This window comes from Exiguobacterium sp. s127 (assembly GCF_018618695.1).
GTDB classification, from domain to species: Bacteria; Bacillota; Bacilli; order Exiguobacteriales; family Exiguobacteriaceae; genus Exiguobacterium_A; species Exiguobacterium_A oxidotolerans.
Window position 1 is genome coordinate 54,853 of record NZ_JACSMO010000009.1, and the last position, 57,671, is coordinate 112,523.

A 57,671-nucleotide genomic window follows, 5' to 3' on the forward strand; every position below is an offset into this window, starting at 1 on the left:
CGTTTGATATCTTTGAACTGAAAAAAGAAGTGACTGTGCAGATTTCGAGCGATGTAAGCGGTTAATCCTTCACGTCGTCGTCACAAACCTGAAAACAGAGCGAAATGCTGTACGTTCAAGCGAATCAGTATGTTATAATCAGTCTGAAATTACACGATTCCGTGTAAGCAGCGATCAAAACAGAGGAGGATGTCATTATGCCATTAGTATCTATGACAGACATGTTAAACAAAGCGCTCGAAGGTAAGTATGCAGTAGGTCAATTCAACATCAACAACCTCGAGTGGACACAAGCGATTCTCGGTGCGGCTCAAGAAGAGCAGTCACCAGTTATCCTTGGTGTATCTGAAGGTGCAGCACGTCACATGGGCGGATTCTACACGGTTGTTAAAATGGTAGAAGGTCTCGTTCACGACATGAAAGTAACAGTTCCTGTTGCGATTCACCTCGACCACGGTTCAAGCATTGAAAAATGTAAAGAAGCGATCGACGCTGGATTTACATCTGTAATGATCGATGATTCACACAGCCCAATCGACACAAACATCGAAACAACTAAAGCAGTTGTTGAGTATGCACATGCTAAAGGTGTTTCTGTTGAAGCAGAAGTTGGAACTGTCGGTGGACAAGAAGACGACGTCATCGGTGACGTTATGTACGCGAAACTTGACGAGTGCGTTCGCATCGTTAAAGAAACAGGAATCGACACGCTCGCTCCAGCACTCGGTTCTGTACACGGTCCTTACAAAGGTGAACCAAACCTTGGTTTCGCTGAAATGGAAGAAATCCGTAACGCAACAGACCTTCCACTCGTTCTTCACGGTGGTACAGGAATCCCGACACACGATATCGAAAAAGCGATTTCGCTCGGTACTTCTAAAATCAACGTCAACACAGAGAACCAAATCTCATTCGCGAAAGTCGTTCGTGAAGTATTGGCTGAGAAACCAGAAGCATATGACCCACGCGTATTCATCGCACCAGGTCGCGAAGCAATCAAACAAACAGTCATCGGTAAGATGCGTGAGTTTGGTTCAAGCAACAAAGCATAATTTTTATCCTTTAAAATGCGGTAGACTCCGGTCTATCGCATTTTTTTTCATCTAGAAAGCAAACTGTTTTTGGAAAACGTTAGGACTTCGAGCGAAAAAAATTTATAATGGAACAGTAAGCGATTTCAAGGGAATACTTTAAGGGATGAAAGGGGAAGGATTAAAATGAGATTTTTTATCGACACAGCGAACGTAGAGGATATTAAAAAAGCACATAAAATGGGGATTTTAGATGGGGTTACAACAAATCCATCACTCGTCGCAAAAGAAGGCGTCGACTTCCATACACGTCTCCGTGAGATTTGTGAAATCGTCGGGGATGTATCCGTCAGTGCGGAAGTCATCGCACTCGATGCAGAAGGAATGATTCGTGAAGGGAAGGAACTCGCACAAATCGCACCGAACATTACGGTAAAGGTTCCGATGACACCTGCTGGTCTTGAAGCAGTTGCAGCATTGTCAAAAGAAAAAATTACGACGAACGTGACATTGATTTTCAATCCGAACCAGGCACTTCTCGCAGCACGTGCTGGAGCGACATACGTTTCGCCGTTCCTCGGGCGTCTCGATGACATCGGGCAAGATGGAATGGGACTCGTCGAAACGATTGCGCAAATCTTCGTTGTCCATGATATTCCGACACAAATCATTGCAGCATCGATTCGTAATCCGATTCATGTCACGAATGCAGCACTTGCAGGTGCAGATATCGCGACGATTCCGTTCAACGTCATTGAGTCGTTGACACACCACCCATTGACGACTCAAGGAATCGAGAAGTTTCTCGCGGACTGGGAAAAAGCCCAGCAATAATAGATGGTGAAGAAAGGTTGATGGATAGTGGACATTTTGCATATCGTAGGGCAACAACGCCTTGAAGGAACGGTCTTGATCAGCGGTTCGAAACAAAGTGCGATTCCATGCCTCGCGGCCGCACTCTTGACGGATCAGCAAGTCGTACTTGAGGGTGTGCCGGACATTGGCGACGTTACGACGATGATCCAAATCATGGAGACGCTTGGAGCCGTCGTGACACGTCAAGGCGATATGGTGACGATTGACCCGAGTCAAGTCGAACCAATGCCTTTGACGGGAGCGGAGACACGGAAATTACGTGGATCAATCTACCTCATGAGCATTCTTGCAGCGCGATTTAAACAGGGGGTCGTCGGTTTACCCGGTGGCTATGCCATCGGTCCTCGACCGATTGATTTACACATTAAAGCACTCGAGCGTCTCGGTGTTTCGATGCGAAACGAACAAGGTGTTTACTACATGCGTGTCGAAGAGTTGAAGGGTAACCGCATCTATCTTGATTTACCTTCCTTCGGTGCGACAATCAGTGCGTTACTCGTCGCCGTCATGGCTGAAGGAACGACAGTGATTGAAAATGCCGCCTATGATCCGGAAGTGATCGATGTCAGTACGATGCTTACGAACATGGGAGCGAGTGTCAAAGGTGCAGGGACCGATGAAATTCGCATCAAAGGGATTAAATCGCTTCAAGGCTGTCGCCATACACTGATTCCTGACCGGATGGAGGCGGGAACGTTTCTGACGATGGGCGCCGTCCTTGGACGCGTCACGGTCGACAACGTCATTCCGTTACATCTTGAAAGCATCATTCAAAAGCTCGAACGGTTCGGTGCGAAGGTTGAAGTCGCAGACGATGCAGTCACGGCTTCAATCGGGGAAATGAAACCGGTCGATATCAGGGTTTTCCATTACGGTGGGTTTCCGAGTGACATGCAACCAATCATCTCAGCGGCGCTTTTGCAAGCGAAAGGTGCGAGCATCGTCGTTGATAAGCTGTACCCCCAACGTTTCCGTCACGTCCAAGAAATGCGTCGCCTGAGTGCACGGATTACGCATGAAGATGCTGCTTCCATCATCATCCGCGGTGGTGAAACGTTGTTTGGGACAGAACTCGAGGCGAAAGATCCGCGTGGCGCGGCAGCACTCGTTCTAAGTGGAATGCTCGCTTCAGGCGAAACGTTGTTGCATCATGCTGAACTCATCGATCAAAGTTATGAACGGTTCGATGAAAAGTTAAAAGGGCTCGGGGCCCTCGTATGGCGCGAAACGGTCTGACCGATTTTTAGCAAAAGAGAGGGGACATACACATGGAAAGAAGTCTATCAATGGAACTTGTACGCGTAACAGAGGCGGCGGCACTTGCCTCTGCCCGCTGGATGGGGAAAGGTTTGAAGAATGAGGCAGATGACGCGGCGACGAGCGCAATGCGTGATGTCTTCGATACGATCCCGATGAAGGGAACGGTCGTCATTGGCGAAGGTGAGATGGATGAAGCACCGATGCTCTACATTGGAGAAAAGCTTGGAAATGGATATGGCCCACGACTCGATGTTGCCGTCGACCCGCTTGAAGGAACGAACATCGTCGCAAAAGGAACATGGGGTGCGCTTGCCGTACTCGCTGTTGCAGATGCCGGCGATTTGCTCCATGCACCGGACATGTATATGGATAAAATTGCTGTCGGTCCGGAAGCGGCAGGTCACGTCAGCTTAGATGCGACGATTGAAGAAAACATCGCCGCTGTCGCGAAAGCTAAAAATAAAGACATCGAAGACGTCGTCGTCTCGATTCTTGATCGTGAACGTCATGAAGAAGTCATTCAACGGATTCGGGCAACGGGAGCACGGATTCGCTTGATTGGTGACGGCGATGTCGCAGCGGCAATCAATACCGCATTCCCGCATACAGGGATTGATTTACTGCTCGGTTCAGGCGGAGCGCCTGAAGGTGTGCTTGCAGCCGTTGCACTTAAGTGTCTCGGCGGTGAACTCCAAGGCCGTCTGCTTCCGGCAGACGAGGCGGAAGTCGCACGCTGTAAAAAGATGGGGATTGAAGATCCGTCAAGAATCCTCATGATGGACGATCTTGTTTCAGGAGATGACTGTATCTTTGCTGCAACGGGCGTAACGGACAGTGAGCTGATGAAAGGTGTTCAGTTCTCCGGACAAGGTGGACAAACGCACTCTGTCGTCATGCGCGCAAAATCAGGAACCGTTCGTTTCGTCGAAGGACATCACTCGTTCAAAAAGAAACCGAAGCTCGTCATCAAGTAATGCATGAAACTGAGCAAAACAAAGAAAGACCTTTCCGATTTTTTCGGAAAGGTCTTTTTCTTTTGTGAACCAACTATTCTTTCAACGGTGCTTGGACGGAAGCGCTCATCTTTGTGAGTGTTTGACGTGGTAAGAGCCGCGTCAGGAAAACATAGAAGGCATTGCTTGCACCAGGAATCACCAGCGTCTTGCCTTGCATGTATCCATCGAAGGATAGCTTAGCGACGGTTGGCGCATCCATGATGCCGGGGCGTTTAAACAAACGGGAAGCAGACAGGCCGGCCGTCGCTTCGAAATCGGTATGGGTCGCACCGGGACAAACCGCCGTGACTTGAATGCCGTAAGGCGCGAGTTCCTCTGCTAAAGCTTCGGAAAAACTTAAGACGTAGGCTTTTGTTGCATAATAGACGGCTAGGAACGGACCGGCTTGAAATGCTGCCGTCGAAGCGATCTGTACGATCCGACCTTGTATACCTTGGTCCCGCATCCGCTGTGCATAAGCTTTTGTCAGATGAGTCAGGGCCCGGATGTTGACATCAATCATGTTCAGTTCACGTGAAAGTTCGGTTTCGAGAAACTCACCAAATAATCCGAAACCGGCATTGTTGATTAAGAGATCGACCGAATCATCTTTTGTCGCCCGAAGGAGGGCTTCGATGTGGAGGGGCTGTCCGATGTCGTAAGGATAGACCTCAGCCGTTCCTCCTTCTTGTTCGACGAGATACTTCGTCTCGAACAGTTTTTCGGCATTGCGCCCGACGAGCAGCAGATGATCTCCTTGCATGCCATGTAACCGTGCGAGCTCGCGACCGATGCCTGCTGAGGCTCCTGTAATCAATACGTTCATAGGATCACGCTCCTGTTTCGTGGATTGAATTGATAGAAAAAGGGTATTAACTAGACGATAGCGCAGAACAAACAAAAAAGCGATTGAGCCGATGCTCAACCGCTTGGTCGATCGTGTTTGGATTAAAGGTAAGAACCGGCTCCGACGAGACGTGAACCCCAGTATCCTGATTTGAAGCTTGAGTATTTAACGCCACCCGTTTCCGAGTTGACCATGCTTGTCTTGCTTGTCGCGATACCAACGTGTTGGATGCCGCTACCGTGTGAGAAGAAGACGAGATCTCCCGGTTGAACGCTTGAGACGCTGACTTTCTTAGATGAAGAGTATTGTGAAGAAGACGAGCGTGGAAGTGTTTTTCCAGCTGCTTTCTTATAAACGTAGCTTGTGAAACCAGAGCAATCAAAACCACGTGTTGTTGTACCGCCCCAGACGTAAGGCGTACCTTTATGTTTTGCTGCTTCGCTTAAGATCTTTGTACGTGTTGAAGAAGAAGTCGTTGTTTTCTTAGCTGTTGAAGTTGATGTTTTTTTCTTGTATGTTTTTGTATACTTCGTGTACACGTAACGTGTTTTCCCACCGTAATAAATCTTCGTCCAGCTACCTGACTTTCCTTTATAACGGAATGTTTGACCTGCGTTAACTTTACCGACGATTGAAGATTTTGTAGAGGCACCTGAACGAACGCGTAATCCGTTATCCATGATTTTGACTTTAGTAATTGTAGCAGCTTCAACTTTACCTGTTCCCACTGACGCAAAACCTGAAACCACTAATGCGGCTGTCGCGACCGATGCTAGAAAACGTTTCATATGTGAATTCCTCCATTTTAATTAAAATTTATGTGACCGAGTTATATAATGAAATCATTAAGTGTTTGTTTAGGCAGTCATCCTTACGACTTTGTAAGTTTTTCTCTGCAGGAATATCTTAGCATGCGGTCGTGTGAAAACGTTTTTTCAGTTCCGCTACAAAATACCGCTTTTCTGTAATATAACTGCAATAATATCGTGGAATATTACAAAGAAGAAATTTCCATTCGCTAAATCACGACGAAAGTGGTAGATATGTGATACCTTTAATTCACAAAAGATTTTTTTGCTTTATCATTAAATACGTTACAGAACTTTGCTGTTGAATTTATAAAGAATAGGTGAATGCATATGCCAACTGAAAAAACCGATAAACCAGAACGTTCCTATACACTTGCCCAACTCGGTAATCTGACATTGAAGGATCTATATGAAATTGCGAAAGCAAAAAATGTTCCGCAATACCGGGAAGCGCGAAAGCGTGAGTTAATGTTCAAGATTTTAAAAGCACAAGCAGAATCAACCGGTCTCTACTTCCTCGAAGGGGTGCTTGAAGTCATCCCCGGCAATCCACAGATGCAAAACGATGGTGGTTTCGGCTTCCTTCGTCCCATCAACTACTCACAATCCTCTGAAGATATCTACATCGCCGCTTCACAAATTCGTCGTTTTAATCTTCGTAATGGAGATGTCGTCACGGGAAAAGTCCGGCCACCGAAGGAAAATGAACGTTTCCAAGGTTTATTGAGCGTTGAAGCAGTGAATGGAGAAGCGCCGGACACGGCACGAAACCGTTTATTCTTCCCTGCGCTGACACCGATTTACCCCGATCGTTTAATGCGTCTTGAAACAGAACCGCGTCATCTGTCGGTTCGTGTCATGGACATGATTGCGCCGGTCGGATTCGGGCAACGCGGATTGATTGTCGCACCACCGAAGGCAGGGAAGACGTCCTTGTTAAAAGAGATTGCGAATTCGATTCAAGTCAACCATCCGGATGTTGAGTTAATCATTCTTTTGATTGATGAACGACCGGAGGAAGTGACGGATATCGAACGTTCCGTACCGGGAGCAGACGTCGTCAGTTCGACGTTTGATGAGACACCGGATAACCACGTCCGGATTTCAGAACTCGTCCTTGAGCGGGCGATGCGTCTCGTCGAGCATAAAAAAGATGTCGTCATCTTGATGGACTCGATCACACGTCTGACGCGTGCCTATAACCTGACCGTCCCGCAAAGCGGACGGACCTTATCAGGGGGGATTGACCCGGCTGCCTTCCATAAACCGAAACGTTTCTTCGGAGCAGCACGGAACATCGAACATGGCGGCAGTTTGACGATTCTCGCGACAGCACTCGTTGAGACCGGTTCACGGATGGACGATGTCATCTATGAAGAATTTAAAGGGACCGGCAACATGGAGCTTCATCTTGACCGGAAACTATCAGAGCGTCGCATCTTCCCGGCGATCGATATCCGGAAATCCGGCACACGGAAAGAAGAGTTGCTCCTACCGAAAGATCAACTCGATGCGTTGTGGACGATTCGTCGGACGATGAATGAATCAAACGAGTTCGTCGACAGTTTCTTGCGCAAGATTAAGGATACGAAAAATAATGAAGAATTCTTCGTTGAACTGTTGAAGGAAAAGAAGAAGCCGATTCGCCGGGCAGCAGCTAAACCACGGACGATCAAAACAGATACACCGACTTGAAAATAGGTATTGCGAGACGATGAAAAATCGTTTAGTATAGGAAGGTAACTTACTCTGGCTCAGCAAATGAACCAGGGCGGAAGGAGAGAAATCAACCATGAAACAAGGAATTCACCCAAACTACAACAAAGTTGTATTTATGGATTCAACTACTGAGTACAAATTCTTAACTGGTTCTACTCGTTCTTCGAACGAAACAATCACTTGGGAAGATGGAAACGAGTACCCACTCATCCGCGTGGATGTGTCTTCGGACTCGCACCCATTCTACACTGGTCGTCAAAAGTTCAACGCTGCAGACGGTCGTGTCGATCGCTTCAACAAAAAATACGGCCGCAAGTAATTGCGACCTATCCATTAAAAAACAGCCTGTCTCCATCACTGGAGCAGGCTGTTTTTGTATAGACTGAACTGGGCGCGATAGGTCAGGTAAGTCTTCAACACGAACGATGAGCCGATTGCGCCGGCAATGCCGGTGATATACGGGAGCAAGTCAGGATTTGTCGCGAATTGTTCGAAGAGACGACTGAAGGAAAAATGTCGGCCGAGGAAAAAACCTGCGCCGAGAAAGACACTAATCCAAATCAAAGCCCCGGTATACGCATAGACGGCGAAAACCCGAAACGGCATCTTCGAAACACCGGCAAAAAAAGCGGACAGTTGGCGAAGGCCAGGTATGTAGTAACCGATAATCAAGACCGACTTGCCGTAACGAAGAAAGCCGGCTTCTGCCGTGACAATGTGTTTTTCAGAAATGCGAAACTTCGGTCCGATTCGATGAAGCAACGGCATTCCGAGTTTCAGACCAAGCAGGTAGCTGATCGTCATCCCGATACAGCTTCCGGCGTAAGCGGCGAGAATCGTTCCGATTAAGGGTAAATTGCCTTGATGCATCCAAAAACCGGACATGATCAGTAACGTTTCATCCGGAACAGGAAGCCCGATGATCCCCCCGGCTAGAAGGATCGCAAGTCCGAATGAACCATATTGATGAAGCACTTCATGTAATATGTGATGGATCGGGAACACCTTCCTTCATAAATTCTTCTTCTATAGTGTACAGGAAATGAGGACTGGTTAAAACGACAAGGTGGGGAATCATGGGAATGAACGGATGGATTTTTGATTTCGAGAAGTCAACTCTTTTCCTTATATTCGATTCGGGCTATACTCGTTAAAGTGACTAATTTTAGAGGACGGTGTCTGCAATGATGCATGTAATAAATCAGTATGGTTGGATTGAAGTGATTTGCGGAAGTATGTTCTCTGGTAAGTCGGAAGAATTGATTCGACGCGTTCGCCGGGCTCAGTACGGGAAGTTGCCGGTCCAAGTATTTAAACCGGCAATCGACGACCGTTATCATGAAGAACATGTCGTCTCGCACGTCGGCAACTCTGTCATCGCGGTACCGATGGCGACGAGCCGTGACGTGTACGCGGCAGTCGCACAAGAGACACAAGTGGTCGCGATTGACGAAGTTCAGTTCTTTGATGATGAAATCGTCGATGTCATCGAGGCCCTCGCGCAGGACGGAAAACGTGTCATCTGTGCCGGACTCGATCAAGACTTCCGGGCGGAACCATTCGGTAAGATGCCGGAACTTCTCGCACGGGCAGAGTTCGTCACGAAACTGCAGGCGATCTGCCTGTCGTGCGGTGACCCGGCATCGCGGACGCAACGTTTAATCGACGGTCGACCTGCCAACTACAATGATCCAATCATTTTAGTCGGCGCGTCAGAGTCGTATGAGCCGCGTTGCCGCCACTGCCATGAAGTGCCGGGGAAATCGCAAGCCCTGCAACAATGGAAGAAACAGCAACAGAACTGATGAAGTAAACGAAGGACTGATTCATCAGTCAGGACCGCATCAATCAAATGGCCGATACTCCCATCGTTTCAAGGGAGCATCGGCCATTTTTTTTGCGCATTCATATTGTTCTGGACGGCTTAGTCGATGCTTGAAACACGCATCGAAACAGTCTTCATCCCTTGCTTTTGCGCAGGAAAGACATCAACCGGTGTGGGTCAAACGACTATATTGGTGTACAAAGTGTGTTGCCTCGCGGACAATCGTTTCTTGATCATAATCGAGGGTCGCGACATGATAGGAGTCAAGCAGGCAATAGCTCCGTTTGTCCGTCGAACCGATGACTTGATAAAGGTAATCCGAACTTTCAGGCGGGACGACATGGTCTTCGGCAGAATATAAAATAAGTGTTGGAATCTCGATGGCTGGTAAGAGTGGACGTGTCTGGTCAATCAAGGTCAAAAGTTCCGATGCGCAGACGACAGGGACCTGGTCATAGATGATTTCAAACGCTTCACGTTTAATGTCTGGGGTACTTTCTTTTAAGTAGCGTGGACAGTCTTCAAAAGATAATGCTTCATAGGCAGGAATCGCTAACGCTGCATTGATCGTAATCAATCCGTCAGCAGGTAATCCTTCCGCGACGAGTGCAAGGGCAAGTGTCGCACCCATCGATTGTCCGGCGATGAAAATGGACGAACAATGATTGGTTAAGACGTCGAACCCTTGGCGGAGGCTTTGTTTCCAATCTTCAGCAGTCGACGCTTCGAAATCACGGATGCTCGTCCCGTGTCCGTCGAGACGCGGGGCATACACGGTAAACCCTTGAGCGGCAAACTGCTCTCCGACAGTACGGACGCTTTGAGGGGTTGCGTTAAAACCGTGAGACAGTAAAATACCGATTGGACCTCGTTCAATCAAAAAAGCTTCTGCGCCAAACAGGACGAGTGATGATGAATTCATAAAGGGTTCCTCCTTCTATTAAAAAACTCGTAGTGCTTTAGGCGCACTACGAGATTCTCGTAAGTATCATCCAAAGCATCGGCTTTGCTGGTCGGAGCACCTTGCATGTTGCAGGTTGCCGTGGGTTCGTAGAGCCAGATCTCTCGCCCACTCTTGATATATCGTATAGGAATTGTCGGAATAATCATTGTGAAGAGGATAGCATTGATTGAAATACGTTGTCAAGAAGTCAAAAAGAAGTCGAAATTGATAAACTGGGTAATTTGGTTTAATTTTGAAAATATGGTTGACTTGAGAAAGGAATCCCCGTAGTGTAAGCATTAGATTCACGACATAAGAACGACTTGAAACATCACACATATGAACTTCATACCGTAGCACTTATCGAGAGAGGTGGAGGGACTGGCCCTACGAAACCTCGGCAACAGACTTCTTACGTCGTACTGTGCCAATTCCGTCAGACGTTTGTCTGAAAGATGAGCGGAGCGGATTCTGCCTTAGTGCAGATGGAAGGATCCTTTTCTTTTAAGAGAAGGGTCCTTTTTTTGATGTTTTCCTAAAAAAAGAGAATGAAATACAATTCATTTTGTATTTTAGAATGACCTGTGCTAGTCTTGAGCTGTATAACTCAATAACCAGTTCTTCGGGGTAGGGTGAAAATCCCAACCGGCGGTGATGCGATTGATAAATCGATGAGCCCGCGACCTGCAGTGTACGCACTGTGGCTGACTTGGTGAGACTCCAGGGCCGACGGTAAAGTCCGGATGGGAGAAGGACGAAACAATGCGCTTGCTGCCATTTTCTGAAAAAATGTTTTCAGGGAAAGGTCTGTTTCTGTATGTGTAAAAACAGAAACGCGAGACGCTTATTTCGTCAATCCTTCAATCACGACGCCCCTTTTACAGGAGGCGTCTTTTTTATTGAAAGGAGCGGAAAAAATGGAAACATTAATGGAAACATTCATGAGTTATGCGATGCAACTAGCACACATGTTAAACGGTCAAACGAGCCCGAATCCGAGTGTCGGCTGCGTCATCGTCAAACAGGGGCGGATTGTTGGTTTTGGGGCCCACCGTTATGCGGGAGGACCCCATGCCGAAGTCGAAGCGCTCCTCATGGCAGGTGAAGCAGCACGCGGAGCCGATCTCTACGTGACACTCGAACCGTGCAATCATCACGGCAAAACACCGCCGTGTACGGAAGCAATCCTCGAAGCAGGAATCAATCGTGTTTTTATCGCGACAGAGGACCGCCACGCGCTCGTCGCAGGAAGCGGTATCACACGTCTCCGTCAGGCGGGGATTGACGTCGAAGTCGGTCTACTAAAAGACGAGGCAGTGGCACTGTATGAACCATTTTGGACGGCGATTGAACGAAAACGTCCGCATGTCACAGTGAAAGTCGCCCAAACGATGAACGGGACGATTGCGACGGGTGAACAACGCTTTATCACTTCGGAAGCGGCACGTGCTGACGGACGGCAGTTACGCGGGATACACGACGCGATTCTCGTCGGAAGCGACACGGTGATCATCGATGACCCGGCACTGACGTTGCGCAGTTCGACCGGCATCGAACCGGTCCGTGTCATTGTCGATCGCCGCGGGCGCCTGACTGAAACATTCCAAGTCTTAAACGATGGCTTGAATCCGACGTACTGGCTGACGGAACAGCCACGAACAAGCGAACGGGCGAACGTGACGGTTTTCGTCGGGACGTATGCGACACCGGACCAAATCCTCGAACTTTTATATGAACAAGGTATTCGCAGTCTGTTGATTGAAGGTGGTCCCACGATTCAATCCGCATTTTTAGAAGCGGATCTCGTGGATACGATCGAACTCTATCAGGCACCGTCCCTCTTCTGTGGGACCAAGTCTCTGACGACGGAACAGGACATCGAAGACCGTTTTGATTTAGTGAAAATGAACCAAATCGGACAGGACGTCCATCTCCAGTATGTACGAAAGGAGAGGATGACATGTTTACCGGATTGATTGAAGAACTCGGCACAATAAAACGGAAAGTCCCCCGTCCGAACGGGCTGGCGCTCGAAATTGAAGCGACAGCAGTGCTTGACGGAACAAAGATTGGCGACAGCATTGCCGTTGATGGGATTTGTTTGACGGTGACGGCGATGACGAAGAGCGGATTCACGGCCGATGCCGTCCATGAGACGATCCGAGCGACGTCGCTTCAGACGTTACGGGTCGGGACAGCCGTTCAGCTCGAACGCGCGATGCCGGCGAATGGACGGTTCGGTGGTCACTTCGTCAGCGGGCATATCGACGGAACGGCTCGGTTTCTCAGCCGGCGACCGGACGGTGAAGCGATGGAATACCGTTTTGAGGCAGGCGACTGGAGCAAGTACTGTATTCCGAAAGGATCGATTGCAATCAATGGGACGAGCCTGACGCTGCAACATGTCGGAAACGATGCGGTGACGATTTCATTGATTCCCCATTCACGCCAAGTCACGACGTTCGATCGCTTGCAGACGGGTGCCCTCGTCAATATCGAATGTGACTTGATGGCGAAACATCTCTATCACTTTACGCAGAAGGATGCGAAGACGGACTGGTCGGCATTTTTAGGAGGCGAAGCATGATGAACGGATTTGATTCGATTGAAGAAGCAGTGGATGACTTAAAACGCGGACGACCGATTATCGTCTGTGACGATGAAAACCGTGAGAACGAAGGGGATCTCGTGTTACTTGCGGAACATGCGACACCCGAGATGATTAACTTCATGATCACTTACGGCAAAGGACTCGTCTGTGTCCCGGTCAGTCCGGATATCGCAACACGACTCGAGCTCCGGCCGATGACAGATGTCAACACGGATCCGCACGGAACGGCTTTTACGATCAGTATTGATCATGAAGATGCGAAAACCGGCATCAGTGCAGCGGAACGGGCAATGACGATTCAGCGGATGTTGACGGATGGTCCAAAGCAGTTCAAGCGTCCCGGACACATCTTTCCGTTGATCGCAAACGAAGGCGGCGTCCGCGTCCGGCGTGGTCATACGGAAGCAGGGATTGATTTGGCACGGCTCGCGGGAAGCGCCGAAGCGGCCGTCATCTGTGAAATCATTTTAGACGACGGGACGATGGCACGGGTTGATGATTTAGTGACGTATAAAGCAGAACATGATTTAAAAATGATTACGATCGATGCTCTCATCCGCTATCTCGAGCGCTCTGTCCGCCGTGAAGCGGAAGTCTTGTTACCGACGACGCACGGGGCGTTTCGGATGCTTGGTTATACGACACCTGACGCCAAGGAACATGTCACGGTGCTATCAGGTGAAGCAGAAGACGGGATGCTCGTCCGCGTTCATTCCGAATGTCTGACGGGTGACGTCTTCGGATCAAAACGGTGTGACTGCGGTCCGCAACTCGACGCGGCGCTCGACCGGATTGAACAGGAAGGCGGCGCTGTCCTCTACTTGCGGCAAGAAGGGCGGGGGATTGGTCTGATGGCGAAGCTGAAAGCCTATGAGCTCCAAGAACAAGGACTTGATACGGTCGAGGCGAACCATGCGCTCGGATTTGCAGCCGACTTACGCGACTACGCCGTCGCAGCAGCGATGCTTCAGGACCTCGGTGTCACGAAAATCCGTTTGATGACGAATAACCCGGATAAACAGCAAGCGCTCGAAACGTACGGCATCACTGTGCTTGAGCGGGTTCCGCATGAAGTACCGGCAAGTTTAGAAAACCACCAGTATCTCAAAACCAAACAGACGAAGCTCGGGCATCTGCTCGATCTCGAAGGAGGAAAATAAGATGGTATACGAAGGATTTTTAACGGGCGAAGGACTCCGGGTTGCGATCGTCGCGGCACGGTTCAATGAATTGATCACTTCTAAATTAGTCGGAGGAGCAAACGATGCCTTCCGTCGTCACGGTGTCGAAGCGGATAGCGTCGATACGGCGTGGGTGCCGGGCGCATTCGAGATTCCGCTCGTCGCGGAGAAACTGGCGAAAAGCGGTAAGTATGATGCCATCATCACACTCGGTGCCGTCATCCGCGGTGCGACGTCGCATTACGATTATGTCTGCAATGAAGTCGCGAAAGGTGTTGCCGGTGCGTCGCGTGAGACGGGTGTTCCGATCATCTTCGGTGTATTGACGACGGACTCGATTGAACAAGCGGTCGAACGGGCCGGCACGAAAGCAGGGAACAAAGGGTATGAGTCGGCGGTCTCTGCCATCGAGATGGCGAACTTGTTACGCAGCTTTCAGTAATGTTTCTCTATCGGATGTAAAACGGGGACGGACGTAAAGGTCAATTCGCCACCTGTTAAATCGTTCAAAAGGAATCACTCGTTTCACGCGACTCCTGCAGGAAAGCGCGTGAAATGAGCGATTCCTTTTTGAGGTCGCGCCCCTCTTACATGCGATAGAAATTTTTTTGGTTTTTATCAATAATTCATGGTCACGGATACACGGGATGGTATAACCACCGTATAATAATAAAAGTACGGAAAACTTAGAGGTTTGGAAGAAAGGGGGGCGAATGAACATGAAGCGGATTCATTACGTATACGGCGTTCTTTTATTTAGTTTGAGCTATTATAGTTGGATCTGGTTTTATGCCGATCGACCGGAACTGGCATCGTGGGGAAATAACATTTTTTCTATCATAGGCTGTATAGCTGCAACATTATTCTTACTGCACACATATCGAACGAATGGCCGGGACCAAGGCCGGTTTTTTCTCTATCTTGCTTTCGGAACAGGAAGTTATCTGATTGCGGAACTGATTTGGATGTCTTATGAAAATATCCAACAGGTTGCCGTTCCTTTTCCCGGTCTGCCGGACCCTTTTTATATGTTGCAATCGTTCTTTTTCTTTATGGCATTTCTTCATTTGATTCGAAAATACGTGACGAAACATCAATTGATTCGATTCGTGTTTGATATTTTAATCGTCATGACTGTCGCTGTGACATACAGCTGGTTTTTCTTGGTTCGTCCTTCTTTAGCGGATGGGCAAGCGTCGACAGCGGAAAACTTCGTCGCGTTCGCGTATCCGATGAATGATGTCGTATTGCTGTTTTGTGTCATCAGCATCTACTTCTTAATCGAAAAACGACAAACTGTCACACGACCGACCTGTTTCTCCTTTTTGTTAATCGGAATATTAATTCAGATTATCGCCGATACCCTTTTTCTATATATGACGACCATCCATGGGTATGAGAACACCGCAGCGATTGATCCGTTATTCATTTTAAGTTTATTGTTAGTCGCGATTTCCGGTCATGCGGGAGAAGTGACGATGGAACATATCCGAGTCGATCAGGAAGAAAGGCAATCCTTGCATCTCGGGCGATTGTTTTTACCGTATTTCCTCGTACTTCTATTGTTCTCAACAATGCTGTTTTATGCGCAACGGGGAGATGCCTTAAATGGATTGATGATTGGTTGCGGGGTGACGATTCTCTTAATTTTAGTCCGGCAAATTTTAATGATTTTAAGTAACCATCAATTGATTCAAGAAATCCACCATAAGGCGGATGAGTTGGAAGAGAGTAAGGAACGTTATGAATCACTCTTTACGTATCATCCGGATGCCGTTTATTCTCTTGATTTGAAAGGACAAATTGAAAGTGCGAACCCATCATTCGAAAAACTGACGGAACATTGTGAGAGCGAGTTGATTGGTCGGTCGTACGATCAATTGCTTGGACAAGGCACTTCTGCCATGGCGGATCAAGATAAGATGAGCGCTGAACAATTCGAGACGGTGTTTCGAAAGGAAGGTGGCAACAATGTCCTGCTCAGCGTGACGACAATTCCGATTCGTGTCCGAAAACGACTTGTTGGTTTGTTCGGCATCGGTCGTGATATCACAGACATGCGGAAAAATGAATTGAAAATCCATCAGCTTGCGTACTATGACCATTTGACGAAAGCGGTCAATCGAAAGTACTTCGAAGAGATGTTACATCATTTAGTCGAGCAAGAACAAAGTCAAGAAACGATCATTCTTTGCTTCATCGACTTAAACGATTTTAAACTCGTGAATGACTCGTTTGGACATCACATCGGCGATCAATTGCTGATTCAAGTCGCAGAACGCTTACGCCGCGCGACAGAAATCGAAGACGTCGTCGCCCGACAAGGGGGCGATGAATTCACGGTCATTCTCCGTCATATCGTGTCGGAAGAAGGGGCGAGAACCCGGACCGGGCGCCTTCTTAACCAGTTGAGCATACCGTACAATATTGAAGGACTTGAAGTCGTCTCGAGCCCGAGCATCGGAGTAGTTCGCCATCAAAGAACGGAACCGAAACATGTCGTGACGTTATTAAAACAAGCGGATTTAGCGATGTATCAGGCAAAGGCGAAAGGTGGAAAAAAGGTCGTCTTCTTTGATGATATTGCGGAAGCGGCGTCATACCGGCTACGACTTGAGTCGGAGCTCCCCCATGCGATTGAGACGAATCAACTCGTCCTGTACTATCAACCTCAAGTTGACACCATCACGTATCAGATGGTCGGTGTCGAGGGGTTGGTCCGTTGGAATCATCCGAAGCTCGGAATGATTTCACCGAACGATTTCATTCCCCTCGCGGAAGAAGCGGGGATGATCATTCGTCTTGGCGAATGGGTTTTACGTGCAGGCTTTTTGCAGGCGAAACGCTGGGAGGATAAAGGAATCGAGTTGAAGGTCGGTCTGAATGTCTCGATGCAACAGTTCCATCACCCAACGTTCGTCCTGACGTTGATGCAACTTTTAGCAGAAACAGACGTCGACCCGAGGCGAATCGATTTAGAAATCACGGAGGTATCGGCAGTCGAAGACATCGAGGTTACGGTCAAGACGATGCATCGTTTGAAAGAGCTGGGGTTCACGATTTCGATTGATGATTTCGGGACAGGCTATTCCTCATTATCCCGTCTCGTCGATTTCCCGATTGATACGTTAAAGATTCCGCGTGAATTTGTTAAAAAAATCAATATCGAGACGAGTGGGTATGCGATGATTTCCTCCATCATTCATTTAGCAAAATCGCTGGATGTAGCAGTCATCGCGGAAGGGGTCGAGACGCTCGAACAAGTCAACGTCTTGAATCGCTTGAAGTGTACACGGATGCAAGGTTATTATTTCGGTCGTCCGATGCGGCCTGAAGCCATTGAGCTGTTGCTCTATCCGGATCAGCGCTAAGCGTAACCGAATCAGTTTGAAACTTTTTCCAAAATCGACTCGTAGACACAGGTAAACGAGGAGGGAACGCACATGAAGAAGGGAAGATGGTTTTTTTCGCTGGCAATGGTTTCTTCGGTCGGTCTTGCCGGATGCAGTCAAGACGACCTGTCGAATAGTGAACTGTTAAAAAAGGCGACGGCAGCACAGGAGGATATTCAGTCGTTTCATATGGAGAGCGACATCTTTTCAGAAGTCGGCGGTCTGCCTGTCAGTCAGCAAGTCGCAGCAGATGTCATTCAAAAACCCTATACGATGCATCAAACGATTAAGATGAAGAATGTCGAGGATGGCTCGGATGTACAAATGGAGAGCTATATGCTCGACGACAAGATGTATATCGCACAGGACGGGCAATGGTTTGTCCAAGACATCTCGGAGATGAATGACATCATGGAATCATCCGTCTCGACCGATCAGAACCTGAAACTGTTGAAGAAGTATAAAGACAATTGGACAGCCGAAAGAAAAGATGAACTCTATCAAATTGATGTGGACTTGACGGGGGACGACTTGAAAAACTTCATGAAAGACGCGCTCGAACAATCGGGACAGATGGCGCAGATGAAAGAGATGATGGATCAAGTGGATTATAAAAAGATGGAATATACGATGACATATGACGCAAAGACGTATTATCCGAAGACGCTCGATATGACGATGGAGTTTGAAATCACAGAAGGCACGACCTTTAAGATGACGAATGAATCCACGTTTTCGAAATTCAATGCCATCGAGTCGATTGAGCTGCCGGAAGAGGCAAAAGAGGCCCAATCGATTACTGATATGAACCAATGACGAACAGCCGATTTTCCCCGACGTGACACGCCGGAGGAGGTCGGCGTTTTTTTCATGTGTGGAACATCTCTGAAAGGGGAACTTAGGAAATAGGGTTGACAGTATTCTGTCAATTCTGAAAAAATGGGAAAGTCTACATACGAATTGCAGAGGGGGGAAAAGCATGGGAACGTCATTCACTGAGTGGGTAAGTTCGGTGTCAAATTTGGTTTGGGGAGCACCGTTACTGATCCTATTAGTCGGAACAGGCATTTACTTAACGATTCGTTTAGGATTCATTCAAATTACAAAACTTCCTTATGCGTTAAAGCTCGCGTTTACGAAACAAGAGGACTCGAAACAATCGGAAGGGGACATCAGTCATTTTCAGGCATTAATGACCGCACTGGCAGCAACGGTCGGTACGGGGAATATCGTCGGTGTCGCAACAGCCGTCGTCCTTGGGGGACCAGGTGCGATCGTCTGGATGTGGTTATCCGGATTATTCGGCATGGCGACCAAATATGCGGAGGCGATTCTCGCCGTCAAATACCGTGTCGTCGATGAAAAGGGGCAGATGGCCGGAGGGCCGATGTACTATCTTGAACGGGGGCTCAAGCAAAAGTGGCTCGGGATTTTATTTGCCGCTTTCGCTTCGATTGCCGCTTTCGGGATTGGTAACGGGGTTCAAACGAACTCGGTCGCGCTCGCGATGAAGTCAACGTTCGATGTACCGCTCTACGTGACCGGAATCGTCTTAATGGTCGCAACAGGTGGCGTCATTTTGGGTGGTGTCAAATCGATTGGGAAAGTCGTCAGCTTTTTCGTGCCATTCATGATTTTCTTTTATGTCGGAAGTGGTTTATTGATCCTGATCATGAACTATGACTTGATTCCAGCGGCATTTTCAACAATTTTCAGCAGCACGTTCTCGAATGAAGCGATTACGGGTGGTGCAATCGGGGCGGCGATTCGTTACGGTGTCGCCCGAGGCGTCTTCTCGAATGAGGCGGGTCTCGGTTCAGCGCCAATCGCGGCGGCGGCTGCGAAAACCGATTTCCCGGGACGACAAGCACTCGTCTCGATGACACAAGTCTTCCTTGATACGATTCTCGTCTGTTCGATGACAGGATTGACGCTCGTCATGGGTGGAAAAATCGGGACCGGATTAGAAGGAGTCGAATTGACGACTGCAAGTTTTGAAGTGTTCCTCGGTCCGACCGGAAAGTATATCGTCACGATTGGACTTGTCTTGTTTGCCTTTTCAACAGTCCTCGGCTGGTCGTATTACGGTGAAAAATCGATTTATTATCTCTTTGGTCAAAAATCAATCGTGCCGTACCGCGTCGTATTTGTTCTCGTCGCCGGACTGGGCGCGATGACGACGAACTTGAACATGGTTTGGGCCATCTCGGACGTCTTCAACGGTTTGATGGCAATCCCGAACTTGATTGGTCTGCTTGGTCTGTCCGGCGTCGTCATTGCCGAGACGAGGTTGTTCCGCGAACAGCTGAAAAAAGAACAGGCAAATCGAAACGCCTCCTGAATCCAAAAGCGATCATTTCTTTTGGAGGTGAATCCGACGCAGGAGTCAGATCACAATCCATCAAACGGCCGACGCTTCCGACTTTTTACGGAAGCATCGGCCGTTTCTATGCAAATTCTTATCGTTCACAAAGGAAAGGGAGGCGGATTTCCAGATCATACACTGGAAATCCACCTCCCTTTATTCATTTCAAGTCGTTAAGTGGTCCGGTAGAACATGACCGACTCATATGGACGTAATGTGACGTTGCGCCCGTCTTGTGCGACATCAGGATAGTTCTGAATCAAGACGTCGGCGTCCGACATCGTCTCTGGTAACGTGAACGTCTTTTCTGAACTGTAGAAGTTCGAGAGGACGAGCAGCTGTTCGTCCTCTGTCGTTCGTTCGTACGCCCAAATCGACAAGTCGTCCGGTGTGAGAAGACGATACATTCCGTTCGTCAACACGTCATATTGTTTTCGTAATTGAATCAACTTTTTATAGTGGTGGAACACCGAATCAGGATTAGCGATGGCCGCTTTGACATTGATGTCAGTATAGTTCGGAGCGACGTCGATCCACGGCGTTGCTTCTGAAAAACCGGCGTGAAGCGTCGAGTCCCATTGCATCGGTGTTCGGGCATTGTCGCGTGATTTTTGGCGGATTGCCGCAAGAATCTGTTCAGGTGCTTCGCCCTGAACAATTTTTTCTTCATAGAGATTCAGTGTTTCGACGTCACGATAATCTGTAAGATCCGTGAAATCCGGATTCGTCATCCCGATTTCTTCACCTTGATAAATATACGGTGTGCCTTGTAGACCGTGTAACGTCGTCGCGAGCATCTTCGCGCTTTCGACGCGGTAGACGGTATCATCACCGAAACGGCTGACGACACGGGGCTGGTCGTGGTTGCACCAAAAGATGGCATTCCACGCTTTTCCCTGCATCCCGACCTGCCAGTCCGACAGGATCCGTTTTAACTCAAGAAAATCGAATGGCGCGACTGTCCATTTTTGACCGTCCGGATAGTCGACTTTTAAATGGTGGAAGTTAAAGGTCATCTTCAACTCTTCCTCGCTGACATTTGAATACTGCCGGCAATGATTGAGTGTCGTCGAGGACATCTCACCGACCGTCATCAAGTCATGACCGTCAAACACACGTTGATTCATTTCCTGGAGGTACTCATGGACACGAGGTCCATCCGTATAAAAGGTTCTGCCGTCTCCAGTCGGGTCATTTGGGAACGATTGATCCTTCGAGATGAGATTGATGACATCCAGGCGGAATCCACGGACCCCTTTGTCGCGCCAAAACTGCATCATCTGATAGATGTCTTCGCGAAGACGCGGGTTTTCCCAGTTGAGATCGGCTTGGGTTTGATCGAACAAATGAAGATAATATTTGCCGGCGACTTCATCAAATGACCAGGCCGGACCACCGAACTTCGACTGCCAGTTGGTCGGTTCATCCCGCCAAATGAAATAATCATGATACGGACTGTCGGGATTCCGTCCTTGCTGGAACCAGTCGTGCTCCGTTGAACAGTGATTGACGACGATATCCATCATCACCGCTAAATCACGTTTCGTTGCTTCCGCAAGCAGGTCATCGAAGTCTTGCATCGTCCCGTAAGAAGGGTCAATCGCATAATAGTCGCTGACATCGTACCCATTGTCATTTTGTGGTGAGGCATAGACGGGTGTCAGCCATAAATAATCAATGCCGAGTGACGCGAGATAGTCGAGTTTTTCCGTGACGCCACGGAGTGTGCCCGTCGCTTTTCCTTCCGGGCTGTAAAAACTTTTCGGATAGATTTGATAAACAGCGGATTTCCGCCAGTCGGTCGTTGTGAGCGTCATACAAGTCACACCTTTCTAAAAACAGTTACGCAGCATCTTTGAGTGCCGCTTTTCGTGCGCGTTTCGTCGAGACGTAATGGAACAGGAACGTACAGACAACCGGGATAACAATCGCAATCACCATACCGATGATGAACGACAAAATCGATCCGGGAACGATTGAGATGAAGGCAGGTAAACCACCGACACCGATTGCAGGAGCTAAGACACCGCTGACGGCGATGAAGGAAGAAGCGATGGCTGATCCGACGAGTGCTGCATAAAATGGATATTTAAAGCGTAAATTGACACCGAACATCGCCGGTTCCGTAATGCCGAAGTAGGCAGAAATCGCGGACGTCGACGCCATGTTTTTATCATTCGCGTTTTTCGCGAGGAAGAGCATGGCGAGCGTCGCTGATCCTTGAGCGATATTCGAGATGGCGATCATCGGCCAGATGAAGGTTGAACCGCTTTGTCCAATCAGTTGAAGATCGACGGCGATGAACATATGGTGCATCCCCGTGATGACGAGTGGTGCATAGAGGGCACCGAACAACAAGGCACCAAGCAATGGTACGGCTTCAAACGTATTGACGACACCAATCGTGATCCAGTCGCCGAGCTGACGCGTGACGGGACCGATGACAGCAAGGGCAAGGAAACCAGTTAAAGTAATCGTCGTTATCGGTACGACGAGGAGTTGGATTGCATTCGGAACACGTTCCTTGAGCCATTTTTCAATCGTACTTAAGACATAGGCTGCTGCGAGTACAGGCAGAATTTGACCTTGGTAACCGACCTTTTCGATTTCGAAGAGACCGAGTATGTTGAATGTCGGAATCTCGCCTTTTAACGCACTTTGTCCATAGTTCCAGGCATTTAAGAGGTCCGGGTGGACAAGCATCAGTCCCATGACGATCCCGAGGACTTCACTTCCGCCAAACCGTTTTGTCGCCGACCAGCCGACAAGTGCCGGTAAGAAGACGAAGGCGGTGTTCGCCATCATGTTGATTAAATCCCATAACCCCTGGAGGTTCGGGTAGCGGTCAATCATCGTTTTTCCGCCGAACTCGATGCCGAAGAGATTGTTGATCCCCATCAAGAGACCAGCGACGATGATGGCAGGAATGATTGGCATGAAGACGTCGGAGAAGACTTTAATCAGTTTCTGGAACGGATTCATCTTGGAAGCACCGGACGATTTGACGTCGGCGATGGTCGTTGCTTTTAATCCGGTCAATTGAATGAATTCGGCATAGACGCGGTCGACATCCCCCGCGCCGATGACGATTTGATAGACGCCGGCATTCAGGAATGCCCCTTTGACGAGCGGGACTTCGAGTAAGGCATCTTGTTCGACGAGGCTTTGATCTTTCAGTGTCAGGCGGAGCCGCGTCACACAATGGGCGGCTTGCTCAATATTATCTTTCCCACCGATTCGTTCGATGAGTTGTTCAGCAATTTGACGGTAATTAGGTTTCATCTCTCATTCTCCTTTTGGATTGAACTGAAGACATCACTTGAAATGAAAACGTTTTCTTATCTGCGCAAATTCATCTTAACTTATCTATATAAGTTAAGTCAATAACTTATATAGATAAGTTTGAAAGAATTGAAGAAGAGGAGACTTCAATCCTTTCTGAATCAAGATAAAAACCGCCTCTCCGACAAAATCGGGAGGCGGTTTAAGACTGTAGACAACGTGCTACCGGGAAATCAAGCGTCTGTTTTCGTTGTGTTCCTCGGGCGAAACGCAAGCCGTTGCTCCTTGATCCTCACGGACAACGAGCAGGGTCTTGCCTGCCTCTGAACGTGCGTTAAAAACGCACTTTTCCCGTAGGAGTCAACGAAACGTGACGCTTTTCAGGTCATACCATGAGGAAAATCCAGGCATGCAAACGGTTTAGAGCGCAATCTGTCTCGAATCGTCTTTTGAGCGGCCATCTTGCGGTCTATCGACGCGCGATATCCGTAAATTGAAATTTATCGAGACGGTGGCGCGATTCCGTATGTTCGAAATGTTGCCCTTCATAATAATACGTGTCATTCGTGATGACGATGACATGCGTCGTCCCTTCTAAGTCGAGTTGTTCCCGATCTTCAGCTGTCGCAGGCTGCGCTTCGATTTTTCGTTTCGCATAGCTGATTTGCCGGTTCAACGTTTGTTCGATATACGTATAAATCGAGCCGGAAGCGACCGTTGAAGTGAGTCCTGGGACGAGTTCTGTCACGAAGTGGTTGATATCAAAAATGACGCGTTCACCGTCGATGATTCGAATTCGTTTGATTCGTGTGATCGATGTTCCTTTTTTTACACTGAATAACTGAGCGAGCTCATCCGTCGCATCGATGATGTCGCAAGACAAAACGTCCGTTTCAACTTCGTGTTGCCCCATTTTTTGATGGGCTTCCGAGAAGCTGACGATGCCATTGAACTGAAACTCGATCGCATCTTGACTCAAGACGAAGACGCCTTTTCCTTGTTGTTTACGAACAAAGCCTTTTTCGAGCAACGCATCGATTGCCTTACGGACCGTCCCGCGACTCGCAGAGAATTCTGCCATCAATTCCGTTTCTGACGGTAATTTCGTTTCAGCAGGTAATGATCCATCCTGAATCCGGGCGGCGAGTTGTCGGGAAATTTGAAGATATTTTGGCATGGGTGTAGACCGTCCTTATTTAAAAGATTTGAAACAAGTGTAGCACGGATTCAGCGACTCCACCCAATCATCCGGCGGTAGGAACTGAAGGCAGGCCAGGCGAGAATCAAGACGGCGAGCCAATACAGGATTTGATTCTCGGACGAAATGACGCCGATGACGGCAGCGAGTATGAACGTCGTATAGACCGTAAAGAGAATGATGAAAAACGGATGCGACTTCGGAAAGACGGTAAAGCGACCGAGTCGCTCGTTTTCGCTACGCACATAAAGCTGACGGCTGATGACGAGAAGCAGGATCGTCAAAGCAGCGCTGTAAATCGCAGGACCGGTTAAATCATTCGATTGGAACAACAACGGGAACGGGGTTGTGACCGTCATCAAAAAATCCAGTGACGATGTGAAATCATCCTTAAGTCCGAAACCGAGTGTCGTGACGGCAGCGATGGCAAAAAACGTGAAGTAATTCAAAAAGAACAGGAACATCCCGATTAAGAGCTGACCGATGATATCACCCGCAATCGTTCCTGCGAACAAGAAAATAGCGAAGACGGTCATATCGAAGATGAAGAATTTAAAAAAGTCATATGTCAGATCGCTCAAAGTGACGTAATCAAACGGATGAATGCCCCCGATGCCTTGTAAGATGAACCAGCTCGAGAAAAAGCCGAGGATTGGAATGATGATCAATACGGCGGCCCCGATACTCAACTTAATGAAGAATAGATGTTTTTTATGAATCGGTAAGGCATGGAGGATTAAACTGCGTCCGCTGCCCCGTTCTTGACCAACCATCAAAATGGCGAAGACGGCAATCAAAAGCGCTCCGAAACCGGCGAAAATCGGGCTGACGAGTACGGTTTGCAAGAGATTTGGTTTTGCATCAAGACGATACGTATCGAAATTTTCGATGGCGGAGAAACTGCTGAAGCCGTAGCTGAAGATTGCGAGTAAAAAGAACGTCGCGAGCGGCCAAATGCCTTGTTTGATATGATAACGAATCAATTGTTTAATCATGACGATTTCCTCCGAACGTTCCTAAAAAATAGTCTTCCATCTGGACCGGTAAGGCGTCCTTTAATAAGGGATTCGTCTTCTCTAAGTAAAGCTTTCCTGCGTCCGATAAGACGAGCAAGGTGACGACGCGTCCGGTTTGTGTCAGGACATGAATGTCATGGTGCTTCAGCTCGGGGACGATCTCGTAGACGACTTGCCATTTTTGCATGCTCGCTTTTGCATCGTCGAGCGTCTTCGGTTCCTTGACGAGGTGCTGTTCGATCGTCATCACGCGGTCCGCGAGCGTATCGAGTTCCTCGAGTTGGTGTGAGGCAATCAAGACGGCTGTCTGACGTTCCGTCAGTAAAGAGACCAGTTGCTGTAAGTAGTTGCGCTTATTAATCCGGTCGAGTCCGTCTGTCGGTTCGTCGAGTAACAAAACAGGGGCGTTCGTCGCAAAGGCGAGTTGCAGCAAGAACAGTTGCGCTTGTCCTTTCGAGAGCGACGTCACTTTCCGACCACGATCGAGGTTCGACGAGCGACAGTAGTTTTCGATGTAGGTCCGTTCGAAGTTCGGATAAAAAGCCTGATAAAACTCAATCAGTGATCCGAGTGTCATCTGACGGTAGACGCCGATGGAGTCGGGAACGAGAAATAGATGCTTCCGTGCTGCCGGGACGTCGTGGATTGACTGGTTGTTCCATTCGACTTTCCCGCGCGAGGGTTCGAGTGCCCCGACAAGTGTTTTCAGTAACGTCGTTTTTCCGGCGCCGTTTCGTCCAATCAATGCTGTGATCGTACCAGCAGGCAATGTGAACGAGGCGTTTTCATAAATCATCGTCGAATCGATTTGTTTTGTTAAGTGTGACACGGTCAACATGATGAATCCTCCCTGTGTTGTATGAGTAACTGATAAAGTTCTTCGTTCGAAATCGATAGTTCATTCGCGACAAGGCAAAGTGTCGTGATGTGCTCTTGAATGGCAGCTTGTTTGACTTGGTCAAGCGGCAAATCCGAGACGAAGGAGCCTTTTCCTCGCATCGTCACGATAAAGTCTCGGCTTTCGAGTTCCTGATAAGCACGGGAGACAGTGTTTGGATTGACGAGTAACGTGCTCGCAAGATCGCGGACCGACGGCATCTGTTCGCCCGACCGTAGGATTCCCCGCGCAATCGCGCGGATGATTTGCGTGACCAGTTGCTCGTAAATCGGGAGCGGACTTTTCGGATCAACGGTAAACATCCTTCCACCTCCTTAAGTGTATTAATTCAATTAGTACACTAATTATAGGAAAATGACCGTCTGACGTCAACTACCGGTCTGACGATGGAAGTGACGGTCGCGAGGAGGTCTTGCTACTGACGTTCTAAATATTTGCTATACTGACGATAGAAGAACCGTCAGGAAGGATGACCGATTATGTTGGATCGATTAAGTGCGTTAGAGGACCGTTATGAAAAATTAAATGATCAGTTGGCTGACCCGGCGATCATTAATGATACGAATCAATTACGAGAGGTCTCAAAGGAGCAATCCCAGCTCGCGCCGACCGTCGAAACGTATCGCGTTTACCGCGATAAGATGGAAGCCTATCAGGAAGCACGTCAAATGTTGACGGATCCCGAGATGCGGGACCTCGCGAAAGAAGAAGTGGCGATCCTGGAGCCGGAAATCAAGGAACTCGAAACGAAATTAAAAGCGTTACTCTTACCGAAGGATCCGAACGACGACAAAAACGTCATCGTCGAGATTCGGGGTGCGGCAGGAGGCGACGAGGCAGCCTTATTTGCGTCTGATCTTTTCAAGATGTATTCGAAGTTTGCTGAGAAACAAGCCTGGAAAATCGAAATCATCGATGCGAGCTACACGGAACTCGGCGGCTATAAAGAAATCATCTTCATCGTCAAAGGGACAGGGGCGTACTCGAAACTGAAATATGAGAACGGCGCCCATCGCGTCCAACGTGTGCCTTCGACAGAGTCAGGCGGACGGATTCATACATCAACAGCGACCGTCGCCGTCTTGCCGGAAGCAGAAGATGTCGAAGTCGAAATTCACGATAAAGATGTCCGCGTCGATACGTTTACATCGAGCGGTCCCGGCGGTCAGTCCGTCAATACGACACAATCCGCTGTCCGCGTGACACACGTGCCGACAGGAATCGTCGCCAGCTGTCAGGATGAGAAATCGCAAATTAAAAATAAAGAAAAAGCAATGAAAGTGTTACGAGCACGCGTCTATGATAAAATTCAACGCGAACAGCAGGCCGAGTACGATGAAAAACGCAAATCAGCTGTCGGGACGGGCGACCGTTCCGAGCGGATCCGGACGTATAACTTCGCTCAAAACCGGGTGACGGATCACCGAATCGGCTTGACGATTCAAAAGCTCGACCGGATTCTCCAAGGCGAGATGGATGAAGTCATCGACACGCTCGTGATGGAGTACCAGGCACGGGCATCGGAGGCGGCGAACTGATGCGGATTGCGAAACGATTGAATCAAGCACAAACGATGTTAGCCGCGGCAGGACGCGAGGCGTCGAGTGCCGAATGGTTACTTATGCATGTGTTACAAGTCGACCGGACGGGATTGCTCGTGCGACTTTCGGACGAATTATCGCCGGACGATGACCTGTTATTCAGCGAATACTTACTGGCACACGTCAATGGTGTTCCCGTCCAACATTTGATCGGGTACCAACCCTTTTATGGACGCGATTTTCAGGTTACGCCAGCTGTCCTGATTCCCCGTCCGGAAACGGAAGAATTGATTGAGTTCGTCGTCCGTCGTTTAGGCGGGGAGACGTTCCACCCGGGTGAAATCGTCGATATCGGAACGGGAAGCGGAGCGATCGGGGTCACACTCGCGCTCGAGCTTAGACAGCCGGTCACGACGGTCGATATTTCAGAAGACGCACTTGCGGTCGCGAAAAAAAATCAAGCGGCACTTGGCGGCGACGTAACTTTTTTACAAGGGGATCTGCTTGAGCCGCTCGCCGATCAATCGGTCCGTGTCCTCGTCTCGAACCCGCCTTATATTGAAGAAGATGAGTTGCTCAGTGACGTCGTATTTGACCATGAGCCTCATCTCGCGCTGTTCGGCGGAAAAGACGGTCTCGTCTTTTATCGTCGCTTGATTGACGGCAGCACACGTATTTTAAAGGACGATTTTCGCTTGATTGTGTTTGAAATCGGACACAATCAAGGAAGTGAAGTGCAAATGATGTTAAAAGAGCGTTATCCTACTGCGGAAACGGGTATTTTAAAAGATATAAACGGTAAAGACCGTATCGTGTATGCGGAACGAAAGGATTGTACAGAGTGAAGACGGAAATGATCGATCAACAGACACTGGATGTAGCAGTAAACTTATTAAAAGCAGGGGAAGTCGTCGCGATGCCGACAGAGACCGTTTATGGTCTTGCGGGGGATGCGACGAGCGAGACGGCCGTTCGGCGAATCTTCGCCGCGAAGGGCCGACCGTCCGACAACCCATTGATTGTCCATGTCGCGTCAATCGAACAGGCAGAGCAGTTCGTCACTCATATTCCGGCTGTCGCGAAACGTTTGATGGATACGTTTTGGCCAGGTGCCTTGACGATCATTCTAGAATCGAACGGAACCGCTTCAAGCCTCGTCACCGCAGGACTTGATACGATTGGATTACGGATGCCGGACCATCCTCTTGCACTTCAATTGATTGAAGCGACAGGACTAGGGTTAGCGGCACCGAGTGCCAACCGTTCCGGAAAACCTTCTCCGACGTCATCGGCACATGTCGCCTATGACCTCTCGGGACGAATCGCAGCAATCGTCGATGGGGGAGAAACCGGTATCGGTGTTGAATCGACCGTCATCGACTGTACGATGACACCTCCGGTCATTTTACGACCGGGCGGCGTCACACGTGAGCAGCTGGAAGGCGAGATCGGCACCGTGGCACTCGATCCTGCTTTATCGATGAAAGATAAAACACCGAAGGCACCGGGAATGAAGTACACGCACTACGCACCGGAAGCAACACTGTCCGTCGTGGCGGGCGACCTCTCTTTCCTGCAGCAGCTCATCGATGAAGCACGCCAAACCGGACAAAAGACCGGCGTCATTCTCTTTGACGGAGAAGACGTCGAAGCAGATGTCCGCTGTTTCCTCGGCACGACCGCAGAAACAGCGGCACAGCGTCTTTACGATTGTTTACGGCGATTTGATCAGACGACGGTGGATCAGATTTTTGTACGGGACCTATCAGAAGAAGGGGTTGGGCTAGCAGTCCGAAATCGGCTCCATAAGGCAGCAGGTGGTCGGATCATTCGCCCGTAAAGAAGGAGGATACTGAGATGAGCACACGTCGCGTATTGTTTATCTGTACTGGAAATACATGCCGGAGCCCGATGGCGATGGCATTACTACGCTCAAAAGTCGCAGATCAAGAGTTTGATGTCCGGTCTGCGGGACTCCGTTCGATGCAAGGCTTCGATGCGTCAGAGAACGCACTCCAAGTATTGCGGGAACGGGGAATTGAACTCGAGCATTATACGCAAGTTTTCGATGATGTTCTCGGACGCTGGTCTGACATCATCTTGACGATGACGCGGAGTCATAAACAAGAAGTCGGGGAACGTTACCCGGAACTGAAGGACCGGACGTTCACCCTCTATGAATATGTGACAGGGCTTGAGCGGGACATCAACGATCCGTACGGTGGATCGATGAACGTTTATCGCCAAGTTCGAAATGAACTCGAACCCCTCGTCAACCGTCTTGTGTTAAAATTAACGCAGAACGGAAATGGAAGAAAAGCGCCGGACAACCGGAAACTTCCGAAAAAACAACCTAGACAAACGGGGGAATAGTTCAGATGAAAGTAGCAATCGGTGCAGATCATGGTGGCTTTAAACTCAAAGCAGAAATCAACGGTTTATTAAAGGAACTCGGGATCGACTATACGGACTTCGGTACGTATTCGTCTGACTCGATTGATTACCCGGACGTCGCGATTCCCGTCGCTGAGGCCGTCGCGAACGGTGAATTTGATCGTGGAATCCTGATTTGCGGAACAGGAATCGGAATCGGAATCGCAGCGAATAAAGTCAAAGGGATTCGTGCGGCACTCGTCCATGATACGTTCAGTGCAAAAGCGACACGTCAGCATAACAACTCGAACATCTTGACGATGGGCGAACGTGTCATCGGACCGGGTCTTGCGCTTGATATCGCAAAGATTTGGTTAGAGACGGAGTTCGAAGGTGGACGTCACGAAAACCGTGTCTGCAAAATCTCGGATTATGAGGTGAAGTAAATGGATCTCGAACAGATTAAACAGGATCTTGAAGCCTCGTTGACTGATTTGAATGAGCGCTTCCCCCTCAAAGGGAAGCTGCTCGTCATCGGTTGTTCGACGAGTGAAGTCATCGGTAAACAAATCGGAAAAGCGGGTTCGCCGGAAGTCGCGGAAGCATTGTTTGAGGTGTTCGATACATTTCGTCGTTCGCATCAAATCGATCTTGCGTTCCAAGGTTGTGAACACATCAACCGCGCCTTGACGCTCGAACGCCAAACGGTTGAACGACTTGGACTGGAACCGGTCACGGTCGTCCCGGTACCGGAAGCAGGTGGTTCGATGGCGAGTATCGCCTATGAACGTTTTTCTGCCCCGGTCGTCGTCGAATCGATTCAAGCTGATGCCGGAATCGACATCGGAGACACGTTCATCGGCATGCACTTGAAGCCGGTCGCCATCCCGGTTCGCCTTCCACACCGGGAAATCGGTGAGGCACATGTTACGGCAGCAACGACGCGTCCGAAGTTAATTGGTGGAATGCGTGCTAAATACGAATGATTCATGCAAGGGGTTGCATACCTCTTGCTATTTTTCTGCACTTTTTGTGGGTGCCGCGGACTGATTATTCGTGTTAAGATAGGCGTATCGAAAATGAATGGGGGAATTCAGATGGAACAAACACCGCTTACGTATCTGAAACAGCAAGATGAGGAACTCTTTTCGGCAATGCGCAAGGAACTAGGACGTCAACGCGATAATATCGAGTTGATTGCGTCAGAAAACTTCGTCTCGCAAGCTGTCATGGAAGCACAAGGTAGCGTGCTGACGAACAAGTATGCAGAAGGTTACCCGGGACGCCGTTATTACGGTGGGTGCGAATTCGTTGATCTCGCAGAAGACTTGGCACGTGATCGTGCGAAAGCAATCTTCGGTGCCGAACATGCAAACGTTCAACCGCACTCGGGTGCACAAGCGAACATGGCCGTCTACTTCACGATTCTTGACCAGGGCGATACGGTCCTCGGGATGAACCTCTCACACGGTGGCCACTTAACGCATGGTAGTCCTGTGAATTTCTCCGGTGTTCAATACAACTTCGTCGAATACGGTGTCGATCAAGAGACAGAGATGATTGATTACGATGTCGTCGCGAAGCTTGCAGAAGAACACAAACCAAAATTGATCGTTGCGGGAGCATCGGCTTATCCGCGCGTCATCGACTTCAAACGTTTCCGTGAAATCGCAGACAGCGTCGGCGCATACTTGATGGTCGATATGGCGCATATTGCAGGGCTCGTTGCAGCGGGTCTTCACCCGAACCCGGTCGAGCATGCACACTTCGTCACGACGACGACGCACAAGACACTCCGTGGGCCACGTGGTGGGATGATTCTCTGTAAAGAAGAACATGCGAAAGCGATCGATAAATCGATCTTCCCTGGTATTCAAGGCGGTCCCCTCATGCACGTCATCGCAGCAAAAGCGGTCGCGTTCGGTGAGGCACTTGCTCCTGAATTCAAAGACTACATTGGTCAAGTCGTCACGAATGCAAAAGTACTCGGTGAAGAATTGACGGCACGTGGTCTGCGGATCGTTTCAGGCGGCACGGACAACCACTTGTTGCTCGTCGACTTACAGCCGCTCGGCATCACAGGTAAGCTCGCTGAGCATGCCCTTGATGAAGCGGGTATCACGGTCAACAAAAACACGATTCCATTCGATCCGGCCAGCCCATTCGTCACGAGCGGGATTCGCATCGGGACGGCAGCGATGACGTCACGTGGTTTTAAAGAAGAAGAAATGAAACAAATTGCGGCATTGATTGAACTCGTCCTCAAAAACCCGGAAGACGACGACACATTAAAAAATGCACACGAGCAAGTCCTTGCATTGACAGGTCGCTTCCCGCTTTACCCGGAACGCGGGTAATCGGAACGCATGCCGACCCGTCTGTTGAACCACCTCTTTCTTTTCGATCGCTGAGAAGTCAGAGGTGGTTTTTTTGATTGACGAGTAAACGATAGGATAGGAGGGACGAAAGATGGAGATTTTAGTCGTAGAAGACGACCAAAACATTCAACACCTGATTGTCGAGACGCTCGAAGCAGACGGCCATCGCGTCCGGGCGACGGCAGACGGGCAAGAAGCGGCGTGCTGGATAAACGAGCTGACGTTCGAGGCGGCGATTCTCGACGTAATGATCCCCGGGCGGAGTGGACTTGAGTTATGTGAACAGCTCCGGCAACGGGACGAACTGCCGATTTTGCTGTTGACGGCGCTCGGAGAGTTGACAGATAAACGCGCCGGATTTACGGCAGGTGCCGATGATTACATCACGAAACCGTTTGACCCGGAAGAATTATTATTCCGCTTACACGCCGTCGCCCGGCGGTATCAAAAGGCGGCGCTTCCGATTCTCCGGTTTGGTGACGTAACGATTGATAAACGCAGTCAACAGGTGATGCTTGGCGAAATGGAATTGACGTTGCCTAGGCGTGAGTTCGACTTGTTACATCAGCTTGCGAGTTTTCCGGGACGTGTCTTCAGTCGGGAGGAATTGATTGAACGGGTCTGGGGACTCGACTTCATGGGTGATGATCGGACGATTGACGTCCATATCAAACGCTTGCGCAGTCGCTTGCGCCATACGGACGCGATTCACATCAGTACCGTCCGCGGTCTCGGTTACCGACTGGAGGCGAAGGGATGAAGTCACTTTATACGAAAATCGTCGGACTCGTCTGTCTGGTCCTGCTCGTGTCGGCCTTGATTTCCTTACTGATCAGCAACTTGTTTTACTACAATGTCTTGCAGTCTTCCTATAGTCAAAAGGTCGAAGAGGCGGTCGATCAATCGTTTGCCTACTATGAACGGCATGGCGACGGACAGACCGGTTCCTTCTACGACATGTTGAGCGCGACGGGTTTTCAGCTCTATGTCGTCCCGGAGACAGGCCCCGTTATCCGCCACGGGAATACATTCCGCGACGAAACACTGGCACCGGCGATCATCGAACGGGTCCGCGCCGGGGAAGTCTATCACGGAATGCGGGACTATCCGTTTCATCTCTTTTTACTCGGTCTGTTTGACAATGAAGTCGTCAATACAGTCGGTGCGTCGCTCGAAACGCCAAACGGGACCGACGCCGTCTTCATTCGACCCGATTTGAGCCGACAAATCCGTGAACTCCATTTGTTCGTCGGAGCCTTCCTCGGCTTACTCGTCGTCATCAGTTTTCTGTTGCTTGCCTTCTCAATCCGCTATCTCGTGCGTCCGATTAAACGCTTGACGGATGCGACAAAACAAGTCGCGTCCGGTGACTATGCCGTTCATGTGGCGACGACCTCGCGCGATGAGATTGGAGAGTTGTCACGGCGGTTCGGTGAGATGGCGGAAGCAGTCGCGAAGTCGGATGCTGAGCGCAAAACGTTCGTCGCCAACGTCTCGCACGAGTTTCAGTCGCCACTGACGACGATTAAAGGGTACGCCGGTCAACTGCAACCGCATGTCGCACCTGTCGGACAGGATAAACTGGCAACGATTGCGCGTGAAGCAGACCGGATGGCAGAGATGACCCGGCAACTGCTGGTCCTCGCCCGGCTCGATGAAGGAAGTCGGATGCGACTGGAGTCAATCCATCTTGGACAAGCGATTCGGACGACGCTCGCGACACTCGCCTACCAAATCGATGAACGTGGTGTCGCTGTCGCTGTTGATGTCGCGAGTGACATGACGATCGAGGCGGATGCCGCCGCACTCGAACATGTTTTTCAAAATGTCATCCGGAATGCCCTCCATGTTTCAAACGACGGGGACATGATTACGATTGAAGCCGAACAGACTGCGGAGCACGTCACTGTCCGCATCACGGACGAAGGTCCCGGTATGTCGGACGACATGATTGCCCATGCCTTTGACCGCTTTTATCAAGCCGACACGGCACGCGGTTCGCGCGGGACGGGGCTCGGGCTCGCCATCGTCGCCGAGACCGTCAAGCAGTTGCACGGGACGGTCGAGATTGATTCAAAAATCGGCGCGGGGACGACGTTCATCCTGACGTTTTTACGGGCGACGTAAGTTGTTCATGCTCCGTTCATATAGTATCCGTAAGATAAGACCTGTAACGCACATACAGGAGGGATATTAAATGAAAATGGGTTGGCGCGAACTAATCCGGATGAAAAAACGCTTCGGTCTGATGGGGCTCGTGACGACATTGATCATCGTCTTGATTTTAATGATCACCGGGCTCGCAGACGGACTGGCATACGATAATGGAGCCGTCATCCGGAATTTACCGGTTGAGCAGGTGGCACTCAGTCAAGAGGCGGAAGGGCAACTGACGCGATCATTTTTAGAGGAACAGGAGCAACCAAAAGGGGCGGAGGCACTCGGCGTCCAAAATATGGTTCTCGAGAAACAGGACGGGACGAAGGACGATGTGACGGTGTTTGCGTTACCTGCTGAGACGGCGTACGGTCCAAAGCAACTGCAAGCGTTGAAACGAGGCGAAGTTCTCGTCGATACCGCTTATGCGAAACAGACCGGGACCGCAGTCGGCGACAAAGTAACCGATTTTCGGACGAAGATGACGTTTACGATCGTCGGTACCGTCACGGATGGACGTTACAGCCATGCGCCTGTGTTATGGACGACGATTGCGTCATGGGACGACTGGCAAGCGAAGATGCAGACGAACTATGTCTCGGCATTTGTCAGTCAGGATTCATTCAAAACGGACCTGACGACGTATACGAAAGCAGACATCGTCAAGCAGGTTCCCGGTTACGCAGCGGAACAAAATTCATTCCAGATGATGCGGCTGGCGCTTGTCGTAATCGGCGCCTTGATTTTGACGGCGTTTTTCTATATTTTGACGATGCAAAAAATGAAGCAACTGGGCATCTTGAAGGCGATCGGGATTCGGACACGGACGATTGGAAGCGCGCTCGTCTTGCAGGTGTTTGTCTTGACGCTCCTGTCGCTTGCTTTCAGCCTGTGCGTGACGCTCGGTGTCAGCCAAGTCTTACCGAGCGGCATTCCGTTTCGTTTTGAGTGGGATACGAGTCTCGGTTACGGGGCATTGTTGATCGGTACGGCATTAATTGGATCCGTGATTCCGCTCCGGGCCTTAAAAAAACTTGAGCCGGCAGACGCGATGGGAGGAATGGCAGGATGATTAAGATGACACATGTCGAACAGACTTACAGTGACGTCCCCGTGCTCCATGATGTTTCATTCGAAGCGAAAGCGGGTGAACTGATTGCCTTAGTCGGACCGAGCGGAAGTGGAAAAAGTACGTTGCTCCAACTGCTCGGATTGTTGCAAACACCGACAGCGGGAGACATTCAGTTTGGGGAACAGCACGTCAATCAGCAATCGGACGAAGCACGCCGAAAGATGCGCCTCGAAGAGATCGGATTCATCTTTCAGGAATCGCATCTCGTTCCGTTCCTGACGGCGGCGGAACAACTCGAACTCGTCGCAGAAGAAGCGGGGCGGAAAGTTGACGCCGCCGCGATGCTCGCCGCTTTTGGATTAAAAGACCGTGCACACCATTTGCCACACGCCTTATCGGGTGGAGAACGACAGCGTGTCGCGATCATTCGGGCACTCGTCAATCAGCCGCGACTCGTCCTCGCAGATGAACCGACGGCAAGCCTTGATTATACGAACGGACGCCAAGTGATGGAAGTGTTACAAAAGCAAGCCCATGAGGAACAAAAAACGGTCATCGTCATCACCCATGATGAGCGGATGCTTGAGTATTGTGACCGTGTCCTGCGGATCGAGGATGGTTACTTGAGCGAAGTGGAATAACGCGGACGTCGTCTCGAGACAAGAGGCGGCGTCCGTGTTTTGTCCACCATGCGTCAGAAGACTTATATTTTACGACCATGATTTTTGGTATACTTAACCTTAGTAAAATAAGGTAAGGGTGGAAACTGTCAGATGAAATTTTCAGCACTGGTCCAATCAGAACTCGAAACAATCAATACGACTCAAATTGCGGACTGGCTGACTAAAAAAAGTCAAACAGAACGTGAATATAAACGACTCAGTGAAGACTTTAAAGCAATCGTCATCATGCAAGAAGCAGGCTTTTATGAACAAGCGGACATGCGGTTCAGCCAGTGGAAGAACAAAGGGATTCCGGCGGAGCTCCAGCGGTACCGGTTAGCAATCGCCGGAAAAGCGGGCGGGAAGCGACTCGTCAAAAAGCGTTTTTCCATGCTCCCGGCAGCTGTCCAAAATCATCCGCAGCTCAAACCGTGGAAAAAGCAGCTGCAATCGAATCGGTGGATGCTCGGCGGATTGCTTGTTGCGGGTCTTGCCGTTCTCGGTCTCTTTCAACTTGATTTCTCACAACCGGAAGAAGTGCCGGTCGTGACCAATCAAGAGAACGTTGAACAAAAATTGGCCGCGCTTGAAAAAGAAGTCGAGCAATTAAAAGAAAAAAATGAACAGCTGACAGAACAAGCACCAGTGAAATCAAAAGACACAACGAAACCAAAAGAGACAGCGAAACCAAAAGCGACTACGGATGCAAAGAAGACGCTTTCTCCCGAAGAAACATTGAAACAGGCGATCGCTGCGACGCAAGAAAAAGATTATAAGTCAGCGAACCGCTTGTTGACGGGAACTGTGTTAACGGATGACGCAACGAAGGGCATGGCACGTTTTTATCAATTGATTGCTGGAGGCAAGTTAGGTGAAACGAAACAAACGGATTATGTCGCGTATCGAGAGGACTTCCCGGATTCCGGTTACATGAGTGATGTGTTATGGATGCAGGCCGTCTATGAACAAAAGAATAAGGTCGGCGATTATAAGGCGACGTTAGAAGAATTAGCGAAGCAACCAGATAATGAATGGTCCTATGCGGCGCAAGCGATTCTTGACGGGAAAAGTACGCTTGGGGAGGAGTGATTCCAAAAAAACAGTTCCCAAGCGGTCACTTTTTGGAGTACAATGCGAAAAGAGAATTGAGAGGAGATGCAAACAATGAGTAAAGTACATGTATTTGATCACCCATTGATTCAGCACAAAATGACAATCATGCGTAAAGTCGAAACGGGGACGAAACAATTCCGGGAGCTTGTCGACGAAGTGGCTTCATTGATGGCATATGAAATCACGCGTGACCTTCCACTCACAGAAGTCGCGATCGAGACACCGGTCACGAAAACGACGCAGAAGATGATTGAAGGCAAGAAGCTCGGAATCGTTCCGATCCTTCGCGCAGGACTAGGGATGGTCGACGGGATGCTTCGGATGATGCCGAACGTCAAAGTCGGTCACATCGGTCTTTACCGTGATCCAGAGACGCTTGAACCAACGGAATACTACCTCAAGTTGCCGACTGACGTCGCAGAACGTGATTTTGTCGTCGTCGACCCAATGCTTGCGACAGGCGGCTCGGCTGCTGACGCAATCTCCTCTTTAAAGAAACAAGGCGCGAAAAGCATTAAACTGGCTTGCCTGTGTGCAGCACCTGAAGGCGTTAAACGCGTTCAGGAAGAGCATCCGGATGTCGATATTTACCTCGCGGCACTCGATGAAAAACTGAACGATCATGGTTATATCGTCCCTGGACTCGGGGATGCCGGTGATCGTTTGTTCGGTACGAAGTAAGACAGAAGCAGTCTGCCACTCCCGGCAGGCTGCTTTTTTTGTTGTAAGATGCAGGACAGCTTTCAACTATGCTTAAATGGAGGAAGTAGAAAAAGGAGGAAGTAATGATGCCCATCAAAGTCATGCCCATCTTTGGAACACGACCGGAAGCCATCAAGATGGCACCGCTCGTCAATGCCTTAAAACAAAATCCAGCGTTCGATGTCCATGTGACGATCACGGCGCAACACCGGGAAATGCTTGATCAAGTGTTACGCATGTTCGAGATTGAACCGGATTCTGACCTCAATATCATGCAACCCCGTCAGACGCTCGTCGACATCACGACGCGTGGTCTCGAAGGACTCGATCTCGTCATGAAGGATGTCAAACCGGATCTCGTTCTCGTTCATGGCGACACGACGACGACGTTCGTCGGTAGTCTTGCTGCCTACTACAATCAAATCGCCGTCGGACACGTCGAAGCCGGACTCCGTACATATAATAAATACTCACCGTTTCCGGAAGAGGTCAATCGTCAATTGACGTCGACACTCGCAGATCTGCACTTTGCGCCGACCGATCAGGCGGCAGCGAACTTAGCATCTGAAAATCGTTATGCTGGTGTCTATGTGACGGGAAATACGGCAATCGATGCCCTGCAGACGACGGTCCAGCCGGATTATGTTCACCCTGTGCTCGAGGCAGTCGGCAAACGACGCCTCATCTTGATGACGGCACACCGGCGAGAAAACCTCGGAGAGAAGATGCATCAGATGTTTCGGGCGATCCGTCGACTCGTCGATACATATCCGGACGTGCACGTCGTCTATCCGGTCCATTTGAATCCGGTCGTCCAGGAAACAGCGGCTGAAATCTTTGGGGGACACGACCGCATCACGTTAATTCCGCCGCTCGATGTATTCGACTTTCATAACTTTGCCAGTCGTGCCCATTTAATCCTGACCGATTCCGGCGGCGTACAGGAAGAAGCACCCTCGCTCGGCGTACCTGTCCTTGTGTTACGCGATACGACGGAGCGTCCGGAAGGAGTCAAAGCCGGTACGTTGAAACTTGCCGGAACAGATGAAGAGACGATTTACCGGATGGCGAGCGAGTTGCTTGAAGACGAAGCGGCCTATGCAAAAATGGCGCATGCTTCAAATCCTTACGGGGACGGTCATGCGTCGGAGCGGATTGCAGCAGCGATTTTAGCGCACTTCAATCAAGGGGAAACTCCAGAACCCTTTCATGCGGATATCTAAAATAAAGTAATCCAGTCCAAAAAATGTTTATTTAGGGCGTTTCCGTATATCTTGTCGTTCCCACGGGAATCAAGACGAACGGATGCGTCCTTTTTAATGATTCCGTTTAAGGTTAACTTCCATAAGTTGTCTCAGACGTTCCCGTCGACCTCGCTTTCCTCGGGCGAGGGACAAGTCGCGACTCGGTACACGGTGTGTGCCAAGCCGGGTCTTGTTTCCCTCTGACGAAACCACGATGAACTGTGGTTTCTTTTCCCGTAGGAGTCGAGTCGACCGGGGTACGTCCTTTTCAATTACGCTCTACTAAACTTTGGTCAAGGCGTAGTGTTGTTAGTCACTTGTAAATTGAATCGCCTTGAGCAATTCCTCTCGACTCCTATGGGAAGAGGAAGCGGAACGCTTCCGACAGGGACAAGCGAGACCCGGTTACCCGATAGGGAAATCGCGGCTTGCGTCCCGCCCAAGGAAAGTGAGAGGAAATAGCGAAAGGTCTATTCAATAATCAATAATGGTCTATCCGATAATCACTAAACAAAAAGCAGTGAGTAAACATACATCAATATATCTTTAACTAAGAAACAAACGCCTCAATCTGCCTGATTGTGAAGAAAATGTAAAATCTAAATCACCGTGCTGACCTTAAAACCTATAATCCATTCATGACATTTCAAGCTGTGACAAGTAACACAACAGACAAATTGGAAATGCTTTAAATCCTTTGTTACAAACAGATGTCAGGGGCGTTTTCCTGTCCCGAATCGAAAGCGCTTCCAATCTCGAACAAAAATTACTTTTTCACAAAATCGACACAAATCAATTTTAGACGGCTTGTTTCTCATTCCAGAACGCGATATAACGTTACTGTTCAATGGTTTTGTTCATCAAGTGAACCATCTCTTTAAACGTTGATAGCACTACATATTTTCTTCACATCTTCGTGAAAAGAGGTGGATGGGGTACCTCTGTGAAAACCTTATCAATCGTTGATATACAATGGTTTCAGCGGTCTATTTTATTTGTGAATTCATTTGACTATGAAATGGTTCTCATTGTATTCTTGACTAGTATGAAAATCCGCAAATTGTGGGAAAGAAAAAGAACCTGCAATTGGGAAAAGGGGGTCGTCTCTAGTGCGCCAAAAAGGGCTCGCAACGAGTATGGTCATGGCCTCGCAAATTTCGACGGCACTTGCCGCACCAATCGTCATCGGCTTCCTTGTTGGGAACTATGGGGAACAGCAAGACTGGTGGCAAAAGATGGGAGCGACATTCTCAGTGTTCATCGGGATTTTCATCGGCATTCTTTGCATGATCGCAATGATCAGGCACTTGTTAGGAGACAAGACATGAACATAATCCTTCAAGATGCGTTGTATCGTGCGTACTTACGATGGTTTGGACTCTATTATGGAATCCTGGCTGTCTTGTTACTTGTCGGTTATCCGAGTGATCCAGTGATTTATGGGCTGGCATTAGGTGGGGCAGGTAGCTTCATGATCTTGACGCTGCAACGATTAAGCGTCGATCGAATGTATCGTGTAATCGAGCGTGGGCGCAAGCCGATGTCTCGAGGGACCGTATCACGCATGGCGGTCGCGGTACTTTGTGTGATGATCGGTTTGAAGTACGAAGCCGAATTGTCATTAACTGCGGTGGTAATAGGCCTTCTCGCCGGCCACGTCATACAATTTTGTGAGTTCTTGACTCACGAACTTAAGCGGGAAAAGAGGTGAATAGTCAAATGAACCACGAAATGCCACTTTACGAAATCCCACTCTGGGGCGACTTCGTTCTGTACGGTAGCTGGACGAACTTGATCACAGTGCTGATAGCAGCTGCTCTCGTCTTCCTGATTGCCGTGGCCGGTACGCGACGTCTCGCGATGAAGCCAACCGGTTTTCAAAACACGCTAGAGTGGTTCCTCGAATTCGTTCGCGGAATCATCAGCAGTACGATGGATTGGAAAACAGGGGGTCGCTTCCTTACTTTCGGAATGACACTGTTCCTATTCATCATCGTGTCCAACTTAATGGGTCTCCCATTTAACGTTGTGACGGGTCACTATATTTGGTTCAACTCACCAACTGCGGATCCGTACGTGACACTTGCACTTTCATCTATGGTAGTGGTCATGAGCCATTATTACGGTGTGAAAATGCGCGGCTTCGGTGCATATGCGAAAACGTTTATGACGCCGATGTTTATTATTACCATCATTGAAGAATTCGCAAACACGTTGACGCTCGGTCTTCGTCTTTACGGGAACATCTTCGCTGGTGAAATCATGATCGGAATCATTCTCTCGATCGGAATCATCTCTGGAACGAACGATTTCCAATTCCTCGGACCAGTCGGTGTCATCCTTTCAGCGATTCCAATGCTGATTTGGCAAGGATTCTCACTCTTCATCGGAGCGATCCAAGCGTATATCTTCCTTATCCTGACGATGGTTTACATCGGACATAAGGCAGCGCACGACCATTAATTCGAAGGTAAAGCATCTGCTTTTCCGATAATCGCACGACCAAATTTCGAACACAATCTAGGGAGGCAATTTATAATGGAACTTATTGCAACAGCGATCATCATCGGACTCGGCGCACTTGGCGCTGGTATCGGTAACGGTCTTATCGTAAACGGTACAGTATTAGGACAAGCACGTCAGCCAGAACTCAAAAACGAACTTCGTCAAACAATGTTCATCGGTATCGGTCTTGTTGAGGCACTTCCAATCATCGGTGTAGCGGTCGGTTTCCTTCTCCTCAACTCTTAATCCATAGTTTAAGAAACGAGCTACATAGGGCGTTATTCGTTCGACAGGAGTGAACCGTCACGGGAGCTTTTGCTCCCTTATGTAGATATAAGAAGTTGGACCAACCACGAGGGGAGTGTAATCGAATGAATCTTACGTATCTTGCGGCAGAAGCAGGCGGCGAAGAAAGCCACCTTTTACTTGCCAATATGATCGTCACGATCGTCGTTTTCCTCTTGCTCCTCATCCTCTTGAAGAAATTCGCTTGGGGCCCGCTCATCAACATGATGAAAGCGCGGGAAGAGCATGTGGCTAGCGAGATCAACTCGGCTGAAAAAAGCCGTAAAGACGCTGAAGTCTACGTAGAACAACAACAAGAAGAATTAAATAAGGCACGTACGGAAGCACGTGACTTATTAGAATCATCACGCCGTCAAGCTGAGGCAGAACAAGCACGTGCGATGGAGCAGGCACGTCTTGAGACAGAAATGAGTAAGGAAGAAGCACGCCGTGCAATCGACCGTGAACGCGCTGAAGCACAAGCTGCTTTGAAGAACGATGTTGCTCTTCAAGCAATCGCTGCAGCACGCCACGTCATGAAAACACAGCTTGCGACAGACGAAGCCGCTCAGCGCGCGCTCGTCGATCAATTCCTTGCTGACACTAAGGGCACGAACTAATGCGTGATCACGTAGCGGGACGCTACGCAAAAGCGCTCTTCGATCTTGCGCTTGAGCATCATGTGCTCGAGCAAGCAGAAGCTGATGTGCGGACGCTCGGCGAAGTGCTCCACGCAACACCAGAGCTCGCATCGGTTTTAAGTAACCCATCGATTTCTGCGGAAGAGCTGAAGTTAGTCTTACAGACGAGCTTCACGGGCTTCAACACGATTGTTTTGAATACCATCCTCGTCATGGTCGAAAACGACCGTGCGGCGGAAGTATTGTCTTTGCCGGAGCATTTCATTGCGTTATTGAATGAACACCGTAACGTTGCGACAGCCGTCGTGACGAGTGCATACAAATTGTCAGACGCGGAAATCACGAAAGTGAAAGAAACGTTCGGCCAAAAATCAGGTAAAACGCTTGAAGTAGAAAATGTTGTTGATACGAACGTAATCGGAGGACTTCGCGTCCAAATCGGTTACACGACATATGACGGCACGATCGAAACGAAACTAACGCGACTTGAGCGTGAGCTGTTAAAAGCGTAAGAAAATAGGGGTGAAACGCATGAGCATTAGAGCTGAAGAAATCAGCGCCCTGCTTAAAGCGCGTATCGCGCAGTACGGTTCTACGATGGAAGTGAACGAGACGGGTACGGTCATCCAAATTGGTGATGGTATCGCTCGTGCACACGGACTCGACAACGTCATGTCGGGAGAGCTCGTAGAATTCGCTAACGGCACAATGGGCTTGGCGCAAAACTTAGAAGAAGGCAACGTTGGTATCATCATTCTTGGTGACTACCTTGATATTAAAGAAGGCGATTCAGTTAGCCGTACAGGACGCATCATGGAAGTACCGACAGGGGATGCATTGCTCGGTCGCGTCGTTAACCCGCTCGGTATGCCAATCGATGGTCTTGGTCCAATCGAAACAGAACACTATAACCCAATCGAGCGTAAAGCTTCTGGCGTTATGGCACGTAAATCGGTTCACGAACCACTTCAGACAGGAATCAAGGCAATCGATGCCCTCGTTCCAATCGGTCGTGGACAACGTGAGTTGATCATCGGTGACCGTCAGACAGGTAAAACGTCGATCGCCATCGATACAATCATCAACCAAAAAGAAGAAAACATGATTTGTATTTACGTCGCAATCGGACAAAAAGAATCAACAGTCCGTGGTGTTGTTGAAACACTCCGTAAAAACGGTGCACTTGATTACACGATCGTCGTTTCTGCCGCTGCTTCACAGCCGGCACCACTTCTTTACCTCGCACCATTCGCTGGTGTAGCGATGGGTGAACACTTCATGGATCTCGGCAAGCACGTTCTTGTCATCTATGATGATCTTTCAAAACAAGCAGCTGCATACCGTGAGCTTTCGCTTCTCTTGAAGCGTCCACCAGGCCGCGAAGCTTACCCAGGGGATGTCTTCTACCTTCACTCACGCCTTCTTGAGCGTGCGGCGAAATTGAACGACGAGCTTGGCGCAGGTAGCTTAACAGCACTTCCGTTCATCGAGACACAAGCGTCGGATATCTCGGCTTACATCCCGACGAACGTTATCTCGATCACGGATGGTCAAATCTTCCTTCAATCGGATCTCTTCTTCTCAGGTGTCCGTCCAGCGATCAACCCGGGTCTCTCGGTATCGCGTGTTGGTGGATCGGCTCAAGTAAAAGCGATGAAGAAGGTAGCGGGTACGCTCCGTCTTGACCTCGCCTCTTACCGTGAGCTCGAAGCCTTTTCACAGTTCGGATCTGACCTTGATAAAGCGACACAATCGAAGCTTAACCGTGGTGAGCGGACAGTAGAGGTTCTGAAACAGGATCTTAACCAACCGTTGACTGTTGACAAGCAAGTCATCATCATCTATGCCTTGACTCGTGGTCACCTTGATGATGTTGCCGTTACGGATATTCGTCGTTTTGAAAAGGAACTCAACCTCTGGCTCGATCAAAACCGCAAACAGCTTTGCGATGAGATCCGTAAAACAGGTAACCTTCCGGCTGACGAAGAACTCGTTACAGCAATCTCAGAATTTAAGAAAACGTTCCAAGCGACAGTCTAAGGGTCAACTCTTAGGCTTCGCCTGAACGCTCTTGATACTAACAAGGTGGTGAATCGAAATGGCATCGTTGCGCGAGATACAAACGCGGATTAACTCGACGAAAAGTACGAAACAGATCACGAAAGCGATGAACATGGTTTCGGCGTCGAAACTAAACCGCGCTCAAGCACATAGCGCGAAGTTCCAGCCTTACATGCTGAAAATGCAGGAGGTTCTCGGAACCATTGCGAATGGCACGACAGGTGCGAGCCATCCGATGCTCGAGAAACGTCCCGTCAAAAAGACTGGATTTATCGTCATCACATCGGATCGCGGCTTAGCTGGTGCATATAACGCCAACGTGCTGCGTGAAGTCTACCGGGAAATCAAAGAAAAGCACACTACGGACAGTTACGTTCTGTATGTGGTCGGTAAAGTCGGTGTTCAGTTCTTCCGTTCACGCGGAATCACGGTCACAGACGCGATCACAGGACTCAACGATTCTCCTTCGTATGTTGATGTAGCTGAAATCGTGAAGCGTACAGTGAGTGCGTTCACGAACGGTGAAATCGACGAACTCAAGCTGAGCTACAACCATTTCTTGTCTGTCATCAGCCAAGAAGTGAAAGTCGAAACCCTTCTCCCACTCGGAGAAATCGAAGCTTCGTCTTCGACGACTTATGAGTATGAGCCAAGTGAGGAGCAAATCCTTTCTGAACTCCTTCCGCGTTATGCGGAAAGCTTGATCTTCGGTGCGCTTCTTGACGCGAAAGTAGCAGAACATGCGTCACGTATGACAGCAATGCAAAGTGCGACAGATAACGCAGATGACTTGATCGGTCGATTGACTCTCGTCTACAACCGGGCTCGACAAGCTGCAATCACGCAAGAAATCACAGAGATCGTCAGTGGAGCAGCTGCGCAGCAGTAAGCCCCAAGGACGTAATGATAGGTAGGAGGAAACACGATGAACGAACTCGGTTTAAAAGGCCGCGTCGTCGCGGTCATGGGACCTGTCATCGACGTTAAGTTCGAAGGACACTTACCGAACATCTACAACGCGCTTCGTATTCAATATACGCCGCAAACTGTAGAAGAAGTGGCTATCGACTTAACGCTTGAGGTCGCATTACACCTTGGTGACGATGTCGTCCGTACCATTGCGATGGATTCGACGGATGGTGTACGCCGTGGAGTGGAAGTCCTGGATACAGGCGCTCCAATCTCGGTACCCGTCGGTGAAGCGACACTCGGTCGCGTATTCAACGTACTCGGTAACCCAATTGATGAAAAAGAACTTGATGCAAGCGTGGAACGTCTTCCGATTCACAAAAAAGCACCAACGTTCGACAACCTTTCAACAAAAGTTGAAATTCTTGAAACAGGAATTAAAGTAGTTGACTTACTTGCGCCTTACATCAAAGGTGGTAAGATCGGTCTCTTCGGTGGTGCCGGTGTAGGTAAGACCGTCCTCATCCAGGAATTGATCAACAATATCGCTCAAGAGCACAGCGGTATCTCGGTATTCGCAGGTGTTGGTGAGCGGACACGTGAAGGTAATGACTTGTACCATGAGATGACGGATTCAGGCGTTATCAAACAAACAGCGATGGTCTTCGGTCAGATGAACGAACCACCTGGTGCACGTCTTCGTGTTGCCTTGACTGGTTTGACAATGGCTGAGTACTTCCGTGATGAGCAAGGACAGGACGTTCTTCTCTTCGTTGATAACATCTTCCGTTATACGCAAGCAGGTTCAGAGGTATCAGCCCTTCTCGGTCGTATGCCATCTGCCGTTGGTTACCAACCAACACTTGCAACAGAGATGGGTATGCTCCAAGAGCGTATCACGTCAACAAACAAAGGTTCGGTTACATCAATCCAAGCGGTTTATGTACCAGCCGATGACTATACTGACCCGGCTCCTGCGACGACGTTTGCTCACTTAGATGCAACGACGAACCTTGAGCGCCGTCTCTCTGAGATGGGGATCTATCCTGCCGTGGATCCACTTGCTTCTACATCACGCGCCCTTTCACCTGAAATCGTCGGTGAAGAGCATTATGCTGTAGCACGTCAAGTTCAGGAAACACTTCAGCGTTATAAAGAACTTCAAGATATCATCGCAATCCTCGGTATGGACGAGTTGTCGGAAGATGACAAGTTAAGTGTTCACCGTGCGCGTCGTATCCAGTTCTTCTTGTCGCAGAACTTCCACGTAGCTGAGCAGTTCACAGGACAAAAAGGATCGTACGTCCCAGTTAAGGACACGATCCGCGGCTTCAAAGAAATCCTCGATGGCAAACACGATGATTTGACGGAAGAAGCATTCCGTCTCGTCGGTCCGATCGAAGATGCGATTGAAAAAGCGAAGGCGCTTGTCTAAGTGACAAAGCATAAGGGGGACTTGAGATGAACACACTTCATGTCAATATCGTCACCCCGGATGGCGAAGTGTATGATGGCGATGTCCGTATGGTCGTTGCGAAAACGATAACGGGTGAAATCGGGGTCCTCCCGCACCACGTACCGCTCGTAACACCACTCGACATCAGCATCTTGAAGTTGCGCCACGAAGATGGCGGACGCACGTTGATCGCTATCAGCGGTGGCTTTATGGAAGTGCGCCAGGATACTGTAACGGTTCTTGCAGAAACAGCGGAGCAGGCAGATAAGGTCGATTATGACCGTGCTGCGGCTGCGAAGGTTCGTGCAGAACGACGTCTCCAGGACACGAAATTATCAGATCTTGAGTTCAAACGCGCAGAGCTTTCATTGAAACGGGCAATTAACCGTCTCGATTTAAAAGACTACGGTCGCGATTGATTCAAGTAAAAGACCCGGTTTCCCTCGTGGAAATCGGGTCTTTTTTTGTAGAAAACGTCAATTTAAAAGCGTTTTCTTTAGGATTAAGGCGATTCAGGTTTAAGATGGCGAAAAATAGTAAAAGTACCATATAGACCTCTTATTCACAAACTTTTCATCCTTACTTCTATAGAAATTGTGACAATCATCTTTAATAAATATATTTTATGCGCTAAAATAAATGCATATTGTGCTTTTTTGTTTGCGAAATCATTCATTTTGTGAAATCATGGTAAGGTTGAAGAAAACACGAAGAAGAGGTGCAAGCGCGTGACGTCAATTGGTTTAAGTGCTTTAGTGAGTATGCTCGTTTATGTAATGGCAATTGTTCTTGCCTGGTGGTCACTCTTACCAGTCAAGTGGGAAAAAATCCTCCAACATCCTAAAGGTCCACACGCCATTGCGTTACGGACGTTGCTTGCGATTGCACTCGGTTCCCTCGTCGGTCGCTTTTTGCTGGAGTATTCGGGATTCGCCCAACGTCTTCAATTTTTAGTAGGCTGAACTTGTAACTTCCTTGTAAACCCTAATTTGGTCATCTGAATTAGTATGGAAAAGGATAGTATTCTTATAATGAAGAAACACATTGATTATGACACTGAAAATCGTATTGGCTTTTGGCACGAGAGATAACTATAGGAAAGTTTCTTTCTATCATTCGTTGACTTTTCAACTATGATCAACACCAATCACGAATTGTACGAATAGAAAAGAAACGAAGCAGAGGAGTATGGGTAATGGAAAAAATTGTTGTCCGTGGCGGACGTAAATTAGCTGGAACAGTAAAAGTAGAAGGTGCAAAAAATGCAGTCTTAAAAACGTTGGTTGCGACATTGCTCGCATCAGAAGGTCAATCGGTCCTTCAAAACGTACCACGTCTTGCAGACGTCTATACAATCAACAATGTCTTACGGAACTTAAACGCACAAGTTGAATTCGATGCAGAAGCGAATACGGTTACCGTCAATGCAGAACCGGAACTAAAAGACGAAGCACCACTTGAATACGTTCGTAAAATGCGGGCATCGATTCTTGTCATGGGTCCACTCCTTGCACGTCTCGGTCGCGCACGCGTTGCGATGCCGGGTGGCTGTGCAATCGGATCACGTCCAATTGATCTTCACTTAAAAGGATTCGAAGCGATGGGCGCTAAAACAATCATCGGAAACGGTTTTGTTGAAGCACAAGTCGATGGTCGTCTCCAAGGTGCAAAAATCTATCTTGATTTCCCTTCTGTCGGTGCGACAGAAAACATCATGATGGCGGCAACACTCGCTGAAGGCACGACAGTCATCGAGAACGTTGCGAAAGAACCTGAAATCGTTGACCTCGCGAACTTCTTGAACGCGATGGGCGCGAAAGTCCGTGGCGCAGGTACGGAAACGATCCGTATCGAAGGTGTCGAAAAATTACACGGTGGCAACCACTATGTGATTCCAGACCGGATTGAAGCCGGAACATTCATGATTGCAGCTGCAATCACAGAAGGTGACGTCGAAGTCATCGGTGCTGAGCGTGAGCATCTTCGTCCATTGATCTCAAAAATGGAAGAGATGGGTGTTCAAGTATCGGATACAGAAGAAGGGCTTCGTGTTGTCGGACCTAAGAAATTGGTTGCTGTCGACGTGAAGACGATGCCACACCCTGGTTTCCCGACAGACGTTCAAGCACAGATGATGGCGCTTGTCTTAAAAGCTGAAGGAACATCGGTCATCACGGAAACGGTCTTCGAAAACCGCTTCATGCACGTGGAAGAATTCCGCCGCATGAATGCTGATATCAAAATCGAAGGACGCTCATCCATCATCACAGGTGGTGTTCAGCTTCAAGGAGCAGAAGTCTTATCAACAGACCTTCGTTCTGGTGCAGCGCTCGTCACAGCTGGTTTGATTGCTGAAGGTGAAACACGTGTCGGTGCACTCCATCACATCGATCGTGGATACGTTGACTTCCACTTGAAACTGCAAGCCCTTGGCGCAGATGTCGAGCGCATCACGGAAGAAACAGCGGTTGTCGAAGAAACGGCAGCGACAAAGCTTTAATCTTAAGCTATTATTCCATTTCATTAACGAGAGACGACTTTCTGAAAAAGAAAGTCGTCTCTTTTTGCTTGCCTGTGCTAAAATTGAAAGGTATGTATACATAAATGGGTTAGACGTCCAAACGACGTTCTAAATTATGGAATAATAGCCAGCTGGTAAAGGAGATCACGCGAGATGTTTTCAAAAGATATCGGAATTGATTTAGGAACTGCCAATGTCGTCATTCATGTAAAGGGAAGAGGAATTGTCCTCGATGAACCTTCAGTCGTCGCCATTGATAAAGCGACCGGCAAAATTCATGCAGTAGGTACGGAAGCACATTTAATGGTAGGCCGGACACCGGGAAACATCGTCGCGATTCGTCCGCTCCAAGATGGTGTGATCGCAGATTTCGAGATGACGGAAGCCATGTTACGTCACTTCATCGATAAAATTGAGGTCCGCAGCATGTTCGGTGGCGTTCGGATGTTGATTTGTACACCAGCGAGCATCACGACGGTCGAAGCAAAAGCGATTCGTCAGGCAGGAGAAAAATCGGGCGCGAAAACCGTCTTCCTCGAAGTCGAACCGAAAGTAGCCGCGGTCGGAGCAGGGATGGACATTTGGATGCCTGCGGGACATATGGTCATCGACATCGGTGGCGGGACGACGGATGTTGCAGTACTCTCGATGGGAGATATCGTCTGTGGCGAAACAATCAAAGTTGCAGGAGATCGATTTGATCACGATATCATTCGGGCAATCAAAGATCGGCATAAGTTAATCATCGGTGAACGGACGGCGCAAAACGTCAAGATGACGGTCGCAACGGTCTCAGAAGACGGACGTCAGGAAGAGATGGACATCCGGGGACGCAACCTCGTCACAGGGCTGCCGCATAACATTACGGTCAGCTCACAGGAAATTCATGAAGCACTCGCAGAATCAGCGATGGAAATCGTTGAAGCGACAAAACGGGTTCTCGAGAAGACACCCCCGGAACTCGCAGCAGATATCATCGACCGCGGCATCATCTTAACAGGTGGTGGGGCATTGCTCGATGGAATCGATCAGTTGTTGGCAAAAGAGCTTGGGTTACCGGTCTTGATTGCAGAAGATCCAATGTTATGTGTCGCACGCGGGACAGGCATCATGCTCGATAACTTAGGAAAATAAGAAATGTTTGTTTGGCACAAATCGTCAAGCGATGAGGTAACCGTTCACTTAATTGTGGGGGTTACCTCTTTTTATTTTGCGTAGAGAACGATTCAAGAATGTTGCGGGATAAAGATTCTTTTTTCCCGTAGGAGTCACGGGAAGCGAATCTTTTAGACAGATGCGTTTTTGTCGAATGCCGTTCTCGAACAGATCGGATTAGATTGCAGATAGACAAAGTACAGTGCCTTGAACGATTCAAGAATGTTGGGGGATGAAGATTCTTTCTTCCCGTGCTTTCCTCGGGCGAGGCGCAAGCCGTTGCTACTTGATCCTATCCGGATAAGTAGCAGGGTCTCGCTTGCCTCTGACAGCGCAAGAATTTCTTGCGCTTTTTCCCGTAGGAGTCACGGGAAGCGAATCTTTTAGGCAGGTGCGTTTCTGTCGAATGCCGTTCTAGAACAGATCGGTTAACGCGTGTCTGAGCTTCCATAGAAGTGAGAACGCCAATCGATAAGATGTAGCGCCTTAAACGGAAATAGGGATAACTTGAACAACTTGCTTCGAAAACGGTGAGACGCTTGAGGGAATCAGTGAACCTTGAAAAGGTTCACGAGCAAGCAAGGGGAGACCCTGCAGCTTTTGTAAAAAGCGAAGCGGCTTCCCGCTTGCCCCTAAGCAAGCGAACCGTGGTAGAAGCGAATGTTGTTCAAAACCCACGAGGTCAATGTACTGAATGTTGTTCAAAAAAACGCACTTTTATGTGACCGCGAAAAAGACTTTCTAAAAAAAATATCAGAATAACGGTTGACGAAAGCCTGGAAAAAAGAGAGAATGAGAATGTTCTCAATGAGAATGAATATCATTATCTTTACAAGGAGACTACGATGTCGATTATGATTTGGGGAATCCTCCTCGTATGTGTCTCGATTGGCTCCATGTTTGTTGGTGTCGCTGACCTCGATTTAACAGAAATTTTATCTTGGAGCGAGACGGAATGGGAATTGTTCTTGATGAGTCGGATACCACGACTTTTAAGTATCTTATTAGCTGGAGCGGGTATGAGCATTGCGGGATTGATCATGCAACAAATTACACAAAACCGCTTCGTTTCACCGACAACGGCGGGAACGATGGATTTCGCGAAACTCGGAATCGTCGTTTCAATGATTGGCTTTAGTGATGCACATCCACTGATTAAGATGCTCATTTCATTTGGATTTGCGTTTGGTGGTTCGCTCTTGTTCATGCGGATTCTCGAACGGATCAAAATGAAGGACGTCATTTTCATTCCTCTCGTCGGGTTGATGCTCGGCAGTATCGTCGGTGCCTTGACGACGTTTCTCGCATTGCGGTTTAACTTGCTGCAAAGCTTAGAAGGATGGATGCAAGGAAACTTTTCGATGATCACAAAGGGACGCTACGAATTGCTTTACATAACTGTTCCGTTGCTGTTCGTCGCTTATCGTTATGCCCACCGGTTTACGATTGTCGGAATGGGCGAAGAATTTTCACAAAATCTTGGTATCTCCCATAAGCGTGTCATGCAGCTTGGGCTGGCGATTGTTTCATTGATCGCTTCAGCCGTGATTTTATCGGTCGGTGTGATTCCGTTTCTTGGTCTGATCGTGCCGAACTTGATTTCGATTTGGTACGGCGATCACTTACGAAAGACGTTACCGTTAACGGCTCTGTTCGGTGCCTTGTTCGTCCTCGTCTGTGACATTGCGGGCCGCCTGTTGATTGCACCGTATGAGATTCCGATTAGCTTGATGGTCGGGACGATTGGCAGTGGCTTGTTCCTCTACCTCTTGTTTAGGAGGGATCGTTATGGCTTATCGTAAACGGTTGATTTGGCTGGGCGTCCTCGCGTTATTATGCATGGTTGGCTATATGACGTTGAACTTACAAGGGGCACTCGGATATGTCATTCCAAGGCGCTTTACAAAGTTAGCAGCGATGCTTGTCACGAGTGTCGCGATCGGGGTCTCGACCTTGATTTTCCAAACCGTGACGATGAACCGGATTTTGACACCGAACGTCATCGGTCTCGATTCACTGTATATGTTGCTTCAAACCGGACTCTTGTTTTTGTTCGGCAGCTCAATCCTGCTTGAAGTCGGAATCGAAGTCCGCTTCGTCGCAACGATTCTTTTGATGGTCGGTTTTGCGATCGTGCTGTATCAATTGCTGTTCCGAGGGGAAGGGCGGAACGTCTACTTCCTTCTCCTCGTCGGTCTTGTCTTCGGAACGTTTTTCGGTAGCATCACCTCGTTCCTTCAACTGCTGATGGACCCGAACGAATTTCAATTGTTGCAAGATCGCTCGTTCGCGAGCATCAACAACGTCGATTCGGACTTATTGATGTTAGCGACAGTCCTCCTCGTCTTGAATACGGCTTGGCTTTGGCGGTATGTCCGCTTCCTCGACGTATTGGCACTCGGACGCGACCATGCGATTAACTTGGGCATTCCGTATGAAAAAATCGTCAAACGTCTGTTAATCATCGTCGCCATCTATATTTCGATTGCAACGGCTTTAATTGGACCGATTACGTTTTTAGGGCTATTGATTGTCAACGTCGCCTATCAACTCATCCCGACGTACCGCCATCACGCTTTAGCGGTCGCGACAGTTTTACTTGGTGTGATTGCGTTAGTCGGGGGGCAGTTGATTGTCGAGCACGTCTTGAACTTCTCGACGACGCTCAGTGTCATCTTGAACTTGATTGGTGGTAGCTACTTTATTTATCTCTTGCTGAAAGGAGTCGACCGATGATTACGATTGACAACATCACAAAACGGTTCGGAACGAAGACCGTCGTCGAAGAGGCAACGTTCACGATCCCGAAAGGTAAATTGACATCCTTCATCGGACCGAACGGTGCGGGTAAAAGTACGGTCCTCTCAATGATTAGCCGTCTCGCGAAAGCGGATGCGGGCGTCGTCACACTGGAGGGGACGGCAATCAGTCAATTTCCGTCAGATGACTTGGCGAAGCGACTGTCGATTTTAAAACAAAGCAATCACCTCGGACTGCGTGTGACGGTCCGTGAGCTCGTCGGGTTTGGTCGTTTTCCGTATTCGAAAGGACGACTGACCGCCCTTGATCACGAGAAAATCGATCGGGCGATTGCATACGTCGGCCTCGAAGAGATGCAAGATAAACAAATCAACGCCCTCAGCGGAGGTCAGAAGCAACGTGCCTTCATCGCCATGGTAATTGCCCAAGATACGGATTATATCTTGCTCGACGAACCATTGAATAACCTCGACATGCGTCATGCCGTCCAGGTGATGAAGTTACTCCGGAAGCTCGTCGACGAGGAAGATAAAACGATCGTCGTCGTCTTACACGACTTGAACTTCGCATCCGTTTACTCAGATCAGATGGTCGCGATGAAAGAAGGACAAATCGTTGCGACGGGTCCGACAGAGCAATTGATGGAACAGTCGTTACTCGAAAACCTGTATGAAATGGATTTAACGTTGGAACAGATGGATGATCATAAAATTTGCCTCTACTATACTTAACATAAGGGAGATCAATTAACATGAAAAAGTGGTTCTTACTCGTTATTGCAATTTGTGTCGTCGCACTCGGTGCGTGTGGAAAAGGAACAAATGAATCAGCCGCTTCAAGCGATGAAAAAATAACAATCAAACATGAATTAGGTTCAACTGAGGTCGTCAAAGACCCAAAAAAAGTCGTCGTCTTTGATTTTGGTGCACTCGATACACTCGATGAACTCGGTGTCGAAGTGGCAGGTCTACCGAAAGAACTCGTTCCAGCCTATCTTAAGCAATATGAAGCAGAGCAGTATACGAACGTCGGAAGTTTAAAAGAACCAAACTTTGAAGCAATCAGTGAACTTGCACCAGACGTCATCCTGATCTCAGCCCGTCAATCGGAAATGTATAAAGAGTTCAGCAAGATTGCACCGACGATTTATGTAGGAATCGATACACAGGACTACATGACATCGTTCAAAGATAACGTCAACATGCTCGGTGAATTGTTCGGAAAAGAAGCAGAAGCGACAGCTGCATTAAAAGAAGTAGATGAAAAAATCGCGGCAGTCAAAGAGGATGCTAAAGAAGCACCTGAGTCACTTGTCCTGCTCGCGGGGGATAAAAGCATGAGTGCGTTCGGACCGGGCTCTCGTTTTGGCTTGATTTACGATGCATTTGGTTTAAAAGCAATCGATACGACTCTTGATCAAGCCGTCCACGGACAAGATGTCTCGTACGAATACATCGTCAAAAAAAATCCGGGCATCATCTTCGTCATCGATCGTGGAGAAGCAATCGGTGAAGGCGCAACGGCGAAACAAGCGATGGACAATGAATTATTGAAAAACGTCGATGCCGTCAAAAATAATAAGGTCGTCTACTTGAGTGGAGACGTGTGGTATCTGTCTGGTGGCGGTATCCAATCGATCGAAAAAATGTTGGAAGAAATCAAAACAGCACTGTAACAGCAAAAAAGCTCAATCCGTGAAGGACTGAGCTTTTTTTCATCAATAGCTTAAAGAATCTTGCCAATCAATCATTTCGTATTTTGCATGAACGCCTGATAGGCCTCAAAGTCATGATAGACGATGGCACGCGGGGGGAAAGAGCTGTTCATCGTCTGATTGACGAGTTGGTTCAAGGCTTGCCGTGACTGACCATAAAAGGTGATGCTCGGTGTCTCCGGTAGTTCCGTGAACTCGAGAGCGTACGACAGGTTGTGCTGGTGGTTTGCCGCATACAACGTATCGACGAGCGTGATGGCGGATAAGCCGTTTCCACCACCGTAGACAGTCCGGTAACTCATTAAGGTCACTTCGCTTGCAAGATCCATCGCCCAGGCACTGACAGGACGTCCGGAGACATCCGTGACCGTAGGAACCAAAACGGAAGAAAGAGTTGCGGTAGCCCTTCCATCGTTGCCCGCTCCTGAAAGGCAGTCAGGATTCGTTGATAAGAAGCGATAACGGCAGATTGATTCGTCGTCCACTCCGGTAAGGCCTACGGTTCGAGATCGACGCTGATTCCATCCGGATGCTGCATCGTCTCACTTTGATACAGGGTAATCCAGGCGAGCGGGTCTTCGGCATTCGGTCGGAAGGTCGCGCCTTCATTCGTAATCCAGCGTGGTTGTCCGAACAGGAAGTAAACTTCAATTCCTGCTGCATGCGCGGCCTCGACGAATGTTCGATAGAGAATCAGGTCCCCCTCCACAGCAACATGAAGATAGACACGCTTCATCTGCCGGTTGGCGAGCTGATTAATTTTCACGGGGATGGACGCTTCCGGAATCGACCACATCACCGTATGGCGCGTGACGGGGAGAGCGGCTTGACCGCTTGACGGCAGCAACAGACTGAAAAACGAGACGCAGACGAGACTGACGAGAAAACTAGTGTTCACTCCTTCTGCATGGTACTCCTACTATCGGTTCGTTTGCTTAAAATAGGTATCCATCAATAGTCTTTGAGACTATTGCATCAGTTCAAAACCTAGACATTTCACATTGTGAAGTGTATATTAGAAGTTGTTGCTTGACCTCGGAATTACCATTAAAAAGGAAGTGATGCCACAATGCCGTTGTGGAAAAGAAATTTAATCGTCGTGTGGATCGGGAGTTTTTTGACTGCCGCTGCACTCAGTCTCGTTTTACCGTTTTTGCCATTATTCATTGAAGAGCTTGGCGTCGATGGACGTCAGGAGATTACGACCTGGTCCGGGATTGCGTTCGGGGCAACGTTCCTCGTCGCCGCAATCGTCTCACCGATTTGGGGACGCCTTGCCGATAGAAAAGGACGGAAATTGATGTTACTCCGGGCAAGCCTCGGCATGTCGATTGTCATGTTTTTAATCAGTTTTGTGCAAGATGTGTATCAGCTTGTTTTCTTACGGCTCGTCATGGGAGCGGTCTCCGGATTCATTTCAGCCGGAATCACCTTGATTGCTTCTCAAACCCCGAAAGAGAAAAGTGGCTGGGCGCTCGGTACATTGTCGACCGGTGGGATTGCCGGTGGGTTGCTCGGACCTCTGATTGGAGGATTCCTTGCCGACATGATTGGGCTTCGACCCGTTTTTCTCTTTACGAGCGTACCGTTATTTTTGACGTTCCTCGTGACATATTTCTTCGTCAAAGAAGAATTCGTCCCGCTCGAAGTCAAAAAAATGGCTTCCGCGAAAGAAATCATTCAATCACTCCGTCATCCGGAGCTCATCTTGAGTCTATTCTTGACGACGTTCTTGATTCAGTTCGCAGCGCAATCCATCAGTCCGATTCTCTCGCTTTACGTGCGAGAGCTGAGTCCCGGAACGGAACGACTGGCGTTACTGTCGGGTATCGTCGCCTCAGCACCCGGGATTGCGGCATTGATTGCTGCCCAGCGGCTCGGACGACTGTCCGACAAGATTGGGGCGGAACGTGTCTTGTTCGTTGCCTTACTCGTCTTTGCCGCCTTCTTGATTCCGCAAGCGTTCGTCACGGATACGAGTCAATTGATCGTCTTACGGATGGGAATCGGATTTGCGACAGCGGCCTTGATGCCATCGGTCCAAGCACTGCTTCGTAAACACACACCAGCCAATGCGTCCGGACGAATCTTCGGTTACAATCAATCGGCCCAATTCATGGGAAACTTCCTCGGACCGCTCGCCGGTGGTCAAATTGCCGGTCATTTCGGTTTTG

General features: G+C 48.9%; 59 protein-coding genes and 3 riboswitches (2 of these 62 only partly in view). Of the genes, 47 read left to right on the forward strand and 12 right to left on the reverse strand.

The features are described from left to right. The 5 genes from KNP98_RS11965 to glpX form a co-directional block, all read left to right on the forward strand. Positions 1 to 65: the 3' portion of a response regulator gene (locus KNP98_RS11965; RefSeq protein ID WP_088838000.1), read on the forward strand. 310 nt of this gene lie to the left of the window's left edge; 65 of the gene's 375 nt are visible here — the last part of the coding sequence; its start codon lies beyond the left edge, outside the window; its stop codon occupies positions 63 to 65. Positions 66 to 197: 132 nt separating this feature from the next. Beyond that, positions 198 to 1,052, forward strand: a complete 855-nt coding sequence (gene fba / locus KNP98_RS11970) for a class II fructose-1,6-bisphosphate aldolase (RefSeq protein WP_088837999.1) — start codon at positions 198 to 200, stop codon at positions 1,050 to 1,052. A 165-nt stretch (positions 1,053 to 1,217) separates the two neighbouring features. Further along, a complete protein-coding gene (gene fsa, locus KNP98_RS11975; RefSeq protein WP_029331801.1) occupies positions 1,218 to 1,865 on the forward strand; it encodes a fructose-6-phosphate aldolase in 648 nt (215 codons plus the stop codon). 27 nt (positions 1,866 to 1,892) lie between these two features. After that, on the forward strand, positions 1,893 to 3,143 hold the full coding sequence (gene murA / locus KNP98_RS11980) for a UDP-N-acetylglucosamine 1-carboxyvinyltransferase (protein WP_088837998.1): 1,251 nt from the start codon (positions 1,893 to 1,895) through the stop codon (positions 3,141 to 3,143). Between the two features lie 32 nt (positions 3,144 to 3,175). Further along, positions 3,176 to 4,141, forward strand: a complete 966-nt coding sequence (glpX, locus tag KNP98_RS11985; RefSeq protein WP_088837997.1) for a class II fructose-bisphosphatase — start codon at positions 3,176 to 3,178, stop codon at positions 4,139 to 4,141. A 73-nt stretch (positions 4,142 to 4,214) separates the two neighbouring features. On the opposite strand, the gene KNP98_RS11990 is transcribed toward glpX, so the two are convergent. Both KNP98_RS11990 and KNP98_RS11995 read right to left on the reverse strand, forming a co-directional pair. After that, entirely contained in the window at positions 4,215 to 4,988 is a 774-nt protein-coding gene (locus KNP98_RS11990; protein ID WP_214802905.1) for an SDR family NAD(P)-dependent oxidoreductase, read from the reverse strand. A gap of 122 nt (positions 4,989 to 5,110) precedes the next feature. Then, positions 5,111 to 5,797 (reverse strand): C40 family peptidase, encoded by a 687-nt coding sequence (locus KNP98_RS11995; RefSeq protein WP_088837995.1) that lies wholly within the window; start codon positions 5,795 to 5,797, stop codon positions 5,111 to 5,113. Between the two features lie 351 nt (positions 5,798 to 6,148). Between KNP98_RS11995 and rho the strand changes: the two genes are divergently transcribed. Both rho and KNP98_RS12005 read left to right on the forward strand, forming a co-directional pair. Beyond that, positions 6,149 to 7,513 carry a transcription termination factor Rho gene (gene rho, locus KNP98_RS12000; protein WP_029331794.1) on the forward strand — a complete coding sequence of 455 codons (1,365 nt, stop codon included), beginning with the start codon at positions 6,149 to 6,151 and terminating at the stop codon, positions 7,511 to 7,513. A gap of 97 nt (positions 7,514 to 7,610) precedes the next feature. After that, positions 7,611 to 7,856, forward strand: a complete 246-nt coding sequence (locus KNP98_RS12005) for a type B 50S ribosomal protein L31 (protein ID WP_012371588.1) — start codon at positions 7,611 to 7,613, stop codon at positions 7,854 to 7,856. A gap of 35 nt (positions 7,857 to 7,891) precedes the next feature. Here the strand turns inward: KNP98_RS12005 and KNP98_RS12010 are convergent, their stop codons facing one another. Further along, on the reverse strand, positions 7,892 to 8,542 hold the full coding sequence (locus KNP98_RS12010; RefSeq protein WP_214767790.1) for a DedA family protein: 651 nt from the start codon (positions 8,540 to 8,542) through the stop codon (positions 7,892 to 7,894). A gap of 182 nt (positions 8,543 to 8,724) precedes the next feature. Between KNP98_RS12010 and KNP98_RS12015 the strand changes: the two genes are divergently transcribed. Continuing rightward, positions 8,725 to 9,342, forward strand: a complete 618-nt coding sequence (locus tag KNP98_RS12015; RefSeq protein ID WP_034801409.1) for a thymidine kinase — start codon at positions 8,725 to 8,727, stop codon at positions 9,340 to 9,342. 183 nt (positions 9,343 to 9,525) lie between these two features. Here KNP98_RS12015 and KNP98_RS12020 read toward each other — a convergent pair whose 3' ends face one another. Beyond that, positions 9,526 to 10,284, reverse strand: coding sequence for an alpha/beta hydrolase (locus tag KNP98_RS12020; RefSeq protein ID WP_214811532.1), 759 nt, complete (start codon positions 10,282 to 10,284; stop codon positions 9,526 to 9,528). Positions 10,285 to 10,344: 60 nt separating this feature from the next. Beyond that, a riboswitch (SAM riboswitch) is annotated at positions 10,345 to 10,447 on the reverse strand. A 215-nt stretch (positions 10,448 to 10,662) separates the two neighbouring features. Beyond that, a riboswitch (SAM riboswitch) is annotated at positions 10,663 to 10,767 on the forward strand. 152 nt (positions 10,768 to 10,919) lie between these two features. Further along, a riboswitch (FMN riboswitch) is annotated at positions 10,920 to 11,064 on the forward strand. Positions 11,065 to 11,222: 158 nt separating this feature from the next. Here KNP98_RS12020 and ribD point away from each other — a divergent pair. The 7 genes from ribD (at position 11,223) to KNP98_RS12055 (ending at position 19,830) form a co-directional block, all read left to right on the forward strand. After that, entirely contained in the window at positions 11,223 to 12,281 is a 1,059-nt protein-coding gene (ribD, locus tag KNP98_RS12025) for a bifunctional diaminohydroxyphosphoribosylaminopyrimidine deaminase/5-amino-6-(5-phosphoribosylamino)uracil reductase RibD (protein ID WP_251135177.1), read from the forward strand. After that, on the forward strand, positions 12,266 to 12,892 hold the full coding sequence (gene ribE, locus KNP98_RS12030) for a riboflavin synthase (protein ID WP_214811534.1): 627 nt from the start codon (positions 12,266 to 12,268) through the stop codon (positions 12,890 to 12,892). Before ribD ends, ribE begins: the two co-directional genes overlap by 16 nt. Further along, a complete protein-coding gene (gene ribB / locus KNP98_RS12035) occupies positions 12,892 to 14,076 on the forward strand; it encodes a 3,4-dihydroxy-2-butanone-4-phosphate synthase (protein ID WP_214811536.1) in 1,185 nt (394 codons plus the stop codon). The genes ribE and ribB overlap by 1 nt, the downstream gene beginning before the upstream one ends. A gap of 1 nt (position 14,077) precedes the next feature. Further along, complete coding sequence (gene ribH, locus KNP98_RS12040; protein ID WP_088837990.1) at positions 14,078 to 14,539, forward strand: 6,7-dimethyl-8-ribityllumazine synthase; 462 nt, start codon at positions 14,078 to 14,080, stop codon at positions 14,537 to 14,539. A gap of 277 nt (positions 14,540 to 14,816) precedes the next feature. Beyond that, positions 14,817 to 17,468, forward strand: coding sequence for a putative bifunctional diguanylate cyclase/phosphodiesterase (locus KNP98_RS12045; RefSeq protein ID WP_251132101.1), 2,652 nt, complete (start codon positions 14,817 to 14,819; stop codon positions 17,466 to 17,468). Positions 17,469 to 17,540: 72 nt separating this feature from the next. Continuing rightward, positions 17,541 to 18,305, forward strand: a complete 765-nt coding sequence (locus KNP98_RS12050) for a DUF6612 family protein (protein WP_214767780.1) — start codon at positions 17,541 to 17,543, stop codon at positions 18,303 to 18,305. Positions 18,306 to 18,468: 163 nt separating this feature from the next. Beyond that, a complete protein-coding gene (locus tag KNP98_RS12055) occupies positions 18,469 to 19,830 on the forward strand; it encodes an alanine/glycine:cation symporter family protein (RefSeq protein WP_088837987.1) in 1,362 nt (453 codons plus the stop codon). A 197-nt stretch (positions 19,831 to 20,027) separates the two neighbouring features. Here KNP98_RS12055 and treC read toward each other — a convergent pair whose 3' ends face one another. The 6 genes from treC to KNP98_RS12085 all read right to left on the reverse strand — a co-directional run bounded on the left by treC (position 20,028) and on the right by KNP98_RS12085 (position 26,550). Further along, a complete protein-coding gene (gene treC, locus KNP98_RS12060; RefSeq protein WP_214811538.1) occupies positions 20,028 to 21,671 on the reverse strand; it encodes an alpha,alpha-phosphotrehalase in 1,644 nt (547 codons plus the stop codon). A gap of 25 nt (positions 21,672 to 21,696) precedes the next feature. Beyond that, the gene (gene treP / locus KNP98_RS12065; RefSeq protein ID WP_088837985.1) at positions 21,697 to 23,136 is read right to left on the reverse strand and encodes a PTS system trehalose-specific EIIBC component; all 1,440 of its coding nucleotides are present in this window, start codon (positions 23,134 to 23,136) and stop codon (positions 21,697 to 21,699) included. A 469-nt stretch (positions 23,137 to 23,605) separates the two neighbouring features. Then, on the reverse strand, positions 23,606 to 24,313 hold the full coding sequence (treR, locus tag KNP98_RS12070) for a trehalose operon repressor (protein ID WP_088837984.1): 708 nt from the start codon (positions 24,311 to 24,313) through the stop codon (positions 23,606 to 23,608). A gap of 50 nt (positions 24,314 to 24,363) precedes the next feature. Further along, complete coding sequence (locus KNP98_RS12075) at positions 24,364 to 25,329, reverse strand: hypothetical protein (RefSeq protein WP_088837983.1); 966 nt, start codon at positions 25,327 to 25,329, stop codon at positions 24,364 to 24,366. Beyond that, on the reverse strand, positions 25,322 to 26,188 hold the full coding sequence (locus KNP98_RS12080; RefSeq protein WP_214767772.1) for an ATP-binding cassette domain-containing protein: 867 nt from the start codon (positions 26,186 to 26,188) through the stop codon (positions 25,322 to 25,324). The genes KNP98_RS12075 and KNP98_RS12080 overlap by 8 nt, the downstream gene beginning before the upstream one ends. Beyond that, complete coding sequence (locus KNP98_RS12085; protein ID WP_088837981.1) at positions 26,182 to 26,550, reverse strand: GntR family transcriptional regulator; 369 nt, start codon at positions 26,548 to 26,550, stop codon at positions 26,182 to 26,184. The genes KNP98_RS12080 and KNP98_RS12085 overlap by 7 nt, the downstream gene beginning before the upstream one ends. 177 nt (positions 26,551 to 26,727) lie before the next feature. Here KNP98_RS12085 and prfA point away from each other — a divergent pair, with 177 nt between their 5' ends. The 31 genes from prfA (at position 26,728) to KNP98_RS12240 (ending at position 55,458) form a co-directional block, all read left to right on the forward strand. Beyond that, positions 26,728 to 27,786, forward strand: coding sequence for a peptide chain release factor 1 (gene prfA, locus KNP98_RS12090; RefSeq protein WP_029331769.1), 1,059 nt, complete (start codon positions 26,728 to 26,730; stop codon positions 27,784 to 27,786). Further along, on the forward strand, positions 27,786 to 28,634 hold the full coding sequence (gene prmC, locus KNP98_RS12095; protein ID WP_214811540.1) for a peptide chain release factor N(5)-glutamine methyltransferase: 849 nt from the start codon (positions 27,786 to 27,788) through the stop codon (positions 28,632 to 28,634). Before prfA ends, prmC begins: the two co-directional genes overlap by 1 nt. Continuing rightward, positions 28,631 to 29,629: an L-threonylcarbamoyladenylate synthase gene (locus KNP98_RS12100; protein ID WP_088837979.1), complete on the forward strand. Its 999-nt coding sequence runs from the start codon at positions 28,631 to 28,633 to the stop codon at positions 29,627 to 29,629. The genes prmC and KNP98_RS12100 overlap by 4 nt, the downstream gene beginning before the upstream one ends. Positions 29,630 to 29,646: 17 nt before the next feature. Next, entirely contained in the window at positions 29,647 to 30,162 is a 516-nt protein-coding gene (locus tag KNP98_RS12105) for a low molecular weight protein arginine phosphatase (protein ID WP_029331765.1), read from the forward strand. Positions 30,163 to 30,167: 5 nt separating this feature from the next. Continuing rightward, positions 30,168 to 30,608, forward strand: coding sequence for a ribose 5-phosphate isomerase B (rpiB, locus tag KNP98_RS12110; protein WP_029331763.1), 441 nt, complete (start codon positions 30,168 to 30,170; stop codon positions 30,606 to 30,608). After that, positions 30,609 to 31,148, forward strand: coding sequence for a TIGR01440 family protein (locus KNP98_RS12115; RefSeq protein WP_214767769.1), 540 nt, complete (start codon positions 30,609 to 30,611; stop codon positions 31,146 to 31,148). Positions 31,149 to 31,259: 111 nt separating this feature from the next. Then, the gene (glyA, locus tag KNP98_RS12120) at positions 31,260 to 32,519 is read left to right on the forward strand and encodes a serine hydroxymethyltransferase (RefSeq protein ID WP_088837978.1); all 1,260 of its coding nucleotides are present in this window, start codon (positions 31,260 to 31,262) and stop codon (positions 32,517 to 32,519) included. 112 nt (positions 32,520 to 32,631) lie between these two features. Continuing rightward, on the forward strand, positions 32,632 to 33,300 hold the full coding sequence (locus KNP98_RS12125; RefSeq protein WP_214811542.1) for a response regulator transcription factor: 669 nt from the start codon (positions 32,632 to 32,634) through the stop codon (positions 33,298 to 33,300). Further along, positions 33,297 to 34,667 (forward strand): sensor histidine kinase, encoded by a 1,371-nt coding sequence (locus KNP98_RS12130; RefSeq protein ID WP_214767763.1) that lies wholly within the window; start codon positions 33,297 to 33,299, stop codon positions 34,665 to 34,667. The genes KNP98_RS12125 and KNP98_RS12130 overlap by 4 nt, the downstream gene beginning before the upstream one ends. A gap of 70 nt (positions 34,668 to 34,737) precedes the next feature. Continuing rightward, positions 34,738 to 35,769, forward strand: coding sequence for an ABC transporter permease (locus tag KNP98_RS12135; RefSeq protein WP_214811545.1), 1,032 nt, complete (start codon positions 34,738 to 34,740; stop codon positions 35,767 to 35,769). Then, positions 35,766 to 36,410: an ABC transporter ATP-binding protein gene (locus KNP98_RS12140; protein WP_214767759.1), complete on the forward strand. Its 645-nt coding sequence runs from the start codon at positions 35,766 to 35,768 to the stop codon at positions 36,408 to 36,410. Before KNP98_RS12135 ends, KNP98_RS12140 begins: the two co-directional genes overlap by 4 nt. Positions 36,411 to 36,542: 132 nt before the next feature. After that, positions 36,543 to 37,520 carry a hypothetical protein gene (locus tag KNP98_RS12145; RefSeq protein WP_214811548.1) on the forward strand — a complete coding sequence of 326 codons (978 nt, stop codon included), beginning with the start codon at positions 36,543 to 36,545 and terminating at the stop codon, positions 37,518 to 37,520. Positions 37,521 to 37,595: 75 nt separating this feature from the next. Next, entirely contained in the window at positions 37,596 to 38,225 is a 630-nt protein-coding gene (upp, locus tag KNP98_RS12150; RefSeq protein ID WP_029331752.1) for a uracil phosphoribosyltransferase, read from the forward strand. A 104-nt stretch (positions 38,226 to 38,329) separates the two neighbouring features. Then, positions 38,330 to 39,469: a non-hydrolyzing UDP-N-acetylglucosamine 2-epimerase gene (wecB, locus tag KNP98_RS12155; protein ID WP_204251406.1), complete on the forward strand. Its 1,140-nt coding sequence runs from the start codon at positions 38,330 to 38,332 to the stop codon at positions 39,467 to 39,469. A 1,130-nt stretch (positions 39,470 to 40,599) separates the two neighbouring features. Then, positions 40,600 to 40,818, forward strand: coding sequence for an AtpZ/AtpI family protein (locus KNP98_RS12160; protein WP_014971404.1), 219 nt, complete (start codon positions 40,600 to 40,602; stop codon positions 40,816 to 40,818). After that, positions 40,815 to 41,201, forward strand: a complete 387-nt coding sequence (locus tag KNP98_RS12165; RefSeq protein WP_088837971.1) for an ATP synthase subunit I — start codon at positions 40,815 to 40,817, stop codon at positions 41,199 to 41,201. Before KNP98_RS12160 ends, KNP98_RS12165 begins: the two co-directional genes overlap by 4 nt. 8 nt (positions 41,202 to 41,209) lie before the next feature. Further along, positions 41,210 to 41,953, forward strand: coding sequence for a F0F1 ATP synthase subunit A (gene atpB / locus KNP98_RS12170; protein ID WP_088837970.1), 744 nt, complete (start codon positions 41,210 to 41,212; stop codon positions 41,951 to 41,953). 75 nt (positions 41,954 to 42,028) lie between these two features. Further along, positions 42,029 to 42,241, forward strand: a complete 213-nt coding sequence (atpE, locus tag KNP98_RS12175; RefSeq protein ID WP_012371545.1) for a F0F1 ATP synthase subunit C — start codon at positions 42,029 to 42,031, stop codon at positions 42,239 to 42,241. A 125-nt stretch (positions 42,242 to 42,366) separates the two neighbouring features. After that, positions 42,367 to 42,900 (forward strand): F0F1 ATP synthase subunit B, encoded by a 534-nt coding sequence (gene atpF / locus KNP98_RS12180; RefSeq protein ID WP_088837969.1) that lies wholly within the window; start codon positions 42,367 to 42,369, stop codon positions 42,898 to 42,900. Next, positions 42,900 to 43,433, forward strand: coding sequence for a F0F1 ATP synthase subunit delta (locus KNP98_RS12185; protein ID WP_088837968.1), 534 nt, complete (start codon positions 42,900 to 42,902; stop codon positions 43,431 to 43,433). The genes atpF and KNP98_RS12185 overlap by 1 nt, the downstream gene beginning before the upstream one ends. A 19-nt stretch (positions 43,434 to 43,452) precedes the next feature. Beyond that, the gene (gene atpA / locus KNP98_RS12190) at positions 43,453 to 44,961 is read left to right on the forward strand and encodes a F0F1 ATP synthase subunit alpha (protein WP_029331744.1); all 1,509 of its coding nucleotides are present in this window, start codon (positions 43,453 to 43,455) and stop codon (positions 44,959 to 44,961) included. Between the two features lie 58 nt (positions 44,962 to 45,019). Further along, positions 45,020 to 45,871: an ATP synthase F1 subunit gamma gene (atpG, locus tag KNP98_RS12195; protein ID WP_088837967.1), complete on the forward strand. Its 852-nt coding sequence runs from the start codon at positions 45,020 to 45,022 to the stop codon at positions 45,869 to 45,871. Positions 45,872 to 45,907: 36 nt separating this feature from the next. After that, positions 45,908 to 47,326, forward strand: a complete 1,419-nt coding sequence (gene atpD, locus KNP98_RS12200; protein ID WP_088837966.1) for a F0F1 ATP synthase subunit beta — start codon at positions 45,908 to 45,910, stop codon at positions 47,324 to 47,326. A gap of 26 nt (positions 47,327 to 47,352) precedes the next feature. Then, complete coding sequence (locus tag KNP98_RS12205) at positions 47,353 to 47,766, forward strand: F0F1 ATP synthase subunit epsilon (protein ID WP_088837965.1); 414 nt, start codon at positions 47,353 to 47,355, stop codon at positions 47,764 to 47,766. Positions 47,767 to 48,075: 309 nt separating this feature from the next. Further along, entirely contained in the window at positions 48,076 to 48,309 is a 234-nt protein-coding gene (locus KNP98_RS12210) for a DUF1146 domain-containing protein (protein WP_029331740.1), read from the forward strand. A 233-nt stretch (positions 48,310 to 48,542) separates the two neighbouring features. Next, on the forward strand, positions 48,543 to 49,847 hold the full coding sequence (murA, locus tag KNP98_RS12215; protein ID WP_029331739.1) for a UDP-N-acetylglucosamine 1-carboxyvinyltransferase: 1,305 nt from the start codon (positions 48,543 to 48,545) through the stop codon (positions 49,845 to 49,847). A 174-nt stretch (positions 49,848 to 50,021) separates the two neighbouring features. After that, positions 50,022 to 51,002 (forward strand): rod shape-determining protein MreB, encoded by a 981-nt coding sequence (gene mreB, locus KNP98_RS12220; protein ID WP_088837964.1) that lies wholly within the window; start codon positions 50,022 to 50,024, stop codon positions 51,000 to 51,002. Positions 51,003 to 51,868: 866 nt separating this feature from the next. Next, positions 51,869 to 52,825 carry an ABC transporter permease gene (locus KNP98_RS12225; RefSeq protein ID WP_088837963.1) on the forward strand — a complete coding sequence of 319 codons (957 nt, stop codon included), beginning with the start codon at positions 51,869 to 51,871 and terminating at the stop codon, positions 52,823 to 52,825. Further along, on the forward strand, positions 52,812 to 53,759 hold the full coding sequence (locus KNP98_RS12230) for an iron chelate uptake ABC transporter family permease subunit (RefSeq protein ID WP_214767755.1): 948 nt from the start codon (positions 52,812 to 52,814) through the stop codon (positions 53,757 to 53,759). The genes KNP98_RS12225 and KNP98_RS12230 overlap by 14 nt, the downstream gene beginning before the upstream one ends. After that, on the forward strand, positions 53,756 to 54,514 hold the full coding sequence (locus KNP98_RS12235) for an iron ABC transporter ATP-binding protein (RefSeq protein WP_214771004.1): 759 nt from the start codon (positions 53,756 to 53,758) through the stop codon (positions 54,512 to 54,514). Before KNP98_RS12230 ends, KNP98_RS12235 begins: the two co-directional genes overlap by 4 nt. 20 nt (positions 54,515 to 54,534) lie before the next feature. Continuing rightward, the gene (locus KNP98_RS12240) at positions 54,535 to 55,458 is read left to right on the forward strand and encodes a siderophore ABC transporter substrate-binding protein (protein ID WP_214771007.1); all 924 of its coding nucleotides are present in this window, start codon (positions 54,535 to 54,537) and stop codon (positions 55,456 to 55,458) included. Between the two features lie 71 nt (positions 55,459 to 55,529). Here the strand turns inward: KNP98_RS12240 and KNP98_RS16075 are convergent, their stop codons facing one another. Beyond that, positions 55,530 to 55,982 carry a hypothetical protein gene (locus tag KNP98_RS16075; protein ID WP_251135178.1) on the reverse strand — a complete coding sequence of 151 codons (453 nt, stop codon included), beginning with the start codon at positions 55,980 to 55,982 and terminating at the stop codon, positions 55,530 to 55,532. Between the two features lie 11 nt (positions 55,983 to 55,993). Then, positions 55,994 to 56,395 (reverse strand): hypothetical protein, encoded by a 402-nt coding sequence (locus KNP98_RS16080; RefSeq protein WP_239456769.1) that lies wholly within the window; start codon positions 56,393 to 56,395, stop codon positions 55,994 to 55,996. Between the two features lie 171 nt (positions 56,396 to 56,566). Between KNP98_RS16080 and KNP98_RS12250 the strand changes: the two genes are divergently transcribed. Next, a protein-coding gene (locus KNP98_RS12250; RefSeq protein ID WP_088837959.1) for a multidrug efflux MFS transporter crosses the window boundary here: on the forward strand, positions 56,567 to 57,671 show its 5' portion. The gene runs 92 nt beyond the window's last position; only the first 1,105 of its 1,197 coding nucleotides appear in the window; the start codon lies at positions 56,567 to 56,569; the stop codon falls past the right edge of the window.

Coding starts and splice junctions, on each gene's coding strand:
- upp (WP_029331752.1), top strand. CDS start 37,596: ATGAGTAAAGTACATGTATTTGATCACCCATTGATTCAGCACAAAATG.
- ribD (WP_251135177.1), top strand. CDS start 11,223: ATGGAAACATTAATGGAAACATTCATGAGTTATGCGATGCAACTAGCA.
- KNP98_RS12145 (WP_214811548.1), top strand. CDS start 36,543: ATGAAATTTTCAGCACTGGTCCAATCAGAACTCGAAACAATCAATACG.
- murA (WP_029331739.1), top strand. CDS start 48,543: ATGGAAAAAATTGTTGTCCGTGGCGGACGTAAATTAGCTGGAACAGTA.
- KNP98_RS12015 (WP_034801409.1), top strand. CDS start 8,725: ATGCATGTAATAAATCAGTATGGTTGGATTGAAGTGATTTGCGGAAGT.
- KNP98_RS12240 (WP_214771007.1), top strand. CDS start 54,535: ATGAAAAAGTGGTTCTTACTCGTTATTGCAATTTGTGTCGTCGCACTC.
- KNP98_RS12020 (WP_214811532.1), bottom strand. CDS start 10,284: ATGAATTCATCATCACTCGTCCTGTTTGGCGCAGAAGCTTTTTTGATT.
- treR (WP_088837984.1), bottom strand. CDS start 24,313: ATGCCAAAATATCTTCAAATTTCCCGACAACTCGCCGCCCGGATTCAG.
- atpD (WP_088837966.1), top strand. CDS start 45,908: ATGAACGAACTCGGTTTAAAAGGCCGCGTCGTCGCGGTCATGGGACCT.
- KNP98_RS12045 (WP_251132101.1), top strand. CDS start 14,817: ATGAAGCGGATTCATTACGTATACGGCGTTCTTTTATTTAGTTTGAGC.
- atpB (WP_088837970.1), top strand. CDS start 41,210: ATGAACCACGAAATGCCACTTTACGAAATCCCACTCTGGGGCGACTTC.
- glyA (WP_088837978.1), top strand. CDS start 31,260: ATGGAACAAACACCGCTTACGTATCTGAAACAGCAAGATGAGGAACTC.
- prmC (WP_214811540.1), top strand. CDS start 27,786: ATGCGGATTGCGAAACGATTGAATCAAGCACAAACGATGTTAGCCGCG.
- KNP98_RS12140 (WP_214767759.1), top strand. CDS start 35,766: ATGATTAAGATGACACATGTCGAACAGACTTACAGTGACGTCCCCGTG.
- wecB (WP_204251406.1), top strand. CDS start 38,330: ATGATGCCCATCAAAGTCATGCCCATCTTTGGAACACGACCGGAAGCC.
- treC (WP_214811538.1), bottom strand. CDS start 21,671: ATGACGCTCACAACGACCGACTGGCGGAAATCCGCTGTTTATCAAATC.
- KNP98_RS12230 (WP_214767755.1), top strand. CDS start 52,812: ATGGCTTATCGTAAACGGTTGATTTGGCTGGGCGTCCTCGCGTTATTA.
- atpG (WP_088837967.1), top strand. CDS start 45,020: ATGGCATCGTTGCGCGAGATACAAACGCGGATTAACTCGACGAAAAGT.
- atpF (WP_088837969.1), top strand. CDS start 42,367: ATGAATCTTACGTATCTTGCGGCAGAAGCAGGCGGCGAAGAAAGCCAC.
- KNP98_RS12135 (WP_214811545.1), top strand. CDS start 34,738: ATGAAAATGGGTTGGCGCGAACTAATCCGGATGAAAAAACGCTTCGGT.
- KNP98_RS11995 (WP_088837995.1), bottom strand. CDS start 5,797: ATGAAACGTTTTCTAGCATCGGTCGCGACAGCCGCATTAGTGGTTTCA.
- KNP98_RS12080 (WP_214767772.1), bottom strand. CDS start 26,188: ATGTTGACCGTGTCACACTTAACAAAACAAATCGATTCGACGATGATT.
- fba (WP_088837999.1), top strand. CDS start 198: ATGCCATTAGTATCTATGACAGACATGTTAAACAAAGCGCTCGAAGGT.
- rpiB (WP_029331763.1), top strand. CDS start 30,168: ATGAAAGTAGCAATCGGTGCAGATCATGGTGGCTTTAAACTCAAAGCA.
- KNP98_RS12205 (WP_088837965.1), top strand. CDS start 47,353: ATGAACACACTTCATGTCAATATCGTCACCCCGGATGGCGAAGTGTAT.
- fsa (WP_029331801.1), top strand. CDS start 1,218: ATGAGATTTTTTATCGACACAGCGAACGTAGAGGATATTAAAAAAGCA.
- KNP98_RS12130 (WP_214767763.1), top strand. CDS start 33,297: ATGAAGTCACTTTATACGAAAATCGTCGGACTCGTCTGTCTGGTCCTG.
- glpX (WP_088837997.1), top strand. CDS start 3,176: ATGGAAAGAAGTCTATCAATGGAACTTGTACGCGTAACAGAGGCGGCG.
- KNP98_RS12165 (WP_088837971.1), top strand. CDS start 40,815: ATGAACATAATCCTTCAAGATGCGTTGTATCGTGCGTACTTACGATGG.
- KNP98_RS12085 (WP_088837981.1), bottom strand. CDS start 26,550: ATGTTTACCGTTGATCCGAAAAGTCCGCTCCCGATTTACGAGCAACTG.
- rho (WP_029331794.1), top strand. CDS start 6,149: ATGCCAACTGAAAAAACCGATAAACCAGAACGTTCCTATACACTTGCC.
- KNP98_RS12125 (WP_214811542.1), top strand. CDS start 32,632: ATGGAGATTTTAGTCGTAGAAGACGACCAAAACATTCAACACCTGATT.
- KNP98_RS12005 (WP_012371588.1), top strand. CDS start 7,611: ATGAAACAAGGAATTCACCCAAACTACAACAAAGTTGTATTTATGGAT.
- KNP98_RS12055 (WP_088837987.1), top strand. CDS start 18,469: ATGGGAACGTCATTCACTGAGTGGGTAAGTTCGGTGTCAAATTTGGTT.
- KNP98_RS11990 (WP_214802905.1), bottom strand. CDS start 4,988: ATGAACGTATTGATTACAGGAGCCTCAGCAGGCATCGGTCGCGAGCTC.
- KNP98_RS12050 (WP_214767780.1), top strand. CDS start 17,541: ATGAAGAAGGGAAGATGGTTTTTTTCGCTGGCAATGGTTTCTTCGGTC.
- KNP98_RS12105 (WP_029331765.1), top strand. CDS start 29,647: ATGAGCACACGTCGCGTATTGTTTATCTGTACTGGAAATACATGCCGG.
- mreB (WP_088837964.1), top strand. CDS start 50,022: ATGTTTTCAAAAGATATCGGAATTGATTTAGGAACTGCCAATGTCGTC.
- ribE (WP_214811534.1), top strand. CDS start 12,266: ATGTTTACCGGATTGATTGAAGAACTCGGCACAATAAAACGGAAAGTC.
- treP (WP_088837985.1), bottom strand. CDS start 23,136: ATGAAACCTAATTACCGTCAAATTGCTGAACAACTCATCGAACGAATC.
- ribH (WP_088837990.1), top strand. CDS start 14,078: ATGGTATACGAAGGATTTTTAACGGGCGAAGGACTCCGGGTTGCGATC.
- KNP98_RS12075 (WP_088837983.1), bottom strand. CDS start 25,329: ATGATTAAACAATTGATTCGTTATCATATCAAACAAGGCATTTGGCCG.
- atpE (WP_012371545.1), top strand. CDS start 42,029: ATGGAACTTATTGCAACAGCGATCATCATCGGACTCGGCGCACTTGGC.
- prfA (WP_029331769.1), top strand. CDS start 26,728: ATGTTGGATCGATTAAGTGCGTTAGAGGACCGTTATGAAAAATTAAAT.
- atpA (WP_029331744.1), top strand. CDS start 43,453: ATGAGCATTAGAGCTGAAGAAATCAGCGCCCTGCTTAAAGCGCGTATC.
- KNP98_RS12225 (WP_088837963.1), top strand. CDS start 51,869: ATGTCGATTATGATTTGGGGAATCCTCCTCGTATGTGTCTCGATTGGC.
- KNP98_RS12235 (WP_214771004.1), top strand. CDS start 53,756: ATGATTACGATTGACAACATCACAAAACGGTTCGGAACGAAGACCGTC.
- KNP98_RS12115 (WP_214767769.1), top strand. CDS start 30,609: ATGGATCTCGAACAGATTAAACAGGATCTTGAAGCCTCGTTGACTGAT.
- ribB (WP_214811536.1), top strand. CDS start 12,892: ATGAACGGATTTGATTCGATTGAAGAAGCAGTGGATGACTTAAAACGC.
- KNP98_RS12185 (WP_088837968.1), top strand. CDS start 42,900: ATGCGTGATCACGTAGCGGGACGCTACGCAAAAGCGCTCTTCGATCTT.